This is a genomic window from Spirochaetota bacterium (assembly GCA_017999915.1).
Classification (GTDB): domain Bacteria; phylum Spirochaetota; class UBA4802; order UBA4802; family UBA5550; genus RBG-16-49-21.
This window is the reverse complement of the sequence record JAGNKX010000015.1, coordinates 57,672-110,275: the sequence shown is the minus strand read 5'-3', so window position 1 is coordinate 110,275 and position 52,604 is coordinate 57,672. Positions and strand designations below refer to the sequence as shown.

The window sequence follows — 52,604 nt, the reverse complement described above, 5'->3', positions numbered from 1 at the left end:
TCCTGGGCAAGCTTGGTTATCTCGATGTTTCAATCCACGCGCCCGCATGGGGCGCGACTATGATATGACCGGGAACGTCTGGCAATGGCTCGAGTTTCAATCCACGCGCCCGCATGGGGCGCGACTGTATATATTCTAACTGCTGATAATTCCAGCAGTTAATAATCCAAAACCGCTAAACAAAAACTTTTTGGCATAATGTTTTCAAAGATCATTAAAATGATTATTTGTAATATAGTAGAAAGTTTTCCGCTATCCACCCAATATAATATAGATAGCATCCGGTTAGCGCTAGACGATTAATGGCTCATCCAGCTCCACAGGGGCATTAATGCCGTGATGCTCCACACGGCGCTTCCAGTTGCTTCCCAGGAAGTAAAATCTCAAGCTATCCTCGCCGGGATTATATAATTTCAACAGCTTTGCTTTAAAAAGCTCCCATTTTGCTGGATCTACCTTGCATTCAAAGACCGATTTCTGAACCCTTATGCCATGATTGACGCATTCTTTCGCGACAAGGCGAAGACGCCTCCTCCCAAGACCGTCTATAGTGGAAACATCATATGACACGAGGACCATCATTATCGTCACCTCACTTGATGTAGAAAGGAGGATATTCGCCGATATCTCCCCTGATATAACGGGCCAGCAGCATTGCCTGGATATGCGGAAGAAGGCCGATGGTTGTTTTATCCTCAAGAAGGGGATGCGTAATCACTTCATCTTTCCTTTTCTGGTATGCGATTATTGCTTCCTTCCGCGCCTTGTCGCTTAGCCTTATTTCTCCCGTTTCCTTTTTCTCGAAATCGTCCCTTGACACCTGGTTCAGGTTGATAAGATTCAGAACAACCCTGTCGGCTATGTACGCCCTGTATTCCTCCATGATATCAAGGGCAAGACTCGGCCGTCCAGGACGTATTCTGTGGAAAAAGCCCACCTGAGGATCGAGGCCAGTCGTTTCAAGGGCTGACCTGATATCGTTCACCAGTATCATATATACAAAGGACAGCAGGGCGTTGACATTATCCAGGGGCGGCCTCTTTGATCTGCCCTTGAACACGAAGTCTTCTTTTTGTGATGTTATCATGGAATTGAAACAGCCGAAATACAAGGCTGCGCATTCACCCTCATAGCCCCGCAATTCATCTGGATTTGAGGTATGTTCGACTTTAGAGAGATTCGACGCCAGTGTTCTGACACACTGCTCTATAGATGAACAATCGGATTCAGCGCCATGGTTTCGTATATGACGCTGGAGGAGGTTTCGGCTGTTGGCGATTTTAGCGGCGACGATGTTTTTCGCTATCTTCATGGAACGCTCATTGGAATCAGAGATTGCGTATTGCTCCTTCCTGAGAAGCACATTGCCCTTTTGCTCACCGTACACGCGAGCCAGAAACCGTCCGGTCCTTGAAAGATAGCTTATGCCGATATTATTCTCGGCGCAGAATGCCATGAGGGCCGGTGTGACTGGTTTAAAGCCGAAGCATACGATATTCTCGATTGTCGCAGCCGGCGCCTGTAACGCTTTCTTGCCGTCCAATTCGACGACAAATGTTTCACCCTCTTTACGTATAAATGCGTCCGGTGATGAAATATACAATGTGTTAAGATGACGCTTCATCGGTTATGAACAATCCTTCAATAAAACGCTTTATTTTTCGCTCACCGAGTTTCGGCATACATTCGTCATTGAGCGAGCAAGTATCGCATTTTTTTTGATATTCACCGGCTGGGACTGATCGACATCTTATCATATCATGAACAGCGCCTATGGCATCGATGGTTATCTTTCTTAATTCTTCAGTCATCAAGGCCTTGACCCTGTGCCGTGTTTTTCCATAAAACAACGCTCCTTCAGGGATATGGACTCCTGTCATCTCCTCAAGACAGATAGCCTGGGCGCAGAGCTGCACCAGGTCCCTCTCATCCGTTTTCGGTTTTCCCGATTTATATTCAACCGGGAAAGGCCTCATGACGCCCTGTTCATCCTTGAATTCAACCACATCGGCCCTGCCGGAAAGCCCGTATTCCCTGCTGTAGATATTCAGGCTGCGGACGACATGATCCGAACCACGAGTCTCCTCCTCTCCAGAATCGACCCGTTCATGGAGCACCCTCCCCCTGGCGGTGAACCTGTTCTCTTCCCATAGGCCATGCACATGTATCAGCCCGCATTGCCGAGGGCAGAACATGTAATGCTGCAATGAAGAGAGTTGGATGAAGTCATCGTCGGTGTACATTATTCAGTCCGCTTTTTCCAGTATCCGGGCTTTCTCTTCATATGCATTAATGCCAAAATAACGATGCGATCATCTTCCCTGTGATAAAGAACAGCGAAAGGAAAACGATTTATAATGCATTTCATGATATTTTCCGTGACAGCAGGCCATGAATCTGGATATTTTTTTATCCTGTTCAAAGCATTCCTCACCTCGGCGGCGAATTCGAACCCAAGACCGGGACGTTCGGAGTTATAGTATTCTACAGCCCCGGCGAATTCATCCAAAGATTCTTCCAGAAAAAAAATCTTCATTTTTTACCGTCTTTTTCGATGCGATAAAATACTTCATCTTCAGATATAACGGTAGATTTACCGCTCTTGTAGTCGGCAAGGCGACGTTCAGATTCTTCGACCCAGGCTTTTTCTACTTCAAGATCGGTTTCCGGATCGAAGGTTTTATATATTTTGTCTATTAATTCAACCCGTTCAATTGGAGAAAGTAATTTGATCTCCTCAAGTATTTTTTGTGCAGTTTGTGTCATAGGCGTCTCCTTTTCCTTGCATTTAATAATATAATTCTTTTTTTCTAATAAAATCAAACAATTTAATCATTATTGGCCAGGAATTATTTCAGGATTTAATCCATCCAATGGATTGAGAATTATATCATAATCACTTATACTTTCAGGTTCTTTTTGCTCATCTTTCAGTTTAACCTCCAAGGAACGATGGACCTTTGCCGATGAATACTGTCCATTTTTGTTATTATGTTTCCACCAGATTACCTCAACTACCTCCATGCTGCCTTCTGGACGAGCGGAAGACGCATCATTTACAAACAGAGTTTTCAAAGCCGCTTTGATTTTTTCCGCATCAGCATCAGAAAAGTCTGTCTTGCTGGCAAGTTGTGTGTTAATTGCACCAAAAGTCACATAAACACCTTTATCAACCCTGTGTTTCATACCCATCGTGTCTGAAGATTTTTTATCCGGGTTATTTTCAGTTTCCAGATTGACACTCTTTGTTATTTGTAGACTATCCGGCGTTATCGGCTCGATGCTGAACGCGCTCTGGATTGTTACTGGACCGCGAATTCCTATAGACACAGCATCTGAATTATCTTCTGTATCGTCCCCATCTTTGCCTTTCTTTGCTTTAAAAGCAAAAACTTGTCCAAAAGCTCTCACGTCAAACCATTCTTCAGAAGCATTGTCTCGTATTTTATCAGACTTTCTATTTTTTTCCTTAAATTCTTTATCCCACTTTTCTTTCGCATTCTTGAATCGGTCATTAAGTGAACGGAAATCATCAGCACGATTGTCATCGGACTGTACAAAAATTGATTCACCCATATCTTGTAGACGATTACGCATCTTTCGTTTAAGACATACATCGGAAATTTCACCGAAACCATCATATGTTTGACGCGGACGGTTCCCGTTTAAAGGATCTCCGTTCGGATTAGCCCGTTTTACTGAAATAATCACTGCAAAATCGATTTTGTTTTTAAGCGCTTTACTGTCCGTCATTGTCATTCTCCTTTTACTTATTTATGGATTTCTTTTTGTCACCAGCGGTCCTAGCTAATTGATCAATGTAATCACGCTCATGGTAATACCCGAGCAAATATAATCCACTTAAGGGTTTATCTTTTTCGAATTCACCATTTTCAAATAGTTGTGTTACAAATTGAATTTCATTGAATGCAAAACTCCCCTTAACTTTCTGAATATACGGATTCAAGCAACCATGTATCGTTTGCCAGGTTCTGTATGGGCGCTGGACAAATGCTTGCATATGTCTGATTGCGGCAGTAACCACTCGATCATTTTCCTGTTTATAAAGCGCAAACTCCTCCAGTTTATCCGCCGCGCCAAGCAGTCTGCCATAAAGATAATTGCGGTCTGTTCGATTTAATTCAATACTCAATTTTAATTCCTCCTTTTTGTATTGTTTATAATCTTTACGCACCAATGCACACGCTGTTGATATAATTTCTCCGAAACTTTTTCGATCAAATTTATTATTCTTTGTGATGCTTAAAGGATTAGAAGCCCTCCGAACAGCCGACACCACATAATCCCTCGGTAGGATGGCTCCATCAAAAATACAACGGAGCAACCGCTCTCTGGCTGCTTTTTTTATTTTCGTATAACTCTCATCACTCCCTCCGCGGGGCTTTCCATAGGCTGCCTCAATTATTTTATCCACTGACGGCGCTCCCGTGTAAGGAACATATTTTTTGTTTTCATTATCCCAAAACTGTTGATTCCATTTGCAGCCCTCATGCCAATCTGCTATTTTTTCGAGATACTCGGTTCGATCTAATTCACGATAAAAAGTTATGGAAAGACGGCCTTGTGTTGCCGCATCCAACGCTATTACAGCCGTTTTAGCATGTTGTTGTAATGAATCTTTGTATTTAAAACCATCGAGAGACTTCCGCAAAGCTTCGGCATAATCAAATCCAGAATCTGCACGCAGATTTATTTTGAGATCACCATCTGTTCTTTTTATGTCTCCCTGGAAAAGAGCCCAAATACTTTCCTCGTCAAGCGGTGGTTGCAATAATTTACTGATCGTACCAATCGTAAAAGATAAAATCACCTGCTCTCCACAGTAGTACCCTCGATCATTGATAAGATACCGCAGAAACTGGTGAGCTTTTTGCGATGTCTCATATCCAATCGATACAGCTTGTGATGAATCTTCAAACTTGCCACGGAATGTATAATTTATCTTATCATTATCAGATACAAGTTTTGAATTTGCCGAAGCGTTTGAAATTTTTTTTGGGTGGAAACAAGCAACAGATTGAAGATCACCGCCTGTAATATAGTCCAATGATATCACATCTTTGAGTTCTATCAGTTCTTTTAAATGTCTCTTTTCATCTGAAGACAAATTTGCTTCACCCGCCAGTTTTCTTTCAGCCAATTTTTTCTCTTCAGCACGTTTTTTCTTAATATCGAGATAATATTGGTGCCATGCGTTAAAAACCATCTCATCTTCCCATGCTTTAGATTGTGGGCTACCCGAGATTTCAACCTGAAAAACGAGGAATGTTTTGTCTTTTAACCTCAAGTTCTCGAGATCAGAGGCAACAGTTTTTTTTGCAACATATAGATAAATTGCTTTTATTTTTTCTGTTGCATAATCTGATTTCGCAAAATCTTTCAATTGATCGATATAGAGATCATATTTTTTCCCATTTCCTTTAAGATATTCAAATTGATCAAATACCGGGTGTGGGGAAGGACCGCTTGATCGCCCAATACTCTCCTCTGTCACCGGTATAGTAATATTGACTAGATGGGTCCCAATATTTTTTTTGATTTTATCTGACCGTTTTTCAATTTTATCGGTACGTATTAATTTCCCTTTCCCATCAATAACGATTATGCCAATCATGTCTCCATTATTGGTTATTGAAGTTGTCGAAAGCGGATAGATTATACGTAACGCATCAGCATTCTTTTCATAACTATCTACTAAATTTTGCCAAAATCCCATAATTATTCCTCCAATAATAAATCCGCAACATTGGAATCCTCATCAATAAATAAAAAGTTCCGATTGTTTTCAAATTCCTTTGCTGTCATTTTTCGAATAAACCGCCGCAATGAAGGTTCACAATCTTTCGGCATAGGGAACTTTATAATACCATTTTCCATCTTTGCCCTCCAGAAACGAACGCCAAGCTCATCATTCCCTGTCTCATCGGGATAATCATATCCATGGAACATGACGCCTAAATCCAGCTCTCCATAGTTATCGTAAAAACTTATACCTTCACCGAAAAAGCAAGGCTCAACATATCCCTGGCATTCCCGCGTGCCGAGAAAGATGTCACGCCTCCCCCCCCTTTCTATACTGCGTTTTGCGATATTGTGATGCTTATTTTCGTCACGGTCTCCAGTCAGATTTTGGCGCTGATCGTTCCACTCGAAATGGACAAGAACTTGATACTCGACATCTTTCAAATATGTATAGAAAGATAGATCGTTCCCCCCACTCATCTTTATTGGCTTGATACCCTTAGATTCTGTCTGAATTTTTTTCATTATCCGAACAGCATCGATATACCAAATAAATGTCGGTTTCCAATACACACTCTCAAGAATACCCTTGATTGCTTGGTAAGTCGGTATTTGATAGGAAAATTTCTCTCCACCAACCCGAGTGATCGGATCCGCAAACATTGCATATCGTCCCATGATTTTTAACTCTACTGAATTCCTTTTTTTATCCATGCTAACACCTCAATTAATACCTTATACTACGAGGAACGGTAAATTGGCTTCAAGCAACAAACCCATCTCGTTCGCATCATAGTATTCTGAATTCAAAAGATAAAATGAATCGTCTACAGACCTAATTGCATGTGATTCATTAAGTTTTTTTAGCTTTTCTGAGTTTGAGTAAACAGAAACAGTATACTTCTGTAATTGTTTTAAAATTCTAATTTTTTCTTTCAAATTATTAGTGTGCTCGAAATCATTTATAAGTTTCTGTGAATCCCCATAATAAACCACTATACCTATCTGAGCACCGTCAATTACCGAAAACTCTTCTGCTGCTGTCTGAAACGCACAGGGCAAACCAGTATAATTTGAATTTTTATGATTCTTGTAAGCAACCGTTCCTAATGTATTGCTATCAAGTAAATTGTAGATTGTTGTTTTATTGTTTTTAGCATAATAATCAAATTTATCTTTTTGATTGTAGAAATAATAATTATAAAATGAGTTAATAACTTCATCACTTAAAAGATTAGTGCCTTGTTTTTCATGGAATACTGTTTTGGTAACATTTTTACCTTCTTTAATTTCTGGCAGCCGAGAAAGCCTTTCATCTTTAACATCAATAACAAAAACAGTCTGCGGTATCGAATTCTCATTATTACGGTTACATCGGCCGGCTGCTTGAATAATGCTGTCCATACCCGCTTCAGCACGAATTACACAATCAAACGAAATGTCAACACCAGCCTCAATCAGTTGAGTGCTTACACACACGGTTATCCGTTTTGTTTCTGGGTCTAAATTTTTTCGTAATCGCTCAAGAATATCCAGGCGATGAGCTGAACACAGGTCTGTTGTTAAAAAAGCTTTTTCGCATTCGATAGATTTACACTTTTCATAAACACCAGCGGCATCACTTTTAGTATTCAGTATGACAAGAGTGCTTTTCCCTTGCATAATTTGACTTTTAACCACCTCAGCAATTTGTTCATAATCCATTACCGTTTTGGTTCTATCCTCAATATTAACTCGCTCAAATATTTTCAACTCATCCGGGGTAAGACTTACTATATCCGGATTATCTGATAATAACACAGGGCGCTCCGTTTTATGAAGATGCGGCTGTGTTGCCGTACAAAGCAAAATGGTTGATTTACTGAAGGTTTGCAGAAAATTGACTGCATCATTAAACAAATGCATGCACTTTAGAGGCAAAGCCTGGATTTCATCAAATATTAAAACTGTTTCCGACATATTGTGAAACTTGCGTAGTTTCGATGCTTTATTACTGTATATTGTTTCTAAAAACTGAACCATTGTGGTCAAAATAATTGGACTATCCCATCGCGATGACAGCAACCGGTATTCTTCCTCTTCTTCATCATCTTCCGGCGGTTCGATGTTAGAGTGATGTTCAAAAATTAATTCATTATTTTCATCTGTAAAAATTTCATGTATCTTGGCAGCAGTTTGATCAAGTATCGACAAATAAGGGATAACATAAATAATACGTTTAAACTTATGCGCATTTGCATGCTCCAACGCAAAACGCAAACTTGACAATGTTTTTCCTCCACCTGTCGGAACAGACAGGGTGTAAATACCCGGCTCCCGACCACCACCTTGCCGACACTGTTCCGATATCCTACTTCGGATTTTATCAAGATCACTTGTCCCTGAAAAACCTGATAGATAATCATCCAATTGTTGACTAAGCTTTAACCAATCAGGAATTTCATCAGTAATTTTGAAGCCTGCACTATTACATCGGTCTGCATCGACAACGCTTGAATAAATAATTTTCGTAAGAAGATGAAGCATAAAAAGCAGACTGAATCCCCTCTGTTGGCTTTTCTTACAAAAAAACAGAATTTCCTTTTTTAATTCAGCTTCTTCAATCAAGGGACTAAATTCATTGATGGCTTCAGCATAATGAAGAACATCTTCATTTTTATTAGTTTTAAGCGATAAGGTCCTTTCCCCATCGGTAATATTGTCAAATAGACCTCCATGATGAGACGAGATAACATTTCCGATGATATCAGCAATTACATGATCATTAATTTCTTTCTCTATATACTTAGCTCCTTGCAAGGCGTGAATAACTTTACCACGTTTTACTTTTTCGCCCCTCTGACTACGTTCCAGATAGTCCTGAAATTCATTCGTATACTTTCCTAAATCATGCAGTAGACCAGCCAACCATCCGCATTTTTCTGCTCCAAAATTTTTAGCAAATTTACTTGATAATTGTGCAACCTCCGAAAGATGCTTTTCAAGCAATTGCCAATCCGATTTATCATGTGCATTTGTTGAATGCGCATAAAATTTATCATTGCTCACAATCGATCTCCTATTGAGAACTATGCGCCAGAAGTCGAATTATAAATTTATAGGGATTCACTACAATATACCACACCCACCCTGACAAATACTGACATCAACATCCGTTTAGTGCTATTTTTATGTATTACCCGCCATAATCCTGATGAATGGCGTTCAAAAGTAAAGTCATTTTCTACTCATCGCACAACAGAATGTATAATAATTTGTCGTAAAACTGGGTGGAATTCAGCGATTTGAGAAAGGCTGATGTAAACCGGACGTCGCGGCGCAGGAGGCGCCGCGTCGCGAGGATGGCCCAGGATGGGCCTTCCGGAGCGAAAAGCGAAATGCTCTTAATACCATCGCCTTAAAGCGAACAAACAACAGTAGCGTTCATAAACAGATAAACCGGAAAACCATAAAAGACATCAGGAGTAAGCCCCCGCCGGCGATTGAGGCGGCACGCGGGGGGTTGATAGGGGGGCCATCGTGCAATGGCCCCCCTATCCCCTGCACGACCGTCTCACGGTCACCCCCCCTGCCCTGTTCAGGGCAAATCCCGCTGCATCGCGGTGATTGCCCTACCCGCAGCGGGTCACATTAAAACACCCCGCACCTTCTCCGCCAGCTCCCGGGCCATGTACGGCTTGTTGGCGAATTCCTTGATACCCAGGGCGAGGGCGCGCTCCTTCGACTCATTGTCGAGCATGCCGGACGAAAGGATCGCGCGCACGGCCGGATCGATTTCCTTCAGGACGGCGAACACCTCGAGGCCGGACTTGCCCGGCATCGACAGGTCGATGATCACGGCCGAGATCCTGTTATGGCTGCTCCGAAATACCTCGACGCCCATGTCAGGCGAATTGGCGGTGATGACCTCGTAGCCGCTCTGCTCCAGGGCCCCCCGGGCGACCTTGAGGACCGTGGGCTCATCGTCGATGATCAGGACCACGCCCGTTCCGCTGACCGGCTCCTCGACGGCGGGAGCGCCATGGTCCGGCTCCGCGCAGGTATCGCAGGCGGGAAAGTATAGGGTGAAGCGCGACCCGGCGCCCGGCTCCGAATCGACGCGGATATGCCCCCCGTGCTTCTGGATGATATTGTACGATATGGCCAGGCCCAGGCCCGTGCCCTCGCCCCGCTTTTTCCTGGTGTAGAACGGCTCATAGATGCGCGTGACCGTATCCCGGTCCATGCCGACCCCCGTATCGGCGATGACGATCCTCACCCATTCGCGGCCGGAGGAGGACAGTCCGTCACCGGGCATGGCGTCATGGTGGTTGAATCCTGCGATCTCCACGGTGACCGAAAGCGTGCCGCCCTGCCGCTCCCCAGGGCCCCTCATAATGGTCATGGCGTGGGAGGCGTTGATGCAGAGATTGAGCAGCACCTGGCCGATTTGCACAGTGTCGCCCATGATCATGGGCCGCTCCGGCGAATAGGCGAACTCCAGCGCTATGGACTTTGGCAGGCTGTTCGTGCAGAGCTCCTGGATATGGCGGACCGCGGCGTTCATGTCGATCGGCTCAAGCTTGATCTCGTGCCGCTGCGACAGGGTAAGGAGCTCCTTGATGAGGTTGACCGACCGCCTGGCGGATTCCATGCCCACTTCCAGGTACTTATCCACCGTTTCCCGATCCTCAAGCTCTTCTTTTTTGAGGGACAGGCGGAGGAGATCGAAGCTCCCGAGGATCCCGCTCAGGATGTTGTTGAAGTCATGGGCGAGGCCGCCCGCGAGGGTCCCCACCGCCTCCATTTTCTGCGCCTGGGCAAGCTGTTCCTGCATCTCCTCGTTCTCGCGCTGGGCACGCACCCGCTCGGTGATATCCCGGGCGATGCCCACTATGCCGGAAGGCTTGCCGGAATCATCCCTCAGGAAAGAGGCCCTGACCTCCACGTCGAAGAGCGACCCGTCCTTGCGCCTCTGCCTGAGCTGCAGCACCACGTGGCGGGACGGATCGACGCCCTCGCCGTTCTCCAGCTCCAGCTGGGCGTGATAGACCTTCATCAGCTTCCTGAAAGATCCAGGAGTATGGATGTCCCGTATCGAAAGAGTAAGGGCCTCTCCGGGGGTGTATCCGTACATCGACTGAATCGAGGGACTGATGTAGAGAATCCTGAAATCCATATCAAGGGAAAAAATCAGGTCGGTCACATTGTCCGCGAGGATGCGGTACCGATTCTCGCTCTCCCCGAGATCGAGGTTGGACCGCCGGAGCTCCCGGGTCCGCTCCATGACGATCTCCTCGAGGTGGTCGCGGTGCTTTCGCAGCTCCTCTTCGGCGATGAGCCGCACGTCCATTTCCCGCCTGAGACGCTCATTGACCGAATCGACCTCGGCCTTTGCCTCGGCAAGGCGCTCCTTTTCCCTGACAAGGAGGCCCTGTTCGTTCTTAATGGCTTTTTTATACCGGTCACTCATGGATTCATAAAAATAGGTAAATAGAAACGTGATGAAAAGGGTAAAGAGATGACGTGACACGTAATCGGGCTGATAGTACCATACCCAGGGAAGCGCCAGGGGGTTCATGAACACGAGGATGGCACCCGTGATAACGACAAGGGACCACACAAGGCCTTCGCGGCGGCCCGTCAGGAAAAAAATGAAAAGGGGCGTCCCTATGATCCAGATGCTGGCATAGCCCTGGACGGCGCCGGTTATAAGCCAGTAGAAGAGCATCAGGGATGTCATAATGATCGTAATGCGGTAGAGGATCAGGGGCTTCTTGATGAACCGGAGGGAGATTATAAAGCCCGCCATGACAAGGGCCGCCAGGTGATCCATGATCCAGAGGAAATAGATGCCGCTAATGAGATGGACGGCACCGAAAATAAACAGGGGGATCATGAGCAGCGATAAAAAGAGCGCGAAGAGCGTCTTTCGTCCCTGTTCATCACTGCCTGCCAGGTCATCCGGGAGGATCCATGCCGATATGCGTTGAAATGTATTAATCATTCTGTTAAACGATGCCAGGAATACCCGCGGACCGATAAGAGACCCGGCGCATAGTATGGGCTATCAGTATATTATCGTAAAAAAGGCGATCGGATAATATTATTTTATCTATAAAATTAAATACCCCGCAGCAAGCTACGGGGTATTTGGTCTCATGATGTTTTACGCGGTATTTCATCTTTCATCGTTTATCTTTTCTGCTGGATAAATACTGGTCCATCTCATCCTGGTCCCAGAAATCCTTAACCGTATCGAGCTGCGGGACCTCTTCGTCCGCCATGGGTGTTTCCAGGAGGTGCTCCGGCAGGAACGCCCTGTTGGCTATGAGCGTGGGAATGACCGCGCTGGCGATGACGGCGGCGATCAGAAAGGAATACTGGTCACGCGTGACAATGCCATGGGTCAGGCCGTAGAGCGCCGAGATCGAACCGAAGGTGAGACCGGTCGACATGAGAAGCGTATAGTACCATCGTTCCTTCTTGCTCTCACGAAACCTTCCGATCACCGGGTAAAGCCCGAGGATTTTCGAAATCACCTTGCCGCCGAAGAGCGCCAGGAAGACCAGGGGCGCGCCAAGGACCGCCGGGATCGAAACCAAGAAGCCGGCGCGAAGAAAATAAATGGGCGTGAGAAAACCTATGGTAAGGGTCCGGAGCCGACGGATGAAGAATTCGTCCTTTGCGACACTCCCGGCGAGGACCATGCCGGCGATGTATGCCGGCAGGACCGGCTCGCTCCCGGCCCATAGCGCAAGGGCGCCGAGGCCGAAAAGAACGAACACGATCCACTTGGTGCGGATCGCCGCGGTACGGTTGCCGTAAATGCGGGTCAGCCGCGCCGTGATGGGCGGCAGCACGAAGATGAGGGATATGCACGCGACAAAGAGTATCACGGTCTTATAGGTGAAGGGCGCGAATATGAGCCCCAGGGCTATGACGGTGCCAAGGTCGTTGACAAAACAGGCGCCGAGTATGCCCTTGCCGTATTCGGTTTTATTGAAACCGTATTCGAGCATGACCGCGTAGACGACCGCCATGGATGTGGTCGAAAGGGCGATGCCGCCCAGAAGGCTCGCCCGGGGGTCCCATCCAAGTACATAATAAGCAAGGGCCGCACAACCGATAAAGGGCGCGAAGAAGCCGATGAGGCCCACGACAGATACTTCCTTTATCTTTTTCCGGATGGAAACCGGGTCAAGCTCGGCCCCGGCCAGGAAGGTCAGAAGCACTGCTCCGGAGCCGGCAATGAACCGCATCCATTCGGCGTTCGGCTTCAATATATCAGGATCAAAAAAGCGTGTCGCGATATAGCCCGCAAGGGCCCCCACGCATATTTCCATCAGGGCCATGGATATCTTGACGCGATTGGCAAGGATTGTTGAAAAGACCGCCAGGGCGAGCCAGACCGTGGCGATGGTGAACATTTCAAGCATGGTAATCTCCCCTATACAAAATGAATCCGCCGGACGGCGGATTCATTATTCGGCGCATCCCACCGCTTCATGGCGGCAGGAGTCATCAGCCGAAAGGCGGTTACAAGGGGGACTCCATCCCCTGAAAAAACTCACCCTTTCTACAAAATGACCGTCAAAATGCAAGGAAAAATTATTGCTTCTTCATCGCCTCTTCAACTGCCACGGCCACGGCGACCGTCGCCCCGACCATCGGGTTGTTGCCCATCCCCAGGAACCCCATCATCTCGACATGGGCCGGAACGGAGGAAGAGCCTGCGAACTGGGCGTCCGAATGCATCCTTCCCATCGTGTCAGTCATCCCGTAGGACGCGGGGCCCGCGGCCATGTTATCGGGGTGGAGGGTCCGTCCGGTCCCTCCGCCGGACGCTACGGAAAAATACTTTTTGCCCTGCTCGAAGCATTCCTTCTTGTAGGTTCCCGCGACAGGGTGCTGGAACCGCGTGGGGTTGGTGGAATTGCCGGTGATCGAAACGTCGACGCCTTCGTGATGCATGATGGCGACGCCTTCCCGCACGTCATCGGCGCCGAAACAGCGCACCTTCGCCTTGTCTCCCTTGGAATACTGCGTCTCCTTCACGATGGTCAATTTTCCGGTAAGGTAGTCGAATTGTGTCCGCACGTAGGTGAAGCCGTTTATTCTCGATATGATCTGCGCCGCGTCCTTCCCGAGGCCGTTCAATATGACCTTCAGCGGCTCTTTCCTGATCTTGTTCGCCGACCGCGCGATGCCGATCGCCCCTTCGGCGGCCGCAAAGGATTCATGGCCGGCGAGGAAGGCAAAGCATTTTGTTTCCTCGCGGAGGAGCATGGCGGCGAGGTTCCCGTGTCCCAGGCCGACCTTCCTGTCATCCGCGACCGAGCCGGGGATGCAGAAAGCCTGGAGACCCTCGCCTATCGCCTCCGCGGCATCTGCGGCTTTTTTGCATCCCTTCTTAATCGCAATCGCAGCGCCCATTATATAGGCCCATGAGGCGTTCTCAAAGCATATCGGCTGGATGCCCTTCGCCAGGTTGTAGGGGTCAATGCCCTTGTCATCGCATATCTTCTTTGCCTGCTCCAGGGAATCTATCCCATTTTTTTTAAGGGCCGCGTTTATCTGGTTTATTCTTCTGTCATAGCTTTCAAAAAGTGCCATTGTGGTATTCCTCCCATCCGTTATTCATGCCTCGGGTCGATGACCTTGGCCGCTTCATCGATTCGTCCGTATTTTCCGGTAGCCTTTTTCAACGCTTCGTTGGCGTCGGTTCCTTTCTTTATCATGTCCATCATCTTGCCGAGGTGCACGAATTCATACCCTATGATCTCGTCATTCCCATCAAGGCCGATGCGGGTCACGTAACCCTCGGCCATTTCCATGTACCGCGGTCCCTTTGACAGCGTCCCGTACATTGTCCCGATGGTGCTCCGCAGTCCCTTGCCGAGGTCCTCAAGTCCCGCGCCGATGGGCAGGCCGTCCTCGGAAAACGCCGTCTGGGTCCTGCCGTACACGATCTGGAGGAACAGCTCCCTCATCGCCATATTGATGGCGTCGCAGACCAGGTCGGTGTTCAGGGCCTCGAGAATCGTTTTCCCGATCAGTATTTCAGCCGCCATGGCGGCCGAATGGGTCATACCGGAACAGCCTATGGTTTCAACCAGCGCTTCCTGTATTATTCCATCCTTGACATTGAGGGTAAGCTTGCACGCGCCCTGCTGCGGGGCGCACCAGCCGATCCCGTGGGTCAAGCCCGATATATCCTTCACTTCCTTTGCCTGGGTCCACTTGCCCTCCTGGGGAATGGGCGCCGGGCCATGATTCGCCCCTTTCGCGACGCGGCACATTGTTTCAATCTCGTGACTGTAAATCATGTTAAACCCCTTACTTTCGCTGATTTTAATACCGGCGTTCGCCGGGATTTCTCCCCAATGTCCCGTTGCAGGCAAACACCCTGATTTACAAGTGTAATCAGCCGCCACGCGAGTCAATAACATTTCCGCAATTTTTGGGTAATCAGTTCATCAGAAAAATAGTCAAAAATCGAAAAGTGGACGGGTAGCCAGTGATGGCAGGAGTGACCGTTCTTTATATTCTGAGGCGCTGGTGCCCGTGGTACATCTCGTCGCGGAGGCTCTTCACCTCGTCGCTTGTGATATATTCCTCGAAGGTCATGGCCCGGTCGATCACGCCGGAGGGCGTTATCTCCACGATGCGGTTCGCGATGGAATCGATGAACTGGTAGTCATGGGACGAAAAGAGGAGCACACCGCTGAAGTTGATGAGTCCGTTGTTCAGGGAGGTGATCGACTCCAGGTCAAGGTGGTTCGTGGGATCGTCGAGGACCATGGCATTGGCCCCGGAGAGCATCATCCGGGACAGCATGCACCGGACCCTCTCCCCTCCGGAGAGGACGTTCACCTTCTTCTGCGACTCGTCGCCGGAAAAGAGCATCCTGCCGAGGAACCCCCGCACATAGGTTTCGTCGTTGATCGCGGTGTACTGCCTGAGCCAGTCCACGAGGTTCTTGTCGATCTCGAAAAAAGAGCCGTTTTCCTTGGGAAAATAGGCCGTGGATATGGTCTCGCCCCATTTGAAATCCCCGGAATCGGGCTTCATCTCTCCCATGATGATCTGGAAGAGCACGGTTTTCACGAGATTGTTGGGCCCCACGAAGGCGATCTTGTCGTTACGGTTCGCCGTGAGGTTGAAATCCGACAGCACCGCCTCGCTGTCGATGGACTTCGACAGGTTCTCAATGGAGAGCACCATCTTCCCGCACTCCCGGTCGGGCTTGAAGGCGACGTAGGGGAACCGCCGGGAGGTCACCGGGATCTCATCGAGGGTGAGCTTTTCCAACAGCTTTTTCCGCGACGTGGCCTGCCGCGCCTTGGAGGCGTTGGAGCTGAAGCGCTCGATGAAGGATTGGAGCTCCTTGATCTTGTCTTCCTTCTTTTTGTTTTCCTCTTTCTTCTGCTTTATGGCCAGCTCGATGGACTGGGCCCAGAAATCGTAGTTCCCGGCGTAGACCATGATTTTGCCGAAATCGATATCCGCGATGTGGGTGCAGACCTTGTTGATGAAGTGCCGGTCGTGGGACACCACGATGACGGTGTTGTTGAAATTATAAAGGAAGTTCTCGAGCCACGTGATCGACTCGATGTCCAGGTTGTTCGTGGGCTCGTCGAGGAGGAGGATGTCCGGGTTCCCGAAGAGGGCCTGGGCCAGGAGCACCCGCACCTTCTCGCCTCCTTCGAGCTCCCTCATCGTCTTCTGGTGCAGGTCGTCGCCGAGCCCCAGGCCGCTCAGGAGGGTCGACGCGTCCGCCTCGGCCTCGTACCCGTTCATCTCGTCGAGGAGCTCCTCCAGCTCCGCCGCGCGGTGGCCGTCCTTCTCGGAGAAGTCCTCCTTGGAATATATCTCGTCCCGCTCTTTCAGGACGGCGTACATCTTCGGATGGCCCATGATGACCGTTTCCAGGACCGGGTACTCGTCGAAGGCGGACTGGTCCTGCTGGAGCATGGCGATGCGCTCCTTCGGCTTGCGCGCGACTTCGCCGGTGTTCGGCTCCAGCTCGCCGGAGAGGATTTTTAAAAAAGTCGATTTCCCGGAGCCGTTGGCGCCGATGAGGCCGTAGCAGTTCCCGGGAGAAAAATTTATATTCACTTCTTTGAACAACACTCTCTTCCCGAAGGCGAGAGTCACGTCAGTTACGTTAAGCATATTGAAAGCACCTTATTTACCATGTTAAATATCATCGTGAGAAATACAACGGGCTGTCTTATATTGCCTTTATCATCGCCCCCCGGCCCTTTCAACCTCTCCCCCGGCCGGCGAGCGCTTTTCGGACGTCCTGTCCGCGCTCGCCACTGCGGCATCCTGCCGGGAGCCTCTCCATAAATGGAGAGGGGAGAATAAAAATTTTCCTTATCGCGGAAACCCTTTCCTTACTAAGGAGGCAGCAGCAAGTACTTCCATGTACGCTGCTGCATGCGCGACATCCTGTCGCTTAGTGCGCGCAGAGCGAGGGTGAGGTCCGAGAAAGGAGGAGATTGCATCGCTGCGCTCGCAATGACAAGCTGACTAAATATTTCTCTTTAAGCCCCCGCCCTTTTCACGGTGAAGCCTTCCTTCTGCAAATGCTGGATGATGGCTTCGACCTTGTCGCCCTGGATCAGGATCACCCCGTCCTTGACGGTGCCGCCGGCGCCGCACTTCTGCTTCAGCCGCGCCGCCATGTCCATCAGGGCGATCTCGGACAGGGGCAATCCATAGATGGCGGAAACGGTCTTGCCGCCCCGCCCCTTGCTCTCCTTCTGGACCCGCACGACACCGTCCTTTTTAGGGGCGGGGCCCTTCGTGAAGGCATGGCTAGCCTTCTTCGCGTTCCTGCCGCTGTCCTTTTCCCTCAGATCACCGGCTTCGGTGGAATATACGATTTTATCTTTCATGCTGTGTCGATCCATCTGCAGAAATAAAGCATCGCGCCGGTTCGCAACAATCGACTCAGGTGCAGCCGCCCCGCTCACACTTACGGAAGAACCCATTCAATATGCCTGGCGCCCCATGACCGGTGAGTTCATCAGCGAGTAGGCGACATGGATGTCGCCGATCCCGCCGAGTCAACAGGAGGTTATACGAGGCGGGCAAGCGATGAACTCCCGGTCATCAACTGAACGGTACCAGTTACTTCTTAATTTTCCCGTCCCATTCTTTGATCTTATCGGCGACCTTCGCGAAAAGCTCCGACGTATCGCCATCGATGGTGATCGACACGATCGAGTCGCCCTGCCTGATGCTATTCACGGTCTTCTGGTCGGACTCGTCGACGACGGAGCCGAAGACCGTGTGCTTCCCGTTGAGCCAGGGCGTGGGAACATGGGTAATGAAGAACTGGCTCCCGTTGGTGTTGGGGCCGGCGTTGGCCATGGAAAGGATCCCCGGCTTGTCATGCTTCAGCTCCGGCGTGCATTCATCCTTGAAGGTGTAGCCCGGTCCGCCGGTGCCGGTGCCCAGGGGGCATCCGCCCTGGATCATGAAGTCCGCGATGACCCGGTGAAACTTGAGTCCGTTATAGTAGCCCTTCTGGGCCAGGTTCGCGAAATTCGCCACGGTCAGCGGCGTTTTATCGGCGAACAGGTTCAGCCTGATGTCGCCCTTGTTCGTCTTGATGGTAGCGGTAAGTGCCATGTATGTTCTCCATTTATTATATGTTCAGTCGCGGTCACATGACCGCGCTTTCTAACAGTTTCCTGAAAAACTCCTTCCTTGGAGTTTTTCAGGGTCGGTTTTACGAAGTGAATTCGTAAAACCTCACATTTTTCTCGGCTAACGCCTCGAAAAATGGCGATACATTCATGTATCGCTTAGCAGTTTGCTGTTTTTCAGCAAACTGCTAAATCTTCCCGATGCTCCGGTATTGGGCGATCTGCCTCGATATGAGCGCCAGGTTCCCCTCTTCGTCCCACATCTCGCTGTCCTCCTCGACAAGGCCGCAGCTGACGAAGCGGGTGCGGAAAAAGCCCTTGAGCCACTTCGTCTGGGGGATGTTCCGGACGCTCACGCTGAGTTCCAGCGTCGGGACCCAGGCCGCGATGCCCTGGCTCGCGAAAATGGGCGGCGGGAACGCGTCGGCCATCAGCAGCAGTGAAAGCATGTCAAAGGGACGGCCGTCCCTGAATCGGATCCACCCCTTGTGCTCGGACTTGTCCGTCAGCTTCCCCTGCATCCAGCCGGCGCAGGACGGGTCCAGGCGGATGTCGAGATTTTCCATGACCGTGTACTTCGGGATGGCGGGGATGGGGACGCACGATTCCAGCGGGGCCAATTCGGGAACCGTCGTTTCGTACCGGTCAAGGACGCATTCGATCTTTTCATCGGCGAAGGTCCCCCAGGCGCGGATCCGTTCCTTTCCTTCCTGGAGCAGGCGGGCCTGGAGCCGGTTGAACTGGGCCGACTCCGAGATGACGTCGACCTGGAACTCGACGTCGCTGGGAACGCACCGGGAAAGATAGTTGACGGTCATTATGGGAATCGACTTTTTAGCGCTCCGCTTCAGCATCGCGCTCGCCGCCAGGGCCATCAGGTAACCCCCGTTGGGATTTCCGTTGATAAGCCAGTTTTCGGACACGGTCCCCCGGTAGAGTGAATCTCCCCGTTCGACGATCTCAATATCCTTGTCAAAAATACCCATGGTGAACCTTCTATTGTTTCGTCAGCGCCAGCTTGACCGCCAGGGCGGCAAACACCGTGCCGGCGGTCATGTTCAGCGCCTTTTCGAATTTTCCCGATTTCTGCAGCCAGGCGCCGATGACGCCGGCGAGCTGGCTGATGAGGCCGAAGACCAGGAGGGTCACGACGATGAACATCAGTCCCAGGAGAACGAGCTGAAGGGTCAGGGACCCCCGCGCCGGATCGGCGAACTGCGGCAGAAAGGCCAGGAAAAATATGGACACCTTCGGGTTCGTCACGTTCATGATGATGCCCCGCCGGTAGAGCCGCCACGAGGGGATCTCTTCGCTCTTCTTCAGCTCGATGCCACCCGAAGACGCCCTGAAGGACTTCCACGCCAGGAAGAGCAGGTACGCCGCGCCCAGGTACTTGAGAACATTGAAGGCGATGACCGAGGTCTTGAAGAGGGCTGCGACGCCAAGGGCCACAACGGAGGTGTGGACGACAAGGCCGGTGCAGAGTCCCAGTGTTATCCTGAAGCCCGCCGATCTCCCGTACAGCACGGACTGGGCCAGCACGAAGATGTTGTCCGGGCCCGGCGCGAAGGCCAGGAGAACCGAGGCGGTGATGAACATGAAGAGCGTATTCAGGTCGAACATGTGTGTTCCTTGATTATTATATTCGCATTGAATTGTGACATATCAAAAAACTTTTTATCCTGTTCCTTGTCAATAAAATATTCTCGCACTCTCACCCCCATCCCCTGCCCCCCTGCTTGTTGCTATTTCTTCTTCTTTTTGCCCTTGTGCTTATCCTTCTTTTTCTTCTTTTCGGTATCCGCCCTCTTCACGATGGCCTTATGGGATCCCTTTTTCTCCTTGAAGGCATTGAGGATAATCTCCGCCTCTTTAAAGGGCACCGATAGGAAGGAATAGCTGTCCATCACCTTTATTTCGCTCACCTTGCCGGCGGGGATCCGTGTTTCGTTATTGATCAGCTTGAGGAGCTTCCTCGGCGTGAGGCCGTCCTTCTTTCCCAGGGAGATGAAGAGACGCGCCTTTCCACGGTCCTCGATCGCTTCCTCAGCGTATTCCCTGATGTCCCGGTATTTCCCTTCGCTCAGCTCGTCCTCCAGCGTGTACTTGAGGAGGGCGGCCACGACCTCGGCCGGGTCATGGTCATGGACCATCTGCATGGCCGTGACCAGGTAGTCCCGGTGCTCACGAGCCTCGATGATCTCGTTCAGCTCGGCCAGTATCCTCGATTTCTTGACCGTGACGATCTCGGAAGCCCGGGGGACCTTCTCCTTGCGTATCTCCTTTTTCGTGACCCGGGCGATATACATGAGCTTCCGGTATTCATCGGGGGTGGTGAAGGTTATGGCGATCCCCTTCTTGCCGGCCCTGCCGGTGCGGCCGATCCGATGGATGTAGGCTTCCGCGTCCTGGGGCAGCGAAAAATTTATCACGTGGGAAAGGTCCGCCACGTCGATGCCGCGGGCCGCTACATCCGTCGCGACGAGAATGGTTATCTGCCGTTTCCTGAACCTCTCCAGGATGCGCTCCCGCTGGTGCTGCGACAGGTCGCCGTGGAGGCCCTCCGCGTCGTAGCCCCGGTCGATGAGCCTGTTCGTGAGCTCGTCCACGGCCACCTTGGTGCGGCAGAATATGAGACCGTAGAATTCCTTCTCGATGTCTATGATGCGGCAGAGGGACTCGAACCGGTCGTTGGGGGCCACCTCGAAATATATCTGGTCCGTGAGATCGACGGTGAGCTGTCCCTTTTTCGCGGTCACGACCCTGTATTTGCGCATGTACCGGCGGGCGATGTCCATGATGCGGTCGGGCATGGTTGCGGAGAAAAGGAGCGTCCGCCGGTCAGGGTTCGTGTGCTCCAGGATATCCTTCACTTCATCGATGAAGCCCATGTTGAGCATTTCGTCCGCCTCGTCGAGGACCACGTGGGACACGCGGTCAAGGGCGATAGTCTTTCTTCTCATGTGGTCGAGGATCCTGCCGGGAGTTCCCACGACGATGTCCGCGCCCCTCTTAAGCCGCTGGAGCTGATCGACGATGGACTGGCCGCCGTAGATCGGGATGATCTGGCATTTCCTGGCGCCCTTGAAGGAATTAATCTCTTCGGCGACCTGTATCGCCAATTCCCGCGTGGGCACAAGGACAAGGGCCTGAATCCCATCCGCGTCCGGTACAAGCTTTTCCAGTATCGGCAGGCCAAAGGCAGCGGTCTTGCCGGTGCCTGTCTGGGCCTGCCCTATGATGTCCGCCCCCCCCTCGATGAGAATGGGGATCGTTATCTCCTGGATCTCCGTCGGCTCTTCAAAGCCTTTTTTATGGAGTTCCACCAGGGTCTCATCCGAGAGACCCAGGGCCCTGAATTTTTCGAGTTCCATGGATACTTCCTGCTTTATGTTTGAGACCATAACCGGGTATGGGGCCGGAAACTACAATAGTTTTATTTTTATTGCATGCAATTCCATCCCCGCAGCGCCCCGCCGAATGGCGCTGTCACCGTCCCAGGAACCCGACCACGCCGGTCATGATCATCTGCGCCGCCAGGGCGGCCAGGATGAGGCCGGTTATCTTGCTCAGGATCGAAAGCCCCTGCTTGCCCACGACCTTCTCGATGGAGCCGCTGATGAAGAGAAAGACGCCGGTGCAGACCACCGCGGCGATGATGGCGCAGATGCCGACGATCTTTTCCGCCAGGGACCCCAGCTCGCCCCCCATGACCAGGAGCGCGCCGGTCGTGGCCGGACCCACCGCGACCGGGATCGCCAGGGGCACCACGGCGATGTCGTCTGAATCGTTATGCTGCTGCTCCCCCTTGGGGCCCTGGACAAGGACGATGGCAGAAAAGAACAGGAGGATGCCCGTGCCGATGCGGAAGGAGTTCAGGGTTATGCCGAAGACGGCGAAGATCTGGTTCCCGATGAGAAAAAGAATGATGCACACGATGACGATCGAGACAGTCGATTTGAGGGCTATCTTTCTCTTCTTCCCGTTTTCCATATCCTTTGTCATTGAAAGGAACGTTGAAAGAAGGAAAAACGGCGTGAGCAGAAAAAAGAATTTAATGAATGTATTGACGAATAGACCTGGCATCGGCGGTCACTTCTTATCACCGCCGACCAAGCGCGGATCGATGTTGCCGGGACCGCCGCATTCCGGGGCATAGCAGGTTACTTCGGCAAAGGCGCAGGTCTGTTTGCAGGAGGGGCATGCCTCCGGCGGGACCGGAGCCTGGAGCGTATAACCGCACAAGGAACACTTCCACCAGCTTTGGGGGTCGGACTTTTTTTCCTTCATTATATTCTCTCCTTCTTCAATCTTTTTAAAGACATGGCCGTTATTGGGCCCGGATCCGATCCGGCCCTTTCAGATTGCATCTTCCATGGCCGGAACCGGGATTATTTCAACAGATGAAACTAATGTATTGTTCTTTTTATCAAATGTCAATGCCGCTGCGAACTTTCTTATGTAAAAAACCATTACGCCATTGCGCAAGCTATAATTGGTCATTCTAGTATTGAATCATTCCCTGACGCGGTAGCAGTCGTAAATTAGTGAGGCATGAGCCATCCCAAAATTATACTACTACCCCCCGGCGCCGGATGGGATTGATCTGAAATGTATTGACAAAAACCGGATCGTCCATGAGCTTTTTGTATTACATGGCGGCATGGTAGCGGCGATCAAAGAGAATCATGGAGATGGAGGGTTTATGAAACAATTATCATTTACAGCATGCATCATTGCCGGATTGATCCTGGCATCGCCCGTATCCGGCCAGGCGGACTTCGGCGCGGTAATCGTGGGCACCTGGAAGTTTGACATGGGCGCCGGGATCATGGCCGCGATAGAGTACCGGAACAACGGCACGTTCCAGCAGACGGTCGATGAGTTGATTATCGGCGGGACCTACAAGATAAAAAGGAACAAGCTGATAACCGTTTCCAAGGGGCGCACCACGGTCTATACCATTGTCTCCCTGGTCGACAAGGAGTTGACCATTAAACGCGATAAGGACGGGCGCACCATAGTCTATATCAGGCAATAATTATAAGAATCGGAAGCGGGAACAAGCCGTTCCTGCTCCAATCTCATGGACATCGCCACCCAACCGGTGGCCGTATAAGTAAAATATGACCAATGCTTGACCAGATCGTCATTAACATAATCAATTCCGGGGAAGAACATGAAGAGGATGGCGAAATCCGGTATCATTCCCCCTCGATGGACTACCTGCGGCAGCTGTTCTCCATAGAGGGGCTGACACCGTCGATGCCGGCCATGCCTTTGTTCAGCGATGACGCATCCGGACAGGACCTGATCGAAATAAGCGAACAGACGCGGCCCCGGGCCGGCACGGCAACAGACGCCTACCCCCTGTCGATAACGATCGATCCGGGCCATTCTTTCGGCGACGGGCGCCATGCCACCACGTGGCTCTGCGTCAAATACCTGGTGGAACATCTTGGGGACATACCGCGGGAAAAACGGGCCGCCCTGACCCTCCTTGACGCCGGCACGGGGACCGGCGTTCTCGCCATAACCGCCGCCAAGCTCGGGATCCGGGACATCGACGCCATAGACATTTACCATCACGCGATCCAGTGCGCGACAAAAAACCGCGCCATCAACGACTGCGGATGGATCAGGCTGCACGTGTCCGACATAGGCGCCTTCGACAGGGGACGCGTCTACGATATCGTCATGGCGAACCTGGTCTCCGACGTCATCACGGCCAATCTTGATATACTGAGAACCCTCACGGCGCCGGGAGGCATAATCATCGCCAGCGGCATAAGCGCCGGAAGAAGCGAGTCGATGCGGGACCTTTTTGACCGGAAGGGATTGTACTGCCTCAACAGCACCCACCGGGACGGCTGGTATGGATTTCTTCTTACCCCGGGAAACCGGAATTCGTCGAAAAGATAGTTTTACAACAAGTTTTATGGCTTCCCGCAATCGACACCATCAATCATAAGATCGCTTGGTTCACTCGCGATGACATGGGGAACGACAACACATGCCCATAAAATAATTGACACTGAAAAAATCATGATTATCATTCACCCTGACACCGGATGTAAAACGGTGCTAAAACAATTAAGCAGAAGGGAGACAGTATGAAAAAAGCAAAAGTCCTTATCGCCGTATTCGCCGCCATGTTCTTGTTCGCAACAGCCTTTGCCAAAACAGATTACAGCAAAACAATCGCGGGCGCCTGGAGCTTCGATATGGGCGGAGGATTTATGGCGACTGTGGAATATAAAGCGGACGGCTCACTGGTTCAGAAGATGGGTGACTTGACCATGGCCGGGACCTACAAGATCCAGGGAGACAAGCTGACCACCACGGTCCAGGGCCAGGTAACGGTATTCACCATCGTGTCAGGGGACGCCACCACGATGACAGTAAAAAGGGACAAGGACGGTAAAACCGTAGTCTACAAGAAAAAGTAGCTTCCCCAAGCCGATAATACGGCGAAGGCGGGGATGGGTATCCCTGCCTTCGTTATCTATATATTTATCGAGCGTTTATTCCGGGAACCGGTGATTACTTCTTCAAAGAAAGAAGCTCTTTGCCCAGCAGGATGATATGCTTCTTTTCCTCGTCGATGATGGCGTCGATTTTATTCTTCCCGAGCTTATCCGGCACCAGGTCCTTCATGCCGACATAGAAAACAATGGAATCCTTTTCCGCTTCGATAGCTGAAGCAAGAATTTTTTCAATTGAGGACGTATCCATTTCTTTCTTGTAAAAAACGCGCAGGTCGGCCAGGGCGTTGAGATAGAGCACCGATTCATCGTTCGGATCAAAAACCGTCGGTTTCTTTTCCGTTTCCGACAGGGCCGCCCTCATGCCGGCAAAGGTCTTTTTATGATCGACTTCCATGACGGCTAAATCAGCCAGGAATTTCTTGTAATGCGGGTCGGTCATCGCCGCCGAAGCCTTATTGTAAAAATCAGCCCCGTTTTCCTCTATCTGTTCCGCGATCTTGAGAACATCATCAGCATTGAAATCAAAAGCCATATCGACGGCCTCCTGTTCATCATATTATTAATAAAGAAGTTACCGGGCATCCATCGATAGGTCAAGGCGAGCCCAGCTGTGTAAATGGTAAAAACCTGAACTCATCTGTCAATAAATAATTGATCGGATAGCAGCCGCAGGTCTGTTTCGCCTGCCGCGTGGTTATGGAACATGACACATAGCGGACATCGGGATCTCTGAAGGCATAACCGATGCAGGTGTCCATCTGGCTGTAAAACATGCCGGATCGTATGTATTCATCGGAGATAATGTGCTGGCACATGACAAGGGTATTGCCCCTTTTCAAATAAGTTGCGATCCCCGCCACCGCGCCGTCCTTCGAATACACGTGCATGCGCACGGGGAGAAAGAGGATGATGAAATAGTCTCTCATGACCAGGTAGTGCCCGAAGAGCAGGGCGAAGCCGCGGTTCTTTCTGAAGTTCGACCGGTAGATCAGCCTGAAAAATCCGATTGAAAAAAGCGACTTGAAGAACACCGCGTAATCGGGGATAATTTCCTCGGTAATGCCGTATGCCCCATAGGTCTTGAGCTTCTTTTTAAACCGCCACCGCACCCTCGAATCCCGGTAGGATGTCAGGTAATCCTCGTGGTCCCTGTAACTGATCGTATCCAGCCCGTACCAGTGGTCGTCATAATCGTTGAAGCAGGAGAGCCACAGTCCTATGTGGATATAATAGAGTTTATAAACGACATAATGGACCGGCGAGAACACCCTGTTCTTCAGTTCCCACATCCTCCCCGCGGCCCTGTCCGGGAGGAGCGACAGCGCGAGATACGGCAGGGGATACAATACCAGCTTCAGCGCCAGCAGCAGGGGAAAGGCGATATAACCGGCGGGCACGAAAATTATCGCAGTCACAAGGCCCATGGCATAGTGCAGCGGCTTCTTCGAGTGCGGATACAACTGCATCATGGTCAGGTCGGTTTCAACAGGGAGATTCACGGCGCTTCTCTTATCTATGGACTTTAACTGACCGCGGTTTTTTATTTCTATATCGGAGGCATTGCCGGCTGCTGTCGAATTATTTGCATTCTTAGAAATCAAGTTCCTTCTTCACCGGCTTCTTGTTGAGTTCTTCATCGCGCTGATCTTTCTTCTTTTGTAGAAAAGTATCCGTATACTGGATATCGAACTTGTCCCATGATGAAATGTTATGGAAAAATATCTCGTAACGGCCGCCCTCCGGGTACCAGTAGGCGATGAGGTCAAGGGTGTTGGTTATTTTCCGCTTTGCCGGGGCGCCGTATTTTTCTTCAATTACCTTCATGACTTCATCGGGCCCGGGGTTGCCCGGCATTTTTCTGATCTTGACATTGATCTTGTAGAGGATGGACGCGTGATCGAAGATGAGCTCGATGAGGAGGACCGGCTTGTCAACGGCTATCTTTTTGAGCACCAGGGCATTGTCGCCCCCGTTGGCCACCTGGTATTCGCCTTCAAAATTGTTCTTAACGATCTCCCTGACTCTTTCACGGCTGTTCCCCAGCATGAGCTTGCGGTAACCGACCTCGGCCGCTCCGGCCGGTGATAGGTGCGGGAGACCGAGAATGATGGCCGCAAAGATAATTATACTGATCGCAACAAAAGCAACATTACTTTTTTTCATAACCCTCCCCCGTGAAACCTTTGTATATATTTTCAAAAAAATATTATCCGATATAAAAAGCAATCATTTTATCAGGCGCTCCCATTGTACCGCGTCCAACAAAACAGCGCCGTCATGGAATCAGGCGAAGCCCCTGCAGAAGGCGTCCACGTTGATCCCGATAACATCGTGGTTGTATCCACCCTCGAGGACGCCGTACCTGCGGCCGCCGCAGAGCTTCTCCGAGTATTCCTTCATGAGGCGGCCCAGCTCCTCGTAATCTTCCGGGTAAAGCAGGTTCCCCCAGTCGTCGATCCCCTGGTCGAAGCCGGCCGCGGCCACGAAGATGTCTATGTTCCTGAGATCTTCCATGTATTCCTTTACTTCCTTTATATAGGCGGCCCGGTCATGGGACATGGGGTTAAGGATCGAAACCTTGAAGCCGTCCCTGCGGTTTTCAAGGATATTGATATTGCCGTCCCCGGTGTGAAGGTCGAAATCGAGCACGAAGGCCCTGTTGATCTTCCCCTCGGCCCTCAGGTGGAGCAGGCTGATGCTGATATTGTTGAAGTAGCAGAAGCCCCAGCAGGAATCGGCCGAGGCATGGTGTCCCGGCGGGCGCACCACGGCGAAGGACGGATGCCCTCCATAGGCCCGCTCGGCAGCCAGGATGGCTCCGCCCGCGGCCAGGGAGGCCAGCTCGTAGAGGTGGCGGTTACCCTTTATCTGCTGATAATGGGAGCCGCCATGGGCGCGGAGGATATCCTCCTCCGCGGCGGGCTCGGGCCTGATGATCTCGTAGCGCTCCCTGTTGCCGGAGATAATCTCCATGATGCCGTCAAGGCGCCCCGGCGCCGCGGCCGGGTCCCCGGCGTAATCGGAATCATAATACTTTTCATGAAAAATGATTTTCATGGCCCACCTCTCCGCGGTCATAGCCGCCTCAATTTTTCGGGGTTCGCGCCTCCTCCGTGTCGCCCGATTCCCGCTCCTCGCCTTCATCGTCGATCTCCTCATCGAACTCTATCATATCCGCAGCGTCGGCCGCGGGAAGCTCCTCCACCTTCTTCAGCTTTTTCTCGATGGTATGGGACTTCCGGGACGCGTCGCCGATGGTATTCCCCGCCTCGTCGATCTTCTTCTTTGCCTTGTCGAGGAGGACGCCGAACCTGCCGAACTCGGTCTTGATGGCGCCCAGGAGCTTCCACACCTCGCTGGAGCGCTTTTCAATGGCCAGGGTGCGGAAGCCCATCTGGAGGCTGTTCAGGAGCGCAGCCAGCGTGGTAGGACCGGCGACGACGACCCGGCACTCCCTCTGCAGAAATTCGCAGAGGCCCGCCCTGCGGATGATCTCGGCGTAGAGCCCCTCCGTGGGAAGATACATGATGGCGAAATCGGTCGTCTCCGGCGGGTCGATGTACTTTTCCCGGATGGTCTTCGCCTCGGTCTTGATCACGGTCTCCAGGCGCTTCGCCGCTTCATCGGCCAGGGCGGCGTTGGCTCGTTCCTGGGCCTCCACGAGGCGCTGGTAGTCCTCCTGGGGAAACTTCGCGTCGATGGGGAGCCAGACCGTATCGTCCCGGTCGCCGCTCCTCCCCGGCAGCCTGATGGCAAACTCCACCCTGTCGCCGCTCCGCTTCTTGGTGGCCACGTTCTCCGCGTACTGCTCCGGCGCCAGGACCTGCTCCAGGAGAATCCCGAGCTGGATCTCGCCCCAGATGCCGCGTGGCTTGACCCTGGTAAGGACGTTCTTCAGATCGCCCACGCTTGCCGCCAGGGTCTGCATCTCGCCGAGGCCCTTGTGGACCATTTCGAGGCGGTCGCTCACAAGCTTGAAGGACTCGCCGAGCCTCTTCTCCAGCGTGGACTGGAGCTTCTCGTCCACTGTCATCCGCATCTGGTCGAGCTTCTTAGTGTTCTCATCCTGAAGATGCTTGATGCGATCCTCGATGGTGCGCCGCATCAGATCCATCTTCTTGTCGTTGGTCTCGGTGAGGTTCACCAGCTGCTTGGAAAAGGAGTCGAGCATGTCCCGGTTGCTGCCGAAGGCGTCGGCCATCCGCCTGACCAGGGTGTCGCTGAAAACCCTGAAGGCGTTCATCAGCTCCTCCCTCGCCTCCTTGGAGCTCTTTCCCGATTCAAGCCTGTTCTGGGAGATCTCGCTTTTCAGGGATGTTTCAGTCCCTTTCATGGTTTTCTCGAAATAATCAAGGGCCGCCTGGAACTGGCCCAGCAGGTTGTCATTGCTTGCCTTCGATGCCTTGTACGACAGGTAGGTATTGACCAGGAGCAGGCCAAGGGCGGCAGCTGACAGGACAAGCAGAATCGTCACAGCGTTCATTCAATATCCTCCGGGATTGTATAGATGTATACGAATATCAGCGGGATATTAATTCAATAAAAATATGATACGACATAAAAAAATACATCTCCGCCTGAACAAAAAAAGCATTATTGTGCAATATACCAGAAGACCCATGACAGATGGTGTCATGGGAGATTTTTTTTAATCCTGCCGATGGATGTAATTAAATACTATTAATGCTTGATTTCTATTTTATTTGCTATAATTACAATGTAAAAGGATTATTTTCGATAACAGTCACAACAAGGAGGATTCGATGCCGTCAAATTTTGAATTATACAGGGATAAAAAAGGAGAATTCAGGTTCCGCCTCAGGGCGGCCAACGGCGAGGTTCTTGTGGTGAGCGAAGGATATTCGTCCAAACAGGGCTGCCTCAACGGGATCAATTCTGTAAAGGCCAATGCCGCCAAGGCGGGCATTATCGAGCTGGACCCCGACAGGGATCTGCTGAAAGCCTGCGATAAGGGCGACCTGGCAGGGGCTAAAAAGGCCCTCGGCCGGGGCGCCAATCCCAACGCCTTTGATTCCGAGGGAGAACCGGCCCTTCTCGAGGCTGCTGAATCGGGAAACCTGGACCTGGTGAAACTCATGGTCAGGCGCGGCGCCAAAGTCAACTGCGCCGATACCGGCGGCGAGACCCCCCTCCATGAGGCAAGCGAGGAAGGCCATGACGCTATCGCGCAGTTTCTCATCAAGGCAGGGGCGAAACTCGACGCCAGGGACTCAAAGGGAAACACGCCTCTTCACAAGGCGCTGCTTCACGGCAAGGATAAGACCGCGAGGGCGCTCCTGCGCGCCGGGGCAAAAACGAGTATAGCGAATAAAAACGGGAAAACCCCGACAACAATCGCCTCTGAAAAAGGAATACCATTGCCGCTAAAAAAAGCGCCCGGTAATAAAAAGAAGAGAAAATGAACGGCATCTCCTCCCCCGATCCGGGGACAATCATCGGAACGCTGACAGGGGAGATGAACACGGCCTTTACGGAGCTGGAACGCTGGTTTTCTCTTGATGAAACTGTGCGGGACTACCATTCCCCAGCAGAGGAATGGACCATCGGCCTGATACTGGAGCACGTCTCCCTGGTCAACCGCTACCTCCTGCTTCTCATAGACAAGGGAGCGCGCAAGGCCCTCCGCAGGGCTGACGGCGCCTCCATCGCCCGGGAGCTGGATCATTACGAGCTCACAAGTCCCCTTCTTGAGGATATCGGCGTCAACAATTCCTTCCGGTGGAAATGTCCGGACCACATGGCGCCGGCCGGGAAATCAACACCGGCGCAGATACAGGAAGAGCTGATGAGCCAGAAATCAAGGCTTATGGATCACCTCAGGATGCTGAAAAACGGCGAAGGCGTCCTGTGCAAGACCCACATGTCGGTCCATTCCCTGGGGAAACTTGATGTGTACCAGTATATTTATTTTCTTTTAAAACATATAAGGCGGCACGTTCAACAGATGAAAGAGATAGAAAAGGAATATAAGGAAATTTAGCGAGGGAGGTTCATCAGGTGGACCATTCCCGAGTAACTCTCAGGTGCGGGGAGCCGCTCACGCTCACAGGGAGCAGGATGCTCCCGCCCGCCATAGTACAGGACGTACTATTTTGGCGGGTGAGCGGGAGCGGTTCCCCGCACCTATATTAGTCATTAATATGCCTCGCAGCGTAGGTCCGTATCGCCTTATAGTATGCCCGGGCCACTGTCCTGACCCGCCCAGGCACCTTCCCCTCGCTGATCCGCGCAAGATCACGGGCCTCCTTCAGGTTATTCTGCTGGAGCGGCTCTCCCAGGCAGAGAGGGCCATGGACCAGCCGGGTCATCCTGAAATTGCGCGCATACACGCCTTTTTGACAGAAGCCGACTTTCTTACCGCCGGGAAGTGGCATATCGGCAGGGGGCAGGTCCAGCATCTTTGAAAAGTTTTCCATCACATAGGCGGAGTAGCGGATCGAATCCTTCAGGTCGGGAGAGATGACGAGGCGGAGAAACTCGATACGGGACTCCATGTTCTCAAGCTCGCCGCCGAGGAAGCAGCCGGGCACGAAGACCGTTGAGAAATTGCGATCCGACACCGCCGTGGATTTCAGCACCTCGTTGTAATCCGTCATCATTGCGCCACGGGAGCCGTAGTTCTTTCTTAAGATGTCCAGGACGCGGGCATATTTCTCGCGGTAGCCACCGTAGCAGCCCCACGCATCATAGTGCACCAGCACCGTGATATCGGGCCTGAAGGCATTGATGAGCTTTGCCCGGTACGGCATATCATATTCGCTGTTGAAGAATTTGAGGCGCCGCTTGTCATTGGCATGGGTGAGGAGTATGGCCGCCTCCCTGTCGGTGATGAACTTATGCCGCTGCTTCTCCAGCACCGCGCGGCGGAAATCGCGCCGCGCCCAGGAGTCAAAGGGGACCGGGTACACCTGCCTGTTGGCGCTCCTGGTGAGCATCACCTCCGCGCCGTCCTTTTCCAGGAGCTCCTTCAGCTCCAGGGCCGTCGCCAGGTTGAGCCTCGATTCATGGAACTTGAGGCGGCGGCCGTCATGGTCGAAGATCCACATGTACTTGCTCTCGCGGATGGCCTCCTCCATGGAACCGGCGTTGTGGCCCGGATCGACGGCGATCCGGAGGCCCGCCAGGGGCCGGGAAGATCCAGGCCTGTATCGAAACCGGTCCTCCGGGATGGACCGGATCATGGCCGCGAACTCATCGCTGAAGGGCTCGCCGCCCTTGGCCCGGTACACGTCGCGGATCACAGAATCATCGAGAATCCGGAATAACTTGATGAAAACGTCATATTCCTTTTCATAGACCCTGCATTCCGCTTTGCCCGAACGCTTGTCCTCCGGAGACGCGTACATGGCCACTGAGTCCGAATCAACGGAAAAATATCCCCTGAGGGAATCGTCTCCCACCAGGATAGAGACGCGCCCCCGTATCGTATCGCACCCTGTCGCGATGAGCAGGGCGATCAAACATGCGGGGATGCCGAATTTTTTCATGTATATAATCAGCATATTTTCAATCATGGCGACACTATATCAGCAATCACTATCACAGCAAATCATTTAATTAATGATCAAGAGAATATTGATAAACCATGGATCGAATACGATAGACTTGTTATATAACTTAATAATCAGCGCTATTTGCCTCCGCCGCCGTAGGCGGCGGAGGCAAATAGCTGTATTCATAAGTAGTTATATAACAAGTCAAATGCACTTTTTTATGGTCTCATTAAAATCTACTTGCTATAAATATTAAACGAAGACATATTTCAACAGCGGCCTTTCCATAGAGGCTGTAATCATCCGCGGATGGAGTATTCAATGATGGATAAAATATTGAATGTCATAGTGCCGAATTTGATAGGCTTTTGCCTGATGGTTGCGGGCTGGTACCTCAGCATCGTCGATGTTGGCATCAGGACTAGAATTAAAACATACCAGGAAATCGAATATGTTACGTTCCTGACAATCGTGGGCCTGGTAATGATCCTGGTGGGCGCTTATCTGCCCCGCCTTTGGAGTAAAATCCGCAATAGGCAAAAGTAGTAAATACGATCTTCTTTAATATAATAAATGTGTAAATGCATGAAAGGAAATCGGCATAGATGACGATTCACTTGGATTGTGCGTCAAAAGTATCTCCAGGCATCAATTCTATATTCAGTTAGTGAGGATAATGATCATTCTAGAGAAATTTTAACTGATTTTACTCTGCCCCCTATGTTACCATCACCCTCTCGTATACAATCTATAAATGCATATTTTTTTAATAACGATCAATAAAATTTTTATACCGATAACTATCGGTCATAATATCTGATGCCCTGACCACCCAATGAAGTGTTCGCATTGGAGTTTTTCAGGAAACTGTTAGATAAATTATCGCCAGAATCAGATTAATCCATTTCTGTCTTTTTATAAATATGACATTTTATAAAATTGGTCAAAAACCAATTTTATAGCAATTATTAATCAATTGGACAATTTTTGATATATCAGACTATGGCGAGACATTAATAAATTAATATTATATATATTTTATAAAATTTCAGCTCCTCAATTTCAATTTTTAAGAACTAAACTGGTAAATGATATTTAAAAAATTTATAATGTTCATGGTGAATATTTGTACCGGCCAGACGGTTTGGTGTTTCAATTTAATAATAATGAAGATTCACAAGAATCTCTATGGTTACGGATATAGAATTTAACAATGATACGATACCTATTATACCTTGCCATCGCCGTCATTGAGGTACACTGGAACAACCATTGTTCAGGGGAAAGGCTCCGCAAGCGAACCGAGAGAAGGATCATCTCCATGGTCCGGAAGGCCTACAAAAACGTGCCTTATTATAAGCAACTCTACGATCAATGCGGCGTTGACATAAACGACATCAAGACCCTGGATGATCTGCCCAGGCTGCCCTTTATCACCAAGGACGAAATCCGCGAGCAATTCCCCCGGGGGATCGTTTCAAAAAAATTCGACATTGAAGACTGCCATTATTCCGCCACCACCGGGTCCACCGGTAGGTCCCTACCCTTCGTTTTCGACCTGAGGGCCTACGCCTTTTACATTGCCACGGGCCTCCGCATGTACACCATGATCGGCTACCGCCCCTGGCACAGGATGACATACATCAAGTACACCGCCATCAAGTATCCCCGGTTCGGACCTTTTTTCCGCACCAACCATATTCCGTCCACCATCCCCGCCGACGAGCAGATAGCGATGCTGCGAAAGACGAAGCCGGACCTGCTCCTCGGTTACGCGTCCCTGGTCTTCGAGATAGCCCAGAAGGTGACGCCCGACGACCTCAAGCACATCAGGCCGAAATTCATAGGCATCAACTCCGAGCTTTCTACGAAAGACCAGCGGGACTTCATCTCCACGGTGTTCGGATGCCCGGTCTACGACGAATACTCCACCGAGGAAACATGGATGATATCGTCCCAGTGCCGCCATGGCAATTACCATCTCTTCATCGACAATGTCTGGGTCGAATTTCTCGATAAAAACGGCAATGCCGTGAAGCCCGGCGAAGAGGGCGAAATCGTCCTTACGACCTCGCGGTGCGACGCCATGCCCTTTATCCGGTACCGCATAGGCGATATCGGCCGGTATGCCGCGAACAGCTGTTCCTGCGGCCTCGGCTATCCCCTTCTCGAGTCCTTTGACGGGAGGGCCGATGACTCCTTTGTATTGCCGAGCGGAAGGTATGTCTCGTCACTGAAAATATTGAACACCTTCACGAAGTACATCAAGAAATACCTCCACCTGATGGAGGAATTCAAGATCATTCAGAAAGACAGGGGCTATATCGTCATCGAGCTCGTCAGGGGCAGGGAATACAACGAGCGCCGGTTCCAGGAGCTGATAGACAGCCTCAATGAGATTTTCGTGGAACCGGTCACGATCAACGTTGAATACGTAGAAAAAATTTCCATGAGCAACGGCATCAAGCGCAAGGCCATTGAATCATGGGTGACCGGCAAAGACAGGCAGCGGGTCCTGACATCAGCCGTGTAAGGGGCCGATCTGGCACATATGATTGATCCATGTTAAACGGAGGACAGAATAATAATGTTCAAATCAAGAATGATTTCAATAACATTGGCGGCATTATTGCTGGGACTTTTCTATACCGACGCCCTTCCCTGCGACGTGGCCGTCGTGTCGGCCCGGGTCTCATCCACGGGAAGGCCATTCATCTGGAAAAACAGGGACTGTTCCGCCAGCTGGCACCAGGAGATCAAATACTTCAACGCGGTAACGTCAAGGGCGGGCGCTTACATCATGGTCATCGGATTTGACGATATCGCGGAGCTGAACAACGGGACCCCGGTCAACCCGTCGGGTGGGGTTAACCAGGCGGGTTTTGCCATATCCTGCACGTCCGTATACGAAGAGCTCAACCCCATCCACGAGCTATTTAATATCAATACGGACCTGATACGGCACGCCCTCCAGGAGTGCGCCACCCTTGATGACATGGACGCCCTGTTGAAGCGCTTCAAGAAGGAGCATTTCGGCAAAATCATAAGCGGTAATTTCGTCGCCATCGACGCCAAGGGCGGCGCCGCCCTCTACGAATGCTACACCGGCAGTCTCTTCGGCATGTTCCGGCCGGTCATGTACCGCAAGTACGACGCCAACACCGGCCAGGTCACGGAATACAACGGCTCTTACACCTTCACGAAAAGGGCCGGCCAGGGGAATAATTTCATCGGCTTTGTCAACAGGGCCAACGCGAACAGCTACATTCCCTATAACTACGGCGAAGAGCGCCGCTGGAGGGCCCAGGACATCATGACGGAACTGGTATCGGAGGGAAGGCTCAACTACCGGAACTGCATGACCCTGGTCGCCAAGGATGTCAACGGCCAGCAGCTCGACGGCTACGGCAATACGATCACCAACGTGGACGAGACGAATTACAGCACCACCTACTGCATCAGCAGGGCGGCGACGCGTCTCGCCATGGTGGTTGACGGCGTTCCCTCCGGCAAAGACCCCCGCTATACAACCTTCTGGTGCGCCCTGGGCGAGCCCTCCACCAGCGTGTTCATTCCCTACTACGTATACGCCGGGGAAGTCTCCTGGCTCGCGTGGATCGACGACATAGACCTCGACGGCAACAAGTATGACCTGATGGACGCCTGCATGCTCTCCAGAGCGGCCAACCGGCGCGAGATCTATGATTATCTCTTATACGACTCCAACAACGGGGACGCCCTGTTGGGAATGGATGATAAAACCATGAACAAGACCCAGCTTACGGAAATACAGGACTGGACCGCCCCCATCGAGCAGAACCTTTTCCTGAAAAACGAGGAGATGCTGGCCGACATGGCCGCCAATCCCTCGTATCTTACTGCGAAAAACCTGAGCGACTTTTCCAACTATTGCGCAGCCTACGTGTACAGCAATTACAACGAAGGAGCTCCGGAAACCTATGCCTGGACCTTCGCCAAGCCCTGGAGCTCCGCGTGGGACGGCTATACAAGGGGCGGATTTCAAAAAGACGGCCTGGCCTCGGTGGCTTCCGAATTGCCGGCAAGCACCATGGACGACACCGACACGACAATCAACCTGTTCCTGCTGTACAAGTTGTGGAAATAGGGTTCACCGGGAAACCGCGCCCATGATACCGGCATTGAAATTCAACCATGACAACAGACCGGCGGAAAGCCCGGCGGGAATTACCCCTGCGCCCGGCGCCGGCTCCCCCGGCAGATCAGGGATGCACATCGCGAAGAGGATGGCCCCCTGGCTGGTCGGCGTGGCCATCGTTGCGTACCTGGTGTGGCGCATCGAGCTCACGCCGCTGATGAACGCCCTGGCGCACAGCGACGTGGCGCTCTACCTGCCCGCGCTGACGGTCTTCATCCTGGTCAATTTTCTCGCCGACTCCCAGAACCTCAACTCCCTCCTGAGGCACACCGGAAGCGCCATTCCCTTCCGGGACAGCGTGATAATCCGGGGATCGTCGTACCTGCTGATGATCATAGATTACACCCTCGGCATGGGCAGCATCGTGTATTATCTGAAGAAATACAAGAATGTGCCAATCACCCAGGGGACCGGGGCCATGCTCTTCCTGAACTATATCACGCACATAACCCTGCTGATAATGGCAATTGCCGGATGCCTCATGGCCTCGGCGGCCGGGAACCTGTCTGCCCAGCTCTGGAACATCGCCCTGACCGCCACGATCTTCCTGGCCCTCGCCATCATCACCATCATTGTCATGAAGCTGCTTCCCGACAGATCCTTCATGAAAAAGATCAAGCAGAGCGTGGTGTGGAAAGTGTTTATCGACAGCCCGTTCAAGGCGTACCTGATGTGCACCCTCTACCGGTGCGCTTTTTATTCCACCTTCATCCTGTTTTTTTACGTCGCGGTCAGGGCCTTCAACATGGACATTCCCCTGGCCGAGCTGGTCGCCTTTGTCCCGGTCATCCTGCTCGTGATCAGCATCCCCATCTCCGCCTTCGGTCTCGGCACGTCCCAGGCGGCGATGCTTCTGCTCTTCAACAATTACGGATCGCCGGCGCAGATACTCGCCTTCAGCCTGACCTATTCGGTCTCGATCATCATATTCAGGGGGATCATCGGGGCCTGTTATTACGGAATCATCACTTCAAGAGTATCGAGTAAATACAAAGCAAGCTTGTTACGAGGAGAAGTCTAATGAAAAAAATCTGGTTTTTTTCCATAACCGCATGCGTCCTTTCAATCCTGGCTTTCGGATGCAAGAATGCCGGGACGGAAGACATCATCACGACGTACCTGAAGCAAAGCTCGACCAATAATACCAACAACGAAGGGTATGGCACCATTATCCCCGGGGACGGCACCGACACCGGCTCGAGCTCAAGCTCCAGCACGAGTTCCACATCGAGCTCCGGAACAACCACCCCGGATACCATCACCCTCGTGTTCGCCGGTGATACGAACCTGGCAGGCAATGTCGGGACCGCCGTCGCCGGCGTCGGGAGCGGCAATTACCAGTATCCATTTCTTTACGTGGCCGATTATCTAAAAAGCGCCGACCTGGCCTTCTTGAACCTTGAAAGCATTATCAGCGATACCGGTAAATCGTCCGGCAGCTCCGCGCTGCGGGCCGACCCATCGGCAGTCAGCGGGTTGACCTACGCCGGGATCGATGTCGTATCGGTCGCCAATGATCACGCCCTTGACTACGGCAGGACCGGATTGAAGGACAGCCTGTCGAACCTCACCGGCGCCGGGGTAGCCTACGCCGGCGGCGGCACACTCAGCGAGGCCTATGCCCCGAAAATAATCGAAGTAAATGGAACGAAATTCGCCTTTCTCGCCTTCTACTACGACAGCTCGATCAGCGAAACCTCGATCATAGCGCAGGAGAGTCAAACGGGCGTGGCGTGGTTCTACTATAAATATGCCGGACCCGCCATTATCAGCGCGAAGAAACAGGCTGATATCGTCATCGTATCGCTTCACATGGGCACGAAGGGGAAGACCCTCCCGAACCTGACCCAGGACCACAGGGCCCATTATTGCATCGACCAGGGGGCCCACCTTGTCGTCGGCCACCATCCCCAGGCGATACAGCCGGTCATGAAGTACATGAAAGGGTATATCGCATTTTCGCTGGGGAACCTTGTCAGCGACGCGACCGACACGGCCGCTAAAAAGGGAATGATTCTCGAGGTCCTGGTCAATGATAAAAAAATCTCAAGCGTAAACCGCAAATATGTCCAGATCAACAGCAATTATCAGCCGGTGATACAGTGATATACATGGAAAGCCATAGGGCCGAAAGGGCCATGAAAAAGATATCGGCCGCGGAAACGCTCCGGGAGAAACTGGCCGAGCTGATTCCGCTCCGCCACTATATTCTTACCGGGTACGCCCGGAACGGCCTCATTCTGCTCTTGAAGGCCCTGCAATGGAGCGGCCCGGACGAGATCATCATCCCGGCCTTCACCTGTCCGGTCATCAGGCACACCATCGCGGCAGCCGGCCTCGTGCCGGTCCCGGTCGACGCGGAAGAGAACGGCATAAACATCGACCCGGAAAAGATAAAGGCGGCGATCACGGAAAGGACAAAGGCCATCTATGTCGTGCACACCTACGGGATGGCGGCGAGAATAGACGCAATCTGCGCCCTGGCCAAAAATAACGGCCTCTTTGTCATTGAGGACCTGGCCCACGGGCCCTTCTCGACCTACAGGGGCAAGGCCCTCGGCACATACGGCGATGCGGCCGTCTTGAGCTTCACGAAAAAGACGGTCAATTTCGAGGGCGGGGCGATCGGCACCAACAATTCCGCGCTGTACGCGCGGATGGCGATGCTGCAGAGAGAATCCGGGAGCCGGCGCCCATATTCGCCTGCTTTTTTCATCGAGATATTCGTCCGCCTGGTCGGCTCCTGGTGGGAGAGCACATTCTCGCCGATAGCTCTCATCCTCATGAAGCTGAACGACGCCATCAACGCCATTATCTACAAAGGCTCCTACGGCATATCCATCGAGGCATCCGGGTATTTTCCCACCGAAATCGGGTGCCGCATCACCCTGCGGCAGATCGAGCGGCTCTTCATTGCGTACCGCGACAACAAGGCGAAGTACCTGGAACGCGCGGAAGCCGCCACCGACCTCCAACAGTACAGGCCGCACCAGAAGGACCCCGACACAAAGCCCTTCTATCTTACGGGAATCCCGGTGGGGAGGCGGAGATTATACAGGCTGCTCTCCTTCAGGACATGGCGCAACAGCAACAGACCCGGCGCATTTCCCCGGGCGGATTACCTCTACGGCAATTACAGGATATTCTCACGGGCCGTATACCTGTTCCTTCCCAGGCGGAAGAACGGACCAGTTCACCTGATACATCGGGGTGATTTGCATAAAAAGAATATGAAACAACCACCATGCACAAAAAAAAGGGGGATCATATGAAACTCGTACAAGAAGCTATTGCCAGGACAGTCGAAGAGGAAAAAAAGATTCAGGTGCCCGTGACCTGCCGGGACAATTTCATCCATGAGCACAAGGGATTCAACTACTACGTAGTCGACCTCAAGTACGCGGATTACTCGATTCTCGAGGATATCATCAGCGAGTGCGAGGCGGTGGAAAGCGACACCTGGAAGGCGCAGGAAGATTTTTTCAACTACATCAAGAAGAGCGACATCCTGGTGTACGCCGAGAAGAACGGCCGCATCGTCGGCTTCAACCTGGTTTCACTCCTCCTGATCAACGAATACTGTTTCTATACAATCGACGAAGCGATGGTCCTCAGGGCATACCAGGGGAACAACATCGCCCGCAACATCGTCACAACCACCCTCTGGTGGTTCCTTAGGATAATAGAACTGGACAGCGCCGTAAAAAAAGGCGTCCTCGTGTCGATCTCCAGCAACCCCCGGGTCGTTAACAACTATTATAAAAACAAATATATCACGAACTTCCTGGACAATTCCTTCAAGCCTTCGGATGACCTTATCAATGTCCATCGCGCCTACCTGGTAAAGAACAATTTCGAGCTTGTCGACAGGGATTACCCCTTCTGCGTGAAAAACCTCTTCCCCGGGTCGCAGCAACTCGACTGGAACAACAAGAAATTCCAGTTTCTCGATGAAGTGAAGGATCTGATGCCGTCCGATTTCGAGCACACCAGGCGCGGCGATGCCTGGGCCTTCATGGTAGTCACCAATATGCATCTCGCGAATTTTGTCATCCGGGCCATAGCCCTGGCCTTCTTCGGATTTAAAACGCTGTTTCATAAAAAAATAGGATTCCTCAGGAACAAGAAGAACCTTGAGACGAGGCCTGAATTGACCAGGATCCGGCTCATCGACGGCAAGTTCTTCGATGCGTCAGCCATCGAACGGCGCACGGCCGATCGCAGGATCCACAATGCCGGATGCGACGCCAATGGGATCGACCGGCGCATGAGCGACAGGCGGAACGCCGACACGGCGGCGGTTACCCTTCGGACGGTTTTCGAGCAGTAGTGGACTCGGCAGGACTGGACGAGACAGCAGCATTCAACATGTTATCGAGCAGAGGAACTATAAGATGAACGTAAGCGCCAGGACACAGAACACGTGGGACAAGCCCTATTCCCGCATGCTATCGGTCAATGAACGGCTGTGGCTCGCGGCCGACATGATAAGCTCACCCTTCGCGCTGCAGATGATATGCGAGGGCGGCGGCGCTGTCGATATCGGCGAATGGCGAAAGGCGGTTGAGCTCGCCAGCGCCGCGAACCCCGGAAGCCGCCTGAGGCTCAGGGGTAGGCTTAATTCATGCCGGTGGATCGATTCTGAAATCGCCCCGCCGGTGCGCGAAGTCGACGGCGGTTCATGGTCCGGGTACTGTTCCGACAACGCTCCTTTTCTCGAAAGGTCCTTCAACGTCACGGAGGGCCCCACCTGCGAGGTCCTCGTGATCCATGGCGACCCCGTTCGGATCGCGTTCCGGGCCCACCACGCGGTCATGGACACCCGTGGGATCATGTTCTGGGCGGAGGAAATATTCCGGGCACTCCAGGGCAAGCCCCTCCTCGGCTCCTATTCCAGCGCCACCGATTGGGACGTTGCGCGGTCATTCCAGAACAATTTCCGCAAGCCCTTTCCCCATGATAATCTCTCTCTCACGGGTAAGGCCAAGGGGAACGAACCGGGAATCGTGTGGGGCCGGAAAACAATCCCGGGGCATTTTCGCCAGCTGCTGCCCCAGGTGGCGTATCACGCGGCGCAGGAGGCCCGCAGTCACGGCCAGGGGAACGTGCGGTTTGCGGTCCCCATCGACCTCAGGTCCCGCGTGCAGGGCCTGCGTTCCACCGGCAACCTTTCCATCGGCATTTATATAGACGTTCGGCCGGAAACCACCATCGATGAAATAGGCTGGGACATAGCCTGGCAGCTCCGTGAAAAGCGCGATTGCATGATCGACCGGTGGGATTTCATTTACCGGTATATACCGATCAGCATCCTCGGCCAGGAAGGATCGAGAAGGACCACCGACAATCACAGCAGGGGCCTCTACAGCCTGTCCGGGATCATAAGCAACGCCGGAAGGCTCAGCTCGAAGCATTTCTCCGGCGGCGGCTTCGAATGCAGGTCGATATTCGCGATTCCGCCCTATTTTTCATATCTCCCCCTGCTGCTCTGGCTCTACGGGACCGATGAGGCGGTTGAGCTGGTGTACGCGGCTCCGCGGGTCCTGGCCACGGGGGGCCGCCTTGAAAGCGCCATGGACCGCATCATATCACGACTGACGCCCTCAGAGACCATCGCCGCATACCGGTTCTGACAGGGGACTAGCAATGAACCAACGCCGGGAACATGGCCAGCCCGCGACCAGGCCGCTCTCCATAGCCTCGCGGCTGTGGGTCGCCGCAGATATGGTTACGCCGCCCTTCGCGAACCAGGTCATCGTGGAAGGCCAGGGAGATCTCAATCCGGAAAAATGGAGGTACGCCGTTCGCAGGGCCTCCGAGGCGAACCCCGGGGCCCGTCTTCTGCTGAAGGGCCACCTGGGCTTCATCAGGTGGGTCGACTCGGGGATCACCCCCCCGGTCCGCGAGGCAGACGGCTCTTCCTGGGACGGCCTCGGTTCCGCCGGGGCTCCCTTCCTCAAGCAGGGATTCGATCCCCGCAGGGGTCCCACGGCCGAGGTCCTGCTCCTGCGCGGCAACCCGGCCCGTGTCGCCTTCAGGAGCCACCACGCGGTCATGGACGGCCGCGGCACCATGACCTGGGCGGAGGACGTGTTCAGGGTCCTCCGCGGCGAGGAGCCCCTGGGCTCGGAATGCGCCATGACAGAAAACGATCTCCTGAACTTTGGCAAGGGAAAAAGACAGAAGCCCCTGCCCCACCAGTATATTGCGCCGACGGGAAAATCCGACGGCGAGGATTATGATCTTGTCTGGAAGCGGGCGACCCTGACGGGCAGGCATCCCCGTCTCCTCTCGCGGGTGATGCTCCTCACGGCGCTGGAAGCGTGGCGCCACGGCGACGGCAGGGTCAGGATCGGCGTTCCCACGGACCTGCGCCGGCGGCTGGAAGGGCTCCGGTCGACGGGGAACCTTACCAACGCGATATATATCGATATCGATAAAGAATCAACGGCAGACTCCATAGCGGAAGATATCGACCGGAGACTGTCGCTAAGGGCTGACGGGGAAATCACCTGGGAAGACCTCATCATAAGCCATGTGCCGGTGAGGCTCCTTGCCAGGGCCATCAGGAGCGAGGGAACGCGGAACCAGAGGTCAGGCCATTTTCGCTTCTCAGGCTTCGTATCCAACCTGGGCCGCATGGAAAGCCCCGCCTATTCCTGCGCTGATTTCTGGGCCCGCACCTTTTACTGCGTACCCGTATGCGCTCCCATACTCCCCTTCAGCATGACCCTTTCAGGAATGAACGACCGTATCGAGCTGCTACTCATCATGCCCCGCGCCATGGCTACCGGCGGCAGGCTGGAAAAATCACTGGAGAGGATAGCGGCGGGGATCGGGACAACGCATTGACGTTAATTAAGGCTTGACAGCCGGTTTTTTGACCTTTATAAACTACCCCGCAGCAAGCTTCGGGTAGTTAGTCGCATAATGTACAGCGTGCTCTCACCCCCTGAGCGGAGCTCCGGGATTAACGCGCGCTGCGATCTACTGCCGTCGTGAATAGCCCCTCTTCTGCGGGGGGAGCGGGGGGAGCAATCCTATATGCAAAAACGTTACACCAGAAAGCTTTCGTTCAATGAGCGCATCTTCGTGGTAGCGGACCGGCTCTATCCTCCACTGGCCAACCAGTTCATCTTTGAGGGACAGGGCGCCTTCGATGTGGAGCGCTGGCGCTCCGCCGTCGAAACAGCTTCAGAGGCCAACCCGGGGAGCCGCATGATATTGAAAGGCGTGCTGAACACCTGTCGCTGGGTCGATACCGGCATCATGCCGCCGGTCATCGAGGCGCCCAGGGGTAAATGGGAATGGGACAAGGCGGAAACGGTCCCCTATTTCACCAAGCCACTTTCGCCCTGGCAGGGCCCGACCTGCGAAGTCGTCCTGGCCGACGGAGACCCGCTCCGTGTCATCTTCCGGACGCACCACGCCCTCATGGACGGCATGGGCACCTTTGTCTGGGCCAACGACATTTTCCGGGCGCTGCGGGGAGAGCCCTGCGTCGGATCGAGGTCAACCGTCACCGACACCGAGCTGGCGCGGAGCTTCCAGAAGGAGATGAGAAAGCCCTATCCCACAGAGCATATCGCACCGACCGGCAGGGCCGAAGGCACCGAAAACGGCATGATAACACGCCGCATCCGCGTCCGGGGAAAGTTTCACAACCTGATGGGCCAGGTGGCGCTGCAGATAGCGCGGGAGGCCTGGAGCCATTCCGACGGCGTGGTCAGGCTCGGGATACCGGTGGACATGCGGCCCCGCATGCCCGGCCTGGTATCCACGGCCAACCTGACCTACGCGATATACATCGAGATCAGGAAAGACTCGACCGCGGAATCGATCTCCGAGGACATTTCCCGCCAGCTCCAGGAAAAGCGGGAAGGCATGCTCTCACGGGGCGACGACATGGCCCGGTACGTGCCGATGTGGCTGCTGGGGAGGGTCGCCAAAAAAATCATAGAGGAGCGCCACAGGAACAGCATTTACAGCCTGTCGGGCCTGATCTCGAACGTGGGAAGACTGAAGCTGCAGCACTACCGGGGCGGCGGGTTCACGGCAACGGCCTTCTGGGGCATCCCCCCGGTGAACGACTACGTGCCGTTTTTTATCGGCGTCGGGGGCTATGATGACGTCGTGGAGCTGGTCCTTTCCCTGCCAAGGCGCCTGGCCACCCGCAACCGCATCGACGGACTGCTGGACAGGATCATCGCGTCATTACATTAATCTTACAATTCCCGACATGGCCAGAGACCGCATCCGAAAACTATCATCCACCGAACGGGCCTATCTCGTTCTCGGCGAGTTATACCCTCCCTTCGCGAACCAGTATTTCTGGGAAGGCAGCGGCGTATTGGATCTCCCCCTCTGGCGTTCGGCGGTGGAAAAGGCTGCGGAATCGAACCCGGGGTGCCGCCTGAGACTTGAGGGATTCCTCAACGGGGCCCGATGGATTGATTCAGGAGAACCTCCCCTGGTCAGGGAGATAGACGGAAGGGGCTGGTCCGGCATGGATTCGGACAATGCCGGTTTCCTCAGGTCCCCCCTCTCTCCGTGGAGAGGGGCCGGCCATGCCTGCGAGATCCTCTTGATCAAGGGCGATCCGCTCCGGGTGGTATTCCGCACCCACCACGCGGTCATGGACGGCCGGGGCACCCAGACCCTGGCGGAGGATGTCTTCCGAGCCCTCAGGGGGGACCCCCTCGTCGGATCGGAATGCAGTGTCGTGGAGCAGGAGCTGGCGCGCAGCTTCCAGGACCGGGACCGCTCCGCGTCGCCGCCACGGTATATAGCGCCGACCGGCACCGCCGACGGCAATGAGCGGGACACCCGCTGGCGGAGGGTCAGGGTACGGGGCGCCTACCGGAGGATCGTCGCCCAGGTGGCGATGCTGATCGCGCGGGAGGCCCGGGCCCATGGAGCGGGGCCGGTGCGCATCGGCATCCCCGTGGACCTGCGGCCCCGCCAGAGCGGCCTCAGATCGACCAGCAACCTGACCAATTTCATATACGTCGACGTCGACCCCAAAGAAACCTCTATCGATATCGACAACGATATCAGGGAGCAGCTGAAGGACCGCCGCGACGGGATGCTCTACCGTGGAGACGAATTGATGCGGTACATGCCGCTCCGCCTCATCCGGTCCCTGGCCAGGAGGAGGATCATCGGCAATCACAGGCGGGGATTATACAACGCGTCGGCGCTCATCTCCAATCTTGGGAAGAAGGAGCTGCCGGATTTTTCCGGCGGCGGTTTCCTGGCGACGGCCTTCTGGGCCATCCCCCCGGGGGCAGAGCTCTACCCCTATTCGGTCGTGCTGTCGGGCTACGGCGACACCGTCGAGATCATAGTCACGGCCCCCTCAGTCATGGCCACGGGGGGCCGCCTTGAAAGGAGCGTCGACGCCCTGGCCCGGGGCCTGGTACGGGAATAATGACGATAGGTGAAACAGCCGGTCCGGCTATTTCCCGAAAATCCCCCGTATCTTCTGACTCACCGACATGAAGAAAGGCGACCTTCCCGAAGTGCAGAAATTGTAGATGGCGCGGGCCACTTCGGGAGCCCGGAGGTAGCCGTAGAGCTTGTGCGGTGACCGGTCGCCGTCAATTTCATAGTTATTGTAGATGATCGTGTCCTTCGGGGACACGCCCCGTGAATTGGGGCGGTAATCATCGCCGATCTTGTAAATGATCGCCACGGGGTCATCGAGGTCAGCGTAGTTATACCAGGCCGTGGTTATGCTCTCCGGGGTAACGGGCTTCTGCTCCTTTTTGAAATCCCTTCCCTGCTCGATCAGGATTTGTTTCATGATAAGCGGCATGGCAAGGGGCGACCCGATGGTGATCAGGGTATGGATGGGAACATCCGGCGTGGTATGGGTGAGCACGTCATAGGAAATGATGGTTCCCATGGAGTGGGCGACGAGGAGGATGTCTCTCCGGTGATACTTCCGCAGCACTTCCGCGAGCCTCATCCGGATGGCGTCCCGGGCGAGGAGGCCGCGGTACCTGATCACGGGGCAATCCTTGTGATAATACAGGTCCAGGTCCTTGAAGAGACGGCGAACCATGATATTGGCGAACTTGTCAAAATTGATGAAGCTGTCTTCCTTGAAATACATGGCATCGAGCTTCTTTTCCACTTTATCAAGCACCTTCTGCTTCATGTTGCTCGGCTTGAAATCCTTGTAATCATCGGGGTTCCCCGGCACATAGGGATCGTCAAAGTAGCTATCGCTTTTCTTATCGGTCTCGTTGGGGTCCTGGGGCTTTTCATACATGAGGTCAGCCCAATACACCAGCTTCAAGGTAAAGGGGGTTCCCTGTTTTTCTATGGTTTTAAAACCTTCACGGATAGAGGTCTTGCACCATTGCTCCAGCAATTTTTTCTCAGGTTTATTGGCCAGACCATGGATGCAGATGATGATCTTTTTCCTGAACATTTTATCAAAAATACCCATGACCCAAGGCCTCCAGTTTTTTATGATGATTTATATTCAATGGATTTCTAGCATTGAATGCCATGGTATGTCCAGAATTTTGTTATATGGCCATTATTTTTTTCATCTGTTCCAGGAGAGGGTCAGAGCATATAAATCCACCGATAACTATCGGTTATGCAGCGGTGTGAGAGTAATAAACAACTGAGGGCCTGGGTTAACTGCCAACCTTTAAGCAAAATCCCTCATTAGAGCTCTCTGGAACCGATAACTATCGGCAATATACCGGTGTCAAAGCAAGCTGACTGGGGGGTCAGAGCAAAATAGAATACCCCGCAGCAAGCTATGGGGTATTTTATCGCATAATGTTTTGCGCACCTAAACTCCGGAGCTGAGCTCCATGGTTTAGGAGCGCTGCGATCAGACAAAATAACCTTGACACTCCATAACAAACGACTAATTTTATATGATCCACAAGGGCAAAGAGGAAATGCATGAAACACTCGCGTTTATTGATTATTATCATATTTGCGTCTTCCATCATTTATCCTTTTAGTGTTTATTCAGAAGTTGACATCCCCGTCAAAGCAAAGATCCGGGTATTATGGCGCTATATACCGGTTGATATGAACCCCCTGGATATAAAAGAAGGGTTTCCTCACAGCGGAATCGTTACCGCGTCAAAGTCACCCTTCGGGGGCGGAGGGATAAAGGGCAAACAGATAATCTCCCTTATTAAAAAGAAATCTGGGGCCATAGCAATCAGCCGCTGCAGGGCCCTCTACCTGAAAGACGGTGAAGACCCCGCCTACGGGCCAACCCTGGCATCGATAGTTATCCGGAATGACAATAGCCTCTATGACAACTATGTCATCACTGCAAAAAACGGCGCTCTTGCTCTTTATGTTGATGTGCTGGTGACGAAATAAGATAGATCCAATCGCACAAACTGCTGAGCCTATGCATAAGCTGATCATCATCCTGTTACTCTGCCACCTGGGCCTGCTCCTGGTCATGACAGCGCCTGCCCTGTCCCTGGAACAGGTCCTAAAGCTCTACATCTGCCAGACAGAGCACGATCTGGAGGAGATCACCTCCTGCGAGTACTCCGACCCCGAAAAATACAGGGCCGCCACCATGAACGGCAGGGTGATGCCCCTGGACGCGGCCAGGGAATCGGCGGGAACCCTTATTGCAATGGATAAAGTTCAGTGCGATAGCGACAAGAACCTGGTCATCGAAAAATACCATGTTGAAGGGAGCTCAAAAAAAGCGTATCAGCACCGGGTGGAAGGGGCCGAGCTTGAGCGGTACTGCCCCCGGACGATAAAAAAATACGGCCATCCCTGCAGGTAAAACAAAAAGGGGCGATTGAATCGCCCCTCATGCCTGCATGTAACGTCGCGCCGCATTGGCTCGTCCGGTTTTCCCGCGGCGTTATATTTTCCGATTCAACTCGTTATAGAGCATCTTCGCCATGCCGAGGTTGGAATTGCGCGAGAGGTTCAGGGCGTACTCGTCGTAGAGCATGTCCTCGAAGATCTCCTCAGCGGAACCGCCGTTGATCCAGCCGCTCTTCTGCACGGTCTTCCGCATCTCCTTGAGCATCTTTCCCACGAGGAGCGATTCCATCTCTATACAGGCGTCCCAGAGGCGCTTTTCCTGGCCGGCCTTCCTGGACTTGTCGGACAGGGGCGCATGGCCGCTTTCACCGTCCCTGACCGCCCTTGACAGGGCTTTGCTGAAGGATGCGCCGGCGCTTTCACCGGCCGGCGTCTCGGCTTTCGCGGGGACCCGCACCAGTTTTTTTATGAAATCCTCGTCATTGGTCCGCGGAGCCGCAAGCGGCGTTGTTCCCTGTGCCAGCATACATTACCTCACAATCAGTTCCGCATGGAGAGCTCCCGAAGCCTCCAGCGCTTTCAAAATGGATATGATATCGGACGTGGTGGCGCCGGTGGCGTTCAGTGAATCGACAAGCTCTTTCACCGTCGCCGTATCTTTCAATTCCGATGCCGATACCTTCTTGCCGGTCTCCTTTATCTCCACCGTGAGCCCTTCCCGGCTCACCATGGCCGCCGACACCTTGACCTCGCCGCCGGTGACGATGGTGCCGTCGCGCTCGTTCACCACGACCCGTGCCCGGTACGCCGGCGTTATCTCGATGTTCTCTATGGTGGATATGAATTCCGGAATGCTGATATCTTTCAGCAGCGAGACCTGGATCCTTCCGCCGCTGGCCATCACCGGTTTCGATTCCGGGTACTTGTTCGCCACGGCCTTGATGATGCTGTTACCAACCGTGTAGTCCCACTCCCTGAGGACGATAAAGATCTTGTCCTGGTCCTCCTTGTTGTCCTTGTCGCGGTACACGATCTCCGGATATATTTCCCGCTCCACCACGGCGCCGCCGTCGATCTGGGCGACGGTGCGGACCGCCCTACGCTCGTTCTTTATCCGCGGCACCGAGAGGGTGCCCTGGGCCACGGCGTAGATGGCGCCGTCGCCGCCCCTCAGGGGCGACTGGATCAGGATGCCACCCTCAATGGACTTGGCGTCGCCGATGGACGACACGGTCACGTCGATCCGGTCCCCGATGCGCACGAAGGCCGGGAGCTTGGCGGTGACCAGGACCGCGGCCGTGTTGGCCGAGGTGATATCGTCGCCTTCCATACCGAGGTTCTTTAAAAGGTTCTTCAGGGACGACTTGGTGAGGGGCGACTTCTTCGTGTCGCCGGTGCCCTGCAGCCCCACGACCAGGCCGTAACCGTAGACCTGGTTCTCCTTCAGACCGTCTATGAAGGATAGGTCCTTGATCTTGACCGATACCTCGGCGTGGGCCGAGACCGCGGCCAGGAACATCAGAATGACTAGTGCGCCGATCCTGCCTGCCATATTATCGCGTCAGTTCTCCCAGCATTTTCTTCAAATAATCTATGATGATGGTCTGCTTTTCCTGTTCGGTGAGGGTGGCGTTGGCGGTCTCATCCTTTTTCAGCGCGGGGCGCTGGATGTTTATTCCCTGCTTGATGCCCCGGATCTCCAGGGTGAAATCGGCCACGCTGCTTGAATCAACGGTGCGTCCCTTCATCATGGCCGGGTCCACGAGACCGGTCACGGTGATGATATTGGTCACTCCGTTCATGGTATAGGTGCGGCTCCCGGCCACGTTGAGCATGGTGCCCACCTTGTTCAGGACACGCGTCGCCACGGAAAAGGCCATCTTCCCCTTGGCCGTGAACTGCGTGAGGTCGTCGTTGGTGACCTTTTTCTGCGCCGCAACCTTCGGCAGGAAACCGGTTATGGTCATGTCCGGGTTCGACGAAACGATGGAATTGCTCTTGTCGCTCATGGATAAGGAGAATTTCATGTCCGACACGTCGTACACGTTGACGACAACCACGGTGCCCGCCTTGAGGTCGCCCTCGGAGGTGTAGGGATTTTTGTCCTGCCATATGCTCTTGGCGTTCAGTATGCACCCGAAGAGCACGATGACGATATATGCGATCAATGCCTTTTTCATAGGACCAGCTCAACCACCCGTTCACTTACTACCCTGCCGCGGGAAACCGCCGAGCCCTTCAGCTTTACCGGTATCTCGTCGCCGATGGCGCCGTCCTGCAGCGCCGTTCCCATCTGCCCCACGCGGACTATCGAGTTTACGACCTGGAACCTCACCGCGCTTCCCTTGCGCACCACGATGCGACGCTCGTCGCCGGTACCGGTATCGGGGACCTCGCTCACATGGACCCTCACGCCGCTCCCGTATATGTTGACGCGCCCGTCGGCGTGGGCCCTAATCAGGTCGATTATCTCTTTCCGGTCGATATATCCGTCCGCGAATACGCTGTCTTCAATGACGATCGATCCGATCCCGGCCGTTGCCGTGTCTCCCTCGATCGTCCCCAGGTCCGATAGAACGAGGGGGTTCCTGCCGCGCTCGACCTGTGGGAAGAGGTACATGCTCACTTCAGCCCAGGATGCCGTTGAGGCCAGCAGCAGAATAAGTACTGAAAGGAAGACCCTCATTACCTCTTCAATCCTATGGCGGTGCCGAGCATCGAATCGGAGGTCTGGATGGCCTTGGAGTTAACCTCGTAGGCGCGCTGCGCCACGATCATGTTGACCATCTCCTCCACGATCTTGACGTTGGACATTTCCAGGAACCCCTGGTGTGTTTTGGCCATGCCGTCGATGCCAGGCATGCCGGCGATCTCCTCGCCGGAGGCCGGCGTGGTCTTGAACAGGTTGCCGCCGATGCTCTGGAGGCCGGCCGGGTTGATGAACCGGTAAAGCTCCATCTGTCCCACTTCGACCGGATCTTCCTCGCCGATCACCTTCACAGTCACCTTGCCGGTCTGGCTGATGGCCAGGCTCTCGGTGATAAAATTTTCCGGGAGCACCAGGGGCGGCTCCAGGAGATACCCGTTGGAGGTAACCACCTGGCGGTTCGAATCTATCTTGAAGGATCCGTCGCGCGAGTAGGCAAAGGTCCCGTCGTAGAGCTGTATCTTGAAAAAGCCCTCTCCCTCGAGGGCGAGGTCGAGCTTGTTTTCCGTGCTCTGGAGGCTTCCCTGGGAGAACATCTTCTGCGTGGCCGCGACCTTCACGCCGTGGCCCACCTGGATCCCCGTGGGCACTTCAGACACTTCAGTGGCCGGCGTACCCGCCATGAGGAGGGTCTGGTAGATGAGGTCCTCGAACTCCGCCCTCATCTTCTTGAAGCCGGTGGTGTTAACGTTGGCAAGGTTGTTGGAAATGGTGTCGATATGGAATTGCTGTCCCACCATGCCTGACGCCGCGGTCCACAATGATCTCATCATGATAGCTCACCTCTGTTATGTATTGTACACAATTACTGACGGGACCATCGTCAAAAAAACATTTGACTTTATCTGTTTCTTAATAATGATAGCCCAATCAAACTCTCTTTTTATTTTCGGACAAAAAACTCCCGAAAAATACGATTTTTATATTAAAACCCGCTATTTTTGCCGATGGCGGATAGCAAAGATATTCGTAATTGACGCAATGTCTATGAAAAATCACTCAGGAGACACCGTATTATGACACAGAAGGTACTGACCGCACTATCATGCTGCCTCGCCCTTATCCTCGGATGCGCCGGGACGGAACAGATCATCAAGCGCGAGACCCCGGACCTGGCGAAGAGCATTTCCATAGCCGGTACCGCCGGCAAAACATACAGGGCCTTCTGGCCCGATAAATCATTGATGGCGGAGGGGCCGGTTGTCGGAAATAAAAAGAACGGTCCGTGGAAATTATTTTACCAGGGCACCGGAGGCAAAACCCTCATGGCGGAGGTCACCTTCAGGGACGATCTCCTTGACGGTCCCATGAAGGAATACTATCCCTCTGGAAAAAAGATGGTGGAATCGGAATATAAAAAAGGAATTTTGCACGGCAGGTATATGTCCTTCTATGAATCGGGTATCGGCAAGATCGAGGCCTTTTTTAAAGAAGGAAAAAGATCCGGCAAGTCCTTCGAGTATTATGACAACGGCAACACCAGGGAGAACGCCTATTACCAGAATGGCCTGCGCGACGGCATGTCAACGATCTTCT

52 protein-coding genes (1 of these 52 only partly in view) are annotated in these 52,604 nt (G+C 52.9%); 19 read left to right on the top strand and 33 right to left on the bottom strand.

Features of this window, described 5'->3' with window-relative positions; genetic code table 11:
- Positions 1-291 precede the first annotated feature (291 nt).
- The 21 genes from cas2 to KA369_19560 form a co-directional block, all read right to left on the bottom strand.
- Positions 292-582 (bottom strand): CRISPR-associated endonuclease Cas2, encoded by a 291-nt coding sequence (cas2, locus tag KA369_19660; GenBank protein ID MBP7738202.1) that lies wholly within the window; start codon positions 580-582, stop codon positions 292-294.
- Positions 583-592: 10 nt separating this feature from the next.
- Complete coding sequence (gene cas1c / locus KA369_19655) at positions 593-1,624, bottom strand: type I-C CRISPR-associated endonuclease Cas1 (GenBank protein MBP7738201.1); 1,032 nt, start codon at positions 1,622-1,624, stop codon at positions 593-595.
- On the bottom strand, positions 1,608-2,243 hold the full coding sequence (gene cas4, locus KA369_19650; GenBank protein ID MBP7738200.1) for a CRISPR-associated protein Cas4: 636 nt from the start codon (positions 2,241-2,243) through the stop codon (positions 1,608-1,610). The genes cas1c and cas4 overlap by 17 nt, the downstream gene beginning before the upstream one ends.
- Positions 2,243-2,509 carry a type II toxin-antitoxin system RelE/ParE family toxin gene (locus KA369_19645; protein ID MBP7738199.1) on the bottom strand — a complete coding sequence of 89 codons (267 nt, stop codon included), beginning with the start codon at positions 2,507-2,509 and terminating at the stop codon, positions 2,243-2,245. Before KA369_19645 ends, cas4 begins: the two co-directional genes overlap by 1 nt.
- Positions 2,510-2,532: 23 nt before the next feature.
- A complete protein-coding gene (locus KA369_19640) occupies positions 2,533-2,766 on the bottom strand; it encodes an addiction module protein (GenBank protein MBP7738198.1) in 234 nt (77 codons plus the stop codon).
- 69 nt (positions 2,767-2,835) lie between these two features.
- Positions 2,836-3,753: a type I-C CRISPR-associated protein Cas7/Csd2 gene (cas7c, locus tag KA369_19635; protein ID MBP7738197.1), complete on the bottom strand. Its 918-nt coding sequence runs from the start codon at positions 3,751-3,753 to the stop codon at positions 2,836-2,838.
- Positions 3,754-3,766: 13 nt separating this feature from the next.
- A complete protein-coding gene (locus KA369_19630; protein ID MBP7738196.1) occupies positions 3,767-5,737 on the bottom strand; it encodes a type I-C CRISPR-associated protein Cas8c/Csd1 in 1,971 nt (656 codons plus the stop codon).
- A gap of 2 nt (positions 5,738-5,739) precedes the next feature.
- The gene (gene cas5c, locus KA369_19625) at positions 5,740-6,477 is read right to left on the bottom strand and encodes a type I-C CRISPR-associated protein Cas5 (GenBank protein MBP7738195.1); all 738 of its coding nucleotides are present in this window, start codon (positions 6,475-6,477) and stop codon (positions 5,740-5,742) included.
- Between the two features lie 21 nt (positions 6,478-6,498).
- Positions 6,499-8,811 carry a CRISPR-associated helicase Cas3' gene (gene cas3 / locus KA369_19620; GenBank protein MBP7738194.1) on the bottom strand — a complete coding sequence of 771 codons (2,313 nt, stop codon included), beginning with the start codon at positions 8,809-8,811 and terminating at the stop codon, positions 6,499-6,501.
- A gap of 577 nt (positions 8,812-9,388) precedes the next feature.
- Positions 9,389-11,749, bottom strand: a complete 2,361-nt coding sequence (locus KA369_19615; protein MBP7738193.1) for a PAS domain S-box protein — start codon at positions 11,747-11,749, stop codon at positions 9,389-9,391.
- A 181-nt stretch (positions 11,750-11,930) separates the two neighbouring features.
- Positions 11,931-13,181, bottom strand: a complete 1,251-nt coding sequence (locus KA369_19610; protein MBP7738192.1) for a cation:proton antiporter — start codon at positions 13,179-13,181, stop codon at positions 11,931-11,933.
- Between the two features lie 172 nt (positions 13,182-13,353).
- Complete coding sequence (locus KA369_19605; GenBank protein MBP7738191.1) at positions 13,354-14,358, bottom strand: GGGtGRT protein; 1,005 nt, start codon at positions 14,356-14,358, stop codon at positions 13,354-13,356.
- 20 nt (positions 14,359-14,378) lie between these two features.
- Positions 14,379-15,071, bottom strand: coding sequence for an iron-sulfur cluster assembly scaffold protein (locus KA369_19600; GenBank protein ID MBP7738190.1), 693 nt, complete (start codon positions 15,069-15,071; stop codon positions 14,379-14,381).
- A gap of 214 nt (positions 15,072-15,285) precedes the next feature.
- Positions 15,286-16,920 (bottom strand): ATP-binding cassette domain-containing protein, encoded by a 1,635-nt coding sequence (locus KA369_19595; protein ID MBP7738189.1) that lies wholly within the window; start codon positions 16,918-16,920, stop codon positions 15,286-15,288.
- 374 nt (positions 16,921-17,294) lie between these two features.
- Entirely contained in the window at positions 17,295-17,663 is a 369-nt protein-coding gene (locus tag KA369_19590; GenBank protein MBP7738188.1) for a hypothetical protein, read from the bottom strand.
- A gap of 220 nt (positions 17,664-17,883) precedes the next feature.
- Positions 17,884-18,387 (bottom strand): peptidylprolyl isomerase, encoded by a 504-nt coding sequence (locus KA369_19585; protein MBP7738187.1) that lies wholly within the window; start codon positions 18,385-18,387, stop codon positions 17,884-17,886.
- 205 nt (positions 18,388-18,592) lie between these two features.
- Positions 18,593-19,390 carry a thioesterase family protein gene (locus tag KA369_19580; GenBank protein ID MBP7738186.1) on the bottom strand — a complete coding sequence of 266 codons (798 nt, stop codon included), beginning with the start codon at positions 19,388-19,390 and terminating at the stop codon, positions 18,593-18,595.
- Positions 19,391-19,400: 10 nt separating this feature from the next.
- Positions 19,401-20,027 (bottom strand): LysE family translocator, encoded by a 627-nt coding sequence (locus tag KA369_19575; protein MBP7738185.1) that lies wholly within the window; start codon positions 20,025-20,027, stop codon positions 19,401-19,403.
- 122 nt (positions 20,028-20,149) lie between these two features.
- Positions 20,150-21,778, bottom strand: a complete 1,629-nt coding sequence (locus KA369_19570) for a DEAD/DEAH box helicase (GenBank protein ID MBP7738184.1) — start codon at positions 21,776-21,778, stop codon at positions 20,150-20,152.
- Between the two features lie 115 nt (positions 21,779-21,893).
- Entirely contained in the window at positions 21,894-22,490 is a 597-nt protein-coding gene (locus KA369_19565; GenBank protein ID MBP7738183.1) for an NAAT family transporter, read from the bottom strand.
- 6 nt (positions 22,491-22,496) lie between these two features.
- A complete protein-coding gene (locus tag KA369_19560; protein ID MBP7738182.1) occupies positions 22,497-22,694 on the bottom strand; it encodes a hypothetical protein in 198 nt (65 codons plus the stop codon).
- Positions 22,695-23,109: 415 nt separating this feature from the next.
- Here KA369_19560 and KA369_19555 point away from each other — a divergent pair, with 415 nt between their 5' ends.
- The 3 genes from KA369_19555 to KA369_19545 all read left to right on the top strand — a co-directional run bounded on the left by KA369_19555 (position 23,110) and on the right by KA369_19545 (position 24,853).
- Positions 23,110-23,445 carry a hypothetical protein gene (locus KA369_19555; GenBank protein MBP7738181.1) on the top strand — a complete coding sequence of 112 codons (336 nt, stop codon included), beginning with the start codon at positions 23,110-23,112 and terminating at the stop codon, positions 23,443-23,445.
- A gap of 92 nt (positions 23,446-23,537) precedes the next feature.
- Positions 23,538-24,326 (top strand): 50S ribosomal protein L11 methyltransferase, encoded by a 789-nt coding sequence (locus KA369_19550; protein ID MBP7738180.1) that lies wholly within the window; start codon positions 23,538-23,540, stop codon positions 24,324-24,326.
- A gap of 191 nt (positions 24,327-24,517) precedes the next feature.
- Positions 24,518-24,853 carry a hypothetical protein gene (locus KA369_19545; GenBank protein ID MBP7738179.1) on the top strand — a complete coding sequence of 112 codons (336 nt, stop codon included), beginning with the start codon at positions 24,518-24,520 and terminating at the stop codon, positions 24,851-24,853.
- Between the two features lie 94 nt (positions 24,854-24,947).
- Here KA369_19545 and KA369_19540 read toward each other — a convergent pair whose 3' ends face one another.
- From KA369_19540 to KA369_19520, 5 genes are all read right to left on the bottom strand, one after another.
- A complete protein-coding gene (locus KA369_19540; GenBank protein ID MBP7738178.1) occupies positions 24,948-25,424 on the bottom strand; it encodes a ferritin family protein in 477 nt (158 codons plus the stop codon).
- 61 nt (positions 25,425-25,485) lie between these two features.
- Positions 25,486-26,391 carry a hypothetical protein gene (locus tag KA369_19535; protein MBP7738177.1) on the bottom strand — a complete coding sequence of 302 codons (906 nt, stop codon included), beginning with the start codon at positions 26,389-26,391 and terminating at the stop codon, positions 25,486-25,488.
- Positions 26,392-26,482: 91 nt separating this feature from the next.
- Entirely contained in the window at positions 26,483-27,055 is a 573-nt protein-coding gene (locus tag KA369_19530; protein MBP7738176.1) for a hypothetical protein, read from the bottom strand.
- 120 nt (positions 27,056-27,175) lie between these two features.
- Entirely contained in the window at positions 27,176-27,949 is a 774-nt protein-coding gene (locus KA369_19525) for a histone deacetylase family protein (GenBank protein ID MBP7738175.1), read from the bottom strand.
- Between the two features lie 28 nt (positions 27,950-27,977).
- A complete protein-coding gene (locus tag KA369_19520) occupies positions 27,978-29,375 on the bottom strand; it encodes a DNA recombination protein RmuC (GenBank protein MBP7738174.1) in 1,398 nt (465 codons plus the stop codon).
- A gap of 280 nt (positions 29,376-29,655) precedes the next feature.
- Between KA369_19520 and KA369_19515 the strand changes: the two genes are divergently transcribed.
- Together KA369_19515 and KA369_19510 are read left to right on the top strand one after the other, a co-directional pair.
- Positions 29,656-30,315 carry a DUF1508 domain-containing protein gene (locus tag KA369_19515; GenBank protein ID MBP7738173.1) on the top strand — a complete coding sequence of 220 codons (660 nt, stop codon included), beginning with the start codon at positions 29,656-29,658 and terminating at the stop codon, positions 30,313-30,315.
- Positions 30,312-30,893: a DinB family protein gene (locus tag KA369_19510; protein MBP7738172.1), complete on the top strand. Its 582-nt coding sequence runs from the start codon at positions 30,312-30,314 to the stop codon at positions 30,891-30,893. The genes KA369_19515 and KA369_19510 overlap by 4 nt, the downstream gene beginning before the upstream one ends.
- A gap of 148 nt (positions 30,894-31,041) precedes the next feature.
- Here the strand turns inward: KA369_19510 and KA369_19505 are convergent, their stop codons facing one another.
- Entirely contained in the window at positions 31,042-32,415 is a 1,374-nt protein-coding gene (locus tag KA369_19505) for an N-acetylmuramoyl-L-alanine amidase (GenBank protein MBP7738171.1), read from the bottom strand.
- A gap of 315 nt (positions 32,416-32,730) precedes the next feature.
- On the opposite strand from KA369_19505, the gene KA369_19500 reads away from it, so the two are divergent.
- From KA369_19500 to KA369_19450, 11 genes are all read left to right on the top strand, one after another.
- Positions 32,731-32,952, top strand: coding sequence for a hypothetical protein (locus KA369_19500; GenBank protein ID MBP7738170.1), 222 nt, complete (start codon positions 32,731-32,733; stop codon positions 32,950-32,952).
- Between the two features lie 667 nt (positions 32,953-33,619).
- Positions 33,620-34,939, top strand: a complete 1,320-nt coding sequence (locus KA369_19495; protein ID MBP7738169.1) for a phenylacetate--CoA ligase family protein — start codon at positions 33,620-33,622, stop codon at positions 34,937-34,939.
- Between the two features lie 54 nt (positions 34,940-34,993).
- Entirely contained in the window at positions 34,994-36,532 is a 1,539-nt protein-coding gene (locus KA369_19490; GenBank protein MBP7738168.1) for a hypothetical protein, read from the top strand.
- Positions 36,533-36,554: 22 nt separating this feature from the next.
- Positions 36,555-37,604: a flippase-like domain-containing protein gene (locus KA369_19485; GenBank protein ID MBP7738167.1), complete on the top strand. Its 1,050-nt coding sequence runs from the start codon at positions 36,555-36,557 to the stop codon at positions 37,602-37,604.
- Positions 37,604-38,689, top strand: coding sequence for a CapA family protein (locus tag KA369_19480; protein ID MBP7738166.1), 1,086 nt, complete (start codon positions 37,604-37,606; stop codon positions 38,687-38,689). Before KA369_19485 ends, KA369_19480 begins: the two co-directional genes overlap by 1 nt.
- A 32-nt stretch (positions 38,690-38,721) precedes the next feature.
- Positions 38,722-39,855: a DegT/DnrJ/EryC1/StrS family aminotransferase gene (locus tag KA369_19475; GenBank protein MBP7738165.1), complete on the top strand. Its 1,134-nt coding sequence runs from the start codon at positions 38,722-38,724 to the stop codon at positions 39,853-39,855.
- Positions 39,852-40,913: a hypothetical protein gene (locus tag KA369_19470; GenBank protein MBP7738164.1), complete on the top strand. Its 1,062-nt coding sequence runs from the start codon at positions 39,852-39,854 to the stop codon at positions 40,911-40,913. The genes KA369_19475 and KA369_19470 overlap by 4 nt, the downstream gene beginning before the upstream one ends.
- Positions 40,914-40,977: 64 nt before the next feature.
- Positions 40,978-42,216, top strand: a complete 1,239-nt coding sequence (locus tag KA369_19465) for a hypothetical protein (protein ID MBP7738163.1) — start codon at positions 40,978-40,980, stop codon at positions 42,214-42,216.
- Between the two features lie 13 nt (positions 42,217-42,229).
- Complete coding sequence (locus KA369_19460) at positions 42,230-43,435, top strand: hypothetical protein (protein MBP7738162.1); 1,206 nt, start codon at positions 42,230-42,232, stop codon at positions 43,433-43,435.
- Between the two features lie 192 nt (positions 43,436-43,627).
- The gene (locus KA369_19455) at positions 43,628-44,806 is read left to right on the top strand and encodes a hypothetical protein (protein MBP7738161.1); all 1,179 of its coding nucleotides are present in this window, start codon (positions 43,628-43,630) and stop codon (positions 44,804-44,806) included.
- A 16-nt stretch (positions 44,807-44,822) separates the two neighbouring features.
- Entirely contained in the window at positions 44,823-46,013 is a 1,191-nt protein-coding gene (locus KA369_19450) for a hypothetical protein (protein ID MBP7738160.1), read from the top strand.
- Between the two features lie 27 nt (positions 46,014-46,040).
- Here KA369_19450 and KA369_19445 read toward each other — a convergent pair whose 3' ends face one another.
- Positions 46,041-47,039, bottom strand: coding sequence for a hypothetical protein (locus tag KA369_19445; GenBank protein ID MBP7738159.1), 999 nt, complete (start codon positions 47,037-47,039; stop codon positions 46,041-46,043).
- A gap of 491 nt (positions 47,040-47,530) precedes the next feature.
- Between KA369_19445 and KA369_19440 the strand changes: the two genes are divergently transcribed.
- On the top strand, positions 47,531-47,947 hold the full coding sequence (locus tag KA369_19440) for a hypothetical protein (protein MBP7738158.1): 417 nt from the start codon (positions 47,531-47,533) through the stop codon (positions 47,945-47,947).
- 31 nt (positions 47,948-47,978) lie between these two features.
- The gene (locus KA369_19435) at positions 47,979-48,374 is read left to right on the top strand and encodes a hypothetical protein (GenBank protein ID MBP7738157.1); all 396 of its coding nucleotides are present in this window, start codon (positions 47,979-47,981) and stop codon (positions 48,372-48,374) included.
- Between the two features lie 81 nt (positions 48,375-48,455).
- On the opposite strand, the gene KA369_19430 is transcribed toward KA369_19435, so the two are convergent.
- From KA369_19430 to flgG, 5 genes are read right to left on the bottom strand one after another with little or no spacing between them, the layout of a single operon-like run.
- Positions 48,456-48,887: a rod-binding protein gene (locus tag KA369_19430; protein ID MBP7738156.1), complete on the bottom strand. Its 432-nt coding sequence runs from the start codon at positions 48,885-48,887 to the stop codon at positions 48,456-48,458.
- Between the two features lie 3 nt (positions 48,888-48,890).
- Positions 48,891-49,913 carry a flagellar basal body P-ring protein FlgI gene (locus tag KA369_19425; GenBank protein ID MBP7738155.1) on the bottom strand — a complete coding sequence of 341 codons (1,023 nt, stop codon included), beginning with the start codon at positions 49,911-49,913 and terminating at the stop codon, positions 48,891-48,893.
- A 1-nt stretch (position 49,914) separates the two neighbouring features.
- Positions 49,915-50,541 (bottom strand): flagellar basal body L-ring protein FlgH, encoded by a 627-nt coding sequence (locus tag KA369_19420; GenBank protein MBP7738154.1) that lies wholly within the window; start codon positions 50,539-50,541, stop codon positions 49,915-49,917.
- Entirely contained in the window at positions 50,538-51,047 is a 510-nt protein-coding gene (locus KA369_19415) for a flagella basal body P-ring formation protein FlgA (GenBank protein ID MBP7738153.1), read from the bottom strand. The genes KA369_19420 and KA369_19415 overlap by 4 nt, the downstream gene beginning before the upstream one ends.
- Positions 51,047-51,841 carry a flagellar basal-body rod protein FlgG gene (flgG, locus tag KA369_19410; protein ID MBP7738152.1) on the bottom strand — a complete coding sequence of 265 codons (795 nt, stop codon included), beginning with the start codon at positions 51,839-51,841 and terminating at the stop codon, positions 51,047-51,049. The genes KA369_19415 and flgG overlap by 1 nt, the downstream gene beginning before the upstream one ends.
- A gap of 243 nt (positions 51,842-52,084) precedes the next feature.
- On the opposite strand from flgG, the gene KA369_19405 reads away from it, so the two are divergent.
- Positions 52,085-52,604 carry the 5' portion of a toxin-antitoxin system YwqK family antitoxin gene (locus KA369_19405; GenBank protein ID MBP7738151.1) on the top strand. The gene runs 182 nt beyond the window's last position, so 520 of the gene's 702 nt are visible here — the first part of the coding sequence; its start codon is at positions 52,085-52,087; its stop codon lies off the right edge, out of view.

Excerpts from the sequence above, each read along its gene's own strand:
- cas2 (MBP7738202.1), bottom strand. The coding sequence starts at position 582 with ATGATGGTCCTCGTGTCATATGATGTTTCCACTATAGACGGTCTTGGG.
- cas1c (MBP7738201.1), bottom strand. The coding sequence starts at position 1,624 with ATGAAGCGTCATCTTAACACATTGTATATTTCATCACCGGACGCATTT.
- cas4 (MBP7738200.1), bottom strand. The coding sequence starts at position 2,243 with ATGTACACCGACGATGACTTCATCCAACTCTCTTCATTGCAGCATTAC.
- KA369_19640 (MBP7738198.1), bottom strand. The coding sequence starts at position 2,766 with ATGACACAAACTGCACAAAAAATACTTGAGGAGATCAAATTACTTTCT.
- cas7c (MBP7738197.1), bottom strand. The coding sequence starts at position 3,753 with ATGACGGACAGTAAAGCGCTTAAAAACAAAATCGATTTTGCAGTGATT.
- KA369_19630 (MBP7738196.1), bottom strand. The coding sequence starts at position 5,737 with ATGGGATTTTGGCAAAATTTAGTAGATAGTTATGAAAAGAATGCTGAT.
- cas5c (MBP7738195.1), bottom strand. The coding sequence starts at position 6,477 with ATGGATAAAAAAAGGAATTCAGTAGAGTTAAAAATCATGGGACGATAT.
- KA369_19615 (MBP7738193.1), bottom strand. The coding sequence starts at position 11,749 with ATGATTAATACATTTCAACGCATATCGGCATGGATCCTCCCGGATGAC.
- KA369_19610 (MBP7738192.1), bottom strand. The coding sequence starts at position 13,181 with ATGCTTGAAATGTTCACCATCGCCACGGTCTGGCTCGCCCTGGCGGTC.
- KA369_19605 (MBP7738191.1), bottom strand. The coding sequence starts at position 14,358 with ATGGCACTTTTTGAAAGCTATGACAGAAGAATAAACCAGATAAACGCG.
- KA369_19600 (MBP7738190.1), bottom strand. The coding sequence starts at position 15,071 with ATGATTTACAGTCACGAGATTGAAACAATGTGCCGCGTCGCGAAAGGG.
- KA369_19595 (MBP7738189.1), bottom strand. The coding sequence starts at position 16,920 with ATGCTTAACGTAACTGACGTGACTCTCGCCTTCGGGAAGAGAGTGTTG.
- KA369_19590 (MBP7738188.1), bottom strand. The coding sequence starts at position 17,663 with ATGGATCGACACAGCATGAAAGATAAAATCGTATATTCCACCGAAGCC.
- KA369_19585 (MBP7738187.1), bottom strand. The coding sequence starts at position 18,387 with ATGGCACTTACCGCTACCATCAAGACGAACAAGGGCGACATCAGGCTG.
- KA369_19580 (MBP7738186.1), bottom strand. The coding sequence starts at position 19,390 with ATGGGTATTTTTGACAAGGATATTGAGATCGTCGAACGGGGAGATTCA.
- KA369_19575 (MBP7738185.1), bottom strand. The coding sequence starts at position 20,027 with ATGTTCGACCTGAATACGCTCTTCATGTTCATCACCGCCTCGGTTCTC.
- KA369_19570 (MBP7738184.1), bottom strand. The coding sequence starts at position 21,778 with ATGGAACTCGAAAAATTCAGGGCCCTGGGTCTCTCGGATGAGACCCTG.
- KA369_19565 (MBP7738183.1), bottom strand. The coding sequence starts at position 22,490 with ATGCCAGGTCTATTCGTCAATACATTCATTAAATTCTTTTTTCTGCTC.
- KA369_19560 (MBP7738182.1), bottom strand. The coding sequence starts at position 22,694 with ATGAAGGAAAAAAAGTCCGACCCCCAAAGCTGGTGGAAGTGTTCCTTG.
- KA369_19555 (MBP7738181.1), top strand. The coding sequence starts at position 23,110 with ATGAAACAATTATCATTTACAGCATGCATCATTGCCGGATTGATCCTG.
- KA369_19550 (MBP7738180.1), top strand. The coding sequence starts at position 23,538 with ATGCTTGACCAGATCGTCATTAACATAATCAATTCCGGGGAAGAACAT.
- KA369_19545 (MBP7738179.1), top strand. The coding sequence starts at position 24,518 with ATGAAAAAAGCAAAAGTCCTTATCGCCGTATTCGCCGCCATGTTCTTG.
- KA369_19540 (MBP7738178.1), bottom strand. The coding sequence starts at position 25,424 with ATGGCTTTTGATTTCAATGCTGATGATGTTCTCAAGATCGCGGAACAG.
- KA369_19530 (MBP7738176.1), bottom strand. The coding sequence starts at position 27,055 with ATGAAAAAAAGTAATGTTGCTTTTGTTGCGATCAGTATAATTATCTTT.
- KA369_19525 (MBP7738175.1), bottom strand. The coding sequence starts at position 27,949 with ATGAAAATCATTTTTCATGAAAAGTATTATGATTCCGATTACGCCGGG.
- KA369_19520 (MBP7738174.1), bottom strand. The coding sequence starts at position 29,375 with ATGAACGCTGTGACGATTCTGCTTGTCCTGTCAGCTGCCGCCCTTGGC.
- KA369_19515 (MBP7738173.1), top strand. The coding sequence starts at position 29,656 with ATGCCGTCAAATTTTGAATTATACAGGGATAAAAAAGGAGAATTCAGG.
- KA369_19510 (MBP7738172.1), top strand. The coding sequence starts at position 30,312 with ATGAACGGCATCTCCTCCCCCGATCCGGGGACAATCATCGGAACGCTG.
- KA369_19505 (MBP7738171.1), bottom strand. The coding sequence starts at position 32,415 with ATGCTGATTATATACATGAAAAAATTCGGCATCCCCGCATGTTTGATC.
- KA369_19500 (MBP7738170.1), top strand. The coding sequence starts at position 32,731 with ATGGATAAAATATTGAATGTCATAGTGCCGAATTTGATAGGCTTTTGC.
- KA369_19495 (MBP7738169.1), top strand. The coding sequence starts at position 33,620 with ATGATACGATACCTATTATACCTTGCCATCGCCGTCATTGAGGTACAC.
- KA369_19490 (MBP7738168.1), top strand. The coding sequence starts at position 34,994 with ATGTTCAAATCAAGAATGATTTCAATAACATTGGCGGCATTATTGCTG.
- KA369_19485 (MBP7738167.1), top strand. The coding sequence starts at position 36,555 with ATGATACCGGCATTGAAATTCAACCATGACAACAGACCGGCGGAAAGC.
- KA369_19480 (MBP7738166.1), top strand. The coding sequence starts at position 37,604 with ATGAAAAAAATCTGGTTTTTTTCCATAACCGCATGCGTCCTTTCAATC.
- KA369_19475 (MBP7738165.1), top strand. The coding sequence starts at position 38,722 with ATGAAAAAGATATCGGCCGCGGAAACGCTCCGGGAGAAACTGGCCGAG.
- KA369_19470 (MBP7738164.1), top strand. The coding sequence starts at position 39,852 with ATGAAACTCGTACAAGAAGCTATTGCCAGGACAGTCGAAGAGGAAAAA.
- KA369_19465 (MBP7738163.1), top strand. The coding sequence starts at position 40,978 with ATGAACGTAAGCGCCAGGACACAGAACACGTGGGACAAGCCCTATTCC.
- KA369_19460 (MBP7738162.1), top strand. The coding sequence starts at position 42,230 with ATGAACCAACGCCGGGAACATGGCCAGCCCGCGACCAGGCCGCTCTCC.
- KA369_19455 (MBP7738161.1), top strand. The coding sequence starts at position 43,628 with ATGCAAAAACGTTACACCAGAAAGCTTTCGTTCAATGAGCGCATCTTC.
- KA369_19450 (MBP7738160.1), top strand. The coding sequence starts at position 44,823 with ATGGCCAGAGACCGCATCCGAAAACTATCATCCACCGAACGGGCCTAT.
- KA369_19445 (MBP7738159.1), bottom strand. The coding sequence starts at position 47,039 with ATGGGTATTTTTGATAAAATGTTCAGGAAAAAGATCATCATCTGCATC.
- KA369_19435 (MBP7738157.1), top strand. The coding sequence starts at position 47,979 with ATGCATAAGCTGATCATCATCCTGTTACTCTGCCACCTGGGCCTGCTC.
- KA369_19430 (MBP7738156.1), bottom strand. The coding sequence starts at position 48,887 with ATGCTGGCACAGGGAACAACGCCGCTTGCGGCTCCGCGGACCAATGAC.
- KA369_19425 (MBP7738155.1), bottom strand. The coding sequence starts at position 49,913 with ATGGCAGGCAGGATCGGCGCACTAGTCATTCTGATGTTCCTGGCCGCG.
- KA369_19420 (MBP7738154.1), bottom strand. The coding sequence starts at position 50,541 with ATGAAAAAGGCATTGATCGCATATATCGTCATCGTGCTCTTCGGGTGC.
- KA369_19415 (MBP7738153.1), bottom strand. The coding sequence starts at position 51,047 with ATGAGGGTCTTCCTTTCAGTACTTATTCTGCTGCTGGCCTCAACGGCA.
- flgG (MBP7738152.1), bottom strand. The coding sequence starts at position 51,841 with ATGATGAGATCATTGTGGACCGCGGCGTCAGGCATGGTGGGACAGCAA.